Origin of the sequence: Streptomyces sp. GbtcB6, from assembly GCF_019091475.1 — a bacterium.
GTDB classification, from domain to species: Bacteria; Actinomycetota; Actinomycetes; order Streptomycetales; family Streptomycetaceae; genus Streptomyces; species Streptomyces hyaluromycini.
The window spans coordinates 196,722-252,352 of record NZ_JAGXJL010000001.1 but is presented as its reverse complement, the minus strand read 5'-3'; the positions used below and the strand labels follow the sequence as shown (position 1 = coordinate 252,352).

The 55,631-nt window shown below is 71.5% G+C and carries 56 protein-coding genes and 2 pseudogenes (1 of these 58 only partly in view); 28 read left to right on the top strand and 30 right to left on the bottom strand.

Annotated features, from left to right (window positions below; all coding sequences use genetic code 11):
* The 3 genes from KVT45_RS01190 to KVT45_RS01180 form a co-directional block, all read left to right on the top strand.
* Positions 1-75, top strand: the end of a protein-coding gene (locus KVT45_RS01190) for a PAC2 family protein (protein ID WP_217544385.1). The gene continues 864 nt to the left of window position 1, outside the view; the window shows 75 of its 939 coding nt (coding positions 865-939); its start codon lies beyond the left edge, outside the window; it ends in the stop codon at positions 73-75.
* Between the two features lie 106 nt (positions 76-181).
* Complete coding sequence (coaE, locus tag KVT45_RS01185; protein ID WP_217544384.1) at positions 182-814, top strand: dephospho-CoA kinase; 633 nt, start codon at positions 182-184, stop codon at positions 812-814.
* A gap of 50 nt (positions 815-864) precedes the next feature.
* Positions 865-1,251, top strand: a complete 387-nt coding sequence (locus tag KVT45_RS01180; RefSeq protein ID WP_217544382.1) for a tetratricopeptide repeat protein — start codon at positions 865-867, stop codon at positions 1,249-1,251.
* Positions 1,252-1,398: 147 nt separating this feature from the next.
* Here the strand turns inward: KVT45_RS01180 and KVT45_RS01175 are convergent, their stop codons facing one another.
* Complete coding sequence (locus tag KVT45_RS01175; RefSeq protein ID WP_217544380.1) at positions 1,399-1,698, bottom strand: DUF6343 family protein; 300 nt, start codon at positions 1,696-1,698, stop codon at positions 1,399-1,401.
* A 65-nt stretch (positions 1,699-1,763) separates the two neighbouring features.
* Between KVT45_RS01175 and KVT45_RS01170 the strand changes: the two genes are divergently transcribed.
* Together KVT45_RS01170 and KVT45_RS01165 are read left to right on the top strand one after the other, a co-directional pair.
* Positions 1,764-2,678, top strand: a complete 915-nt coding sequence (locus tag KVT45_RS01170) for an acyltransferase domain-containing protein (RefSeq protein ID WP_217544378.1) — start codon at positions 1,764-1,766, stop codon at positions 2,676-2,678.
* A 115-nt stretch (positions 2,679-2,793) separates the two neighbouring features.
* A complete protein-coding gene (locus tag KVT45_RS01165) occupies positions 2,794-3,486 on the top strand; it encodes a bifunctional 2-polyprenyl-6-hydroxyphenol methylase/3-demethylubiquinol 3-O-methyltransferase UbiG (protein WP_254646129.1) in 693 nt (230 codons plus the stop codon).
* A gap of 105 nt (positions 3,487-3,591) precedes the next feature.
* Here KVT45_RS01165 and KVT45_RS01160 read toward each other — a convergent pair whose 3' ends face one another.
* On the bottom strand, positions 3,592-4,185 hold the full coding sequence (locus KVT45_RS01160; RefSeq protein ID WP_217544376.1) for an RNA-binding S4 domain-containing protein: 594 nt from the start codon (positions 4,183-4,185) through the stop codon (positions 3,592-3,594).
* Between the two features lie 278 nt (positions 4,186-4,463).
* Between KVT45_RS01160 and KVT45_RS01155 the strand changes: the two genes are divergently transcribed.
* Positions 4,464-5,165 carry a uracil-DNA glycosylase gene (locus KVT45_RS01155; protein ID WP_217544374.1) on the top strand — a complete coding sequence of 234 codons (702 nt, stop codon included), beginning with the start codon at positions 4,464-4,466 and terminating at the stop codon, positions 5,163-5,165.
* 22 nt (positions 5,166-5,187) lie between these two features.
* Here KVT45_RS01155 and KVT45_RS01150 read toward each other — a convergent pair whose 3' ends face one another.
* Positions 5,188-6,660: a LamG domain-containing protein gene (locus KVT45_RS01150; RefSeq protein WP_217544372.1), complete on the bottom strand. Its 1,473-nt coding sequence runs from the start codon at positions 6,658-6,660 to the stop codon at positions 5,188-5,190.
* Positions 6,661-6,795: 135 nt separating this feature from the next.
* Complete coding sequence (locus KVT45_RS01145; protein WP_089100978.1) at positions 6,796-7,464, bottom strand: GntR family transcriptional regulator; 669 nt, start codon at positions 7,462-7,464, stop codon at positions 6,796-6,798.
* Positions 7,465-7,644: 180 nt separating this feature from the next.
* Between KVT45_RS01145 and KVT45_RS01140 the strand changes: the two genes are divergently transcribed.
* Positions 7,645-9,120 (top strand): NCS1 family nucleobase:cation symporter-1, encoded by a 1,476-nt coding sequence (locus KVT45_RS01140; protein ID WP_217544370.1) that lies wholly within the window; start codon positions 7,645-7,647, stop codon positions 9,118-9,120.
* Positions 9,121-9,125: 5 nt separating this feature from the next.
* A complete protein-coding gene (locus tag KVT45_RS01135) occupies positions 9,126-9,854 on the top strand; it encodes an aspartate/glutamate racemase family protein (RefSeq protein WP_217544368.1) in 729 nt (242 codons plus the stop codon).
* 14 nt (positions 9,855-9,868) lie between these two features.
* Here the strand turns inward: KVT45_RS01135 and KVT45_RS01130 are convergent, their stop codons facing one another.
* Together KVT45_RS01130 and KVT45_RS01125 are read right to left on the bottom strand one after the other, a co-directional pair.
* Positions 9,869-10,321 (bottom strand): GNAT family N-acetyltransferase, encoded by a 453-nt coding sequence (locus tag KVT45_RS01130; RefSeq protein WP_217544366.1) that lies wholly within the window; start codon positions 10,319-10,321, stop codon positions 9,869-9,871.
* Positions 10,318-10,731, bottom strand: a complete 414-nt coding sequence (locus KVT45_RS01125; protein ID WP_217544364.1) for a RidA family protein — start codon at positions 10,729-10,731, stop codon at positions 10,318-10,320. The genes KVT45_RS01130 and KVT45_RS01125 overlap by 4 nt, the downstream gene beginning before the upstream one ends.
* Positions 10,732-10,916: 185 nt before the next feature.
* Between KVT45_RS01125 and KVT45_RS01120 the strand changes: the two genes are divergently transcribed.
* The 3 genes and pseudogenes from KVT45_RS01120 (at position 10,917) to KVT45_RS01110 (ending at position 14,895) form a co-directional block, all read left to right on the top strand.
* Complete coding sequence (locus tag KVT45_RS01120) at positions 10,917-11,684, top strand: nucleotidyltransferase domain-containing protein (protein WP_217544362.1); 768 nt, start codon at positions 10,917-10,919, stop codon at positions 11,682-11,684.
* 63 nt (positions 11,685-11,747) lie between these two features.
* The gene (locus tag KVT45_RS01115) at positions 11,748-12,479 is read left to right on the top strand and encodes a hypothetical protein (RefSeq protein WP_217544360.1); all 732 of its coding nucleotides are present in this window, start codon (positions 11,748-11,750) and stop codon (positions 12,477-12,479) included.
* Positions 12,480-13,038: 559 nt separating this feature from the next.
* Positions 13,039-14,895, top strand: a pseudogene (locus tag KVT45_RS01110) (FUSC family protein).
* Positions 14,896-14,970: 75 nt separating this feature from the next.
* On the opposite strand, the gene KVT45_RS01105 reads toward KVT45_RS01110, so the two are convergent.
* Positions 14,971-15,927: an endonuclease/exonuclease/phosphatase family protein gene (locus tag KVT45_RS01105; protein WP_217544358.1), complete on the bottom strand. Its 957-nt coding sequence runs from the start codon at positions 15,925-15,927 to the stop codon at positions 14,971-14,973.
* A 235-nt stretch (positions 15,928-16,162) separates the two neighbouring features.
* Here KVT45_RS01105 and KVT45_RS01100 point away from each other — a divergent pair, with 235 nt between their 5' ends.
* Together KVT45_RS01100 and KVT45_RS01095 are read left to right on the top strand one after the other, a co-directional pair.
* Positions 16,163-16,807 (top strand): DUF899 domain-containing protein, encoded by a 645-nt coding sequence (locus KVT45_RS01100; protein WP_217544356.1) that lies wholly within the window; start codon positions 16,163-16,165, stop codon positions 16,805-16,807.
* Between the two features lie 154 nt (positions 16,808-16,961).
* Complete coding sequence (locus tag KVT45_RS01095; RefSeq protein WP_217544354.1) at positions 16,962-17,141, top strand: hypothetical protein; 180 nt, start codon at positions 16,962-16,964, stop codon at positions 17,139-17,141.
* 7 nt (positions 17,142-17,148) lie between these two features.
* Here KVT45_RS01095 and KVT45_RS01090 read toward each other — a convergent pair whose 3' ends face one another.
* From KVT45_RS01090 to KVT45_RS01080, 3 genes are all read right to left on the bottom strand, one after another.
* Positions 17,149-19,023: an ABC transporter ATP-binding protein gene (locus KVT45_RS01090; RefSeq protein ID WP_217544854.1), complete on the bottom strand. Its 1,875-nt coding sequence runs from the start codon at positions 19,021-19,023 to the stop codon at positions 17,149-17,151.
* Positions 19,024-19,595: 572 nt separating this feature from the next.
* Positions 19,596-20,030, bottom strand: a complete 435-nt coding sequence (locus KVT45_RS01085) for a hypothetical protein (protein ID WP_217544352.1) — start codon at positions 20,028-20,030, stop codon at positions 19,596-19,598.
* Complete coding sequence (locus KVT45_RS01080) at positions 20,027-20,734, bottom strand: ATP-binding protein (protein ID WP_217544350.1); 708 nt, start codon at positions 20,732-20,734, stop codon at positions 20,027-20,029. The genes KVT45_RS01085 and KVT45_RS01080 overlap by 4 nt, the downstream gene beginning before the upstream one ends.
* Positions 20,735-21,096: 362 nt before the next feature.
* Here KVT45_RS01080 and KVT45_RS01075 point away from each other — a divergent pair, with 362 nt between their 5' ends.
* Positions 21,097-21,957 (top strand): helix-turn-helix transcriptional regulator, encoded by an 861-nt coding sequence (locus KVT45_RS01075; RefSeq protein ID WP_217544348.1) that lies wholly within the window; start codon positions 21,097-21,099, stop codon positions 21,955-21,957.
* A complete protein-coding gene (locus KVT45_RS01070) occupies positions 21,958-22,233 on the top strand; it encodes a DUF397 domain-containing protein (RefSeq protein WP_089100964.1) in 276 nt (91 codons plus the stop codon). It begins immediately after the preceding gene.
* 108 nt (positions 22,234-22,341) lie between these two features.
* Here KVT45_RS01070 and KVT45_RS56045 read toward each other — a convergent pair whose 3' ends face one another.
* The 9 genes and pseudogenes from KVT45_RS56045 to KVT45_RS01035 form a co-directional block, all read right to left on the bottom strand.
* Positions 22,342-22,662 (bottom strand): dual specificity protein phosphatase family protein, encoded by a 321-nt coding sequence (locus KVT45_RS56045; protein WP_368857547.1) that lies wholly within the window; start codon positions 22,660-22,662, stop codon positions 22,342-22,344.
* Positions 22,655-23,065 carry a hypothetical protein gene (locus tag KVT45_RS56040; RefSeq protein ID WP_254646274.1) on the bottom strand — a complete coding sequence of 137 codons (411 nt, stop codon included), beginning with the start codon at positions 23,063-23,065 and terminating at the stop codon, positions 22,655-22,657. The genes KVT45_RS56045 and KVT45_RS56040 overlap by 8 nt, the downstream gene beginning before the upstream one ends.
* A gap of 73 nt (positions 23,066-23,138) precedes the next feature.
* On the bottom strand, positions 23,139-23,633 hold the full coding sequence (locus KVT45_RS01060) for a hypothetical protein (RefSeq protein WP_217544346.1): 495 nt from the start codon (positions 23,631-23,633) through the stop codon (positions 23,139-23,141).
* Between the two features lie 145 nt (positions 23,634-23,778).
* A pseudogene (locus KVT45_RS58020) lies at positions 23,779-23,853 on the bottom strand (hypothetical protein); the annotation flags it as partial.
* 51 nt (positions 23,854-23,904) lie between these two features.
* Positions 23,905-24,129 (bottom strand): hypothetical protein, encoded by a 225-nt coding sequence (locus KVT45_RS56035; protein ID WP_254646126.1) that lies wholly within the window; start codon positions 24,127-24,129, stop codon positions 23,905-23,907.
* A 49-nt stretch (positions 24,130-24,178) separates the two neighbouring features.
* Positions 24,179-25,816, bottom strand: a complete 1,638-nt coding sequence (locus KVT45_RS01050) for a PEP/pyruvate-binding domain-containing protein (protein ID WP_254646125.1) — start codon at positions 25,814-25,816, stop codon at positions 24,179-24,181.
* 354 nt (positions 25,817-26,170) lie between these two features.
* Positions 26,171-27,658, bottom strand: coding sequence for a glutamate synthase subunit beta (locus KVT45_RS01045; RefSeq protein WP_217544344.1), 1,488 nt, complete (start codon positions 27,656-27,658; stop codon positions 26,171-26,173).
* A 211-nt stretch (positions 27,659-27,869) separates the two neighbouring features.
* Positions 27,870-28,349: an anthrone oxygenase family protein gene (locus KVT45_RS01040; protein ID WP_217544853.1), complete on the bottom strand. Its 480-nt coding sequence runs from the start codon at positions 28,347-28,349 to the stop codon at positions 27,870-27,872.
* Between the two features lie 176 nt (positions 28,350-28,525).
* A complete protein-coding gene (locus KVT45_RS01035) occupies positions 28,526-29,227 on the bottom strand; it encodes a DUF2293 domain-containing protein (protein ID WP_217544342.1) in 702 nt (233 codons plus the stop codon).
* Between the two features lie 203 nt (positions 29,228-29,430).
* On the opposite strand from KVT45_RS01035, the gene KVT45_RS01030 reads away from it, so the two are divergent.
* A complete protein-coding gene (locus tag KVT45_RS01030; RefSeq protein ID WP_217544340.1) occupies positions 29,431-30,066 on the top strand; it encodes a uridine kinase in 636 nt (211 codons plus the stop codon).
* A 105-nt stretch (positions 30,067-30,171) separates the two neighbouring features.
* Positions 30,172-30,585 carry a PPOX class F420-dependent oxidoreductase gene (locus KVT45_RS01025; RefSeq protein WP_089100959.1) on the top strand — a complete coding sequence of 138 codons (414 nt, stop codon included), beginning with the start codon at positions 30,172-30,174 and terminating at the stop codon, positions 30,583-30,585.
* Positions 30,586-30,608: 23 nt separating this feature from the next.
* Here KVT45_RS01025 and KVT45_RS01020 read toward each other — a convergent pair whose 3' ends face one another.
* Positions 30,609-31,736 (bottom strand): magnesium and cobalt transport protein CorA, encoded by a 1,128-nt coding sequence (locus KVT45_RS01020; protein WP_217544338.1) that lies wholly within the window; start codon positions 31,734-31,736, stop codon positions 30,609-30,611.
* Positions 31,737-32,015: 279 nt separating this feature from the next.
* Here KVT45_RS01020 and KVT45_RS01015 point away from each other — a divergent pair, with 279 nt between their 5' ends.
* Positions 32,016-32,810 (top strand): methyltransferase, encoded by a 795-nt coding sequence (locus KVT45_RS01015; RefSeq protein WP_217544337.1) that lies wholly within the window; start codon positions 32,016-32,018, stop codon positions 32,808-32,810.
* A gap of 127 nt (positions 32,811-32,937) precedes the next feature.
* Here the strand turns inward: KVT45_RS01015 and KVT45_RS01010 are convergent, their stop codons facing one another.
* Both KVT45_RS01010 and KVT45_RS01005 read right to left on the bottom strand, forming a co-directional pair.
* Complete coding sequence (locus KVT45_RS01010; protein WP_217544852.1) at positions 32,938-33,882, bottom strand: carbohydrate kinase family protein; 945 nt, start codon at positions 33,880-33,882, stop codon at positions 32,938-32,940.
* Between the two features lie 128 nt (positions 33,883-34,010).
* Positions 34,011-34,919, bottom strand: coding sequence for a pseudouridine-5'-phosphate glycosidase (locus KVT45_RS01005; protein ID WP_217544336.1), 909 nt, complete (start codon positions 34,917-34,919; stop codon positions 34,011-34,013).
* Positions 34,920-35,016: 97 nt separating this feature from the next.
* Between KVT45_RS01005 and KVT45_RS01000 the strand changes: the two genes are divergently transcribed.
* A complete protein-coding gene (locus KVT45_RS01000) occupies positions 35,017-35,445 on the top strand; it encodes a VOC family protein (RefSeq protein WP_217544334.1) in 429 nt (142 codons plus the stop codon).
* Positions 35,446-35,511: 66 nt separating this feature from the next.
* Here the strand turns inward: KVT45_RS01000 and KVT45_RS00995 are convergent, their stop codons facing one another.
* Together KVT45_RS00995 and KVT45_RS00990 are read right to left on the bottom strand one after the other, a co-directional pair.
* Entirely contained in the window at positions 35,512-36,066 is a 555-nt protein-coding gene (locus KVT45_RS00995) for a methylated-DNA--[protein]-cysteine S-methyltransferase (protein WP_217544332.1), read from the bottom strand.
* 50 nt (positions 36,067-36,116) lie between these two features.
* Positions 36,117-36,986 carry a glycerophosphodiester phosphodiesterase family protein gene (locus KVT45_RS00990; protein ID WP_217544330.1) on the bottom strand — a complete coding sequence of 290 codons (870 nt, stop codon included), beginning with the start codon at positions 36,984-36,986 and terminating at the stop codon, positions 36,117-36,119.
* A 277-nt stretch (positions 36,987-37,263) separates the two neighbouring features.
* On the opposite strand from KVT45_RS00990, the gene KVT45_RS00985 reads away from it, so the two are divergent.
* The 7 genes from KVT45_RS00985 (at position 37,264) to KVT45_RS00955 (ending at position 46,036) form a co-directional block, all read left to right on the top strand.
* Positions 37,264-38,130, top strand: coding sequence for an MHYT domain-containing protein (locus KVT45_RS00985; RefSeq protein ID WP_217544328.1), 867 nt, complete (start codon positions 37,264-37,266; stop codon positions 38,128-38,130).
* A 40-nt stretch (positions 38,131-38,170) separates the two neighbouring features.
* Positions 38,171-40,318 (top strand): excinuclease ABC subunit UvrB, encoded by a 2,148-nt coding sequence (uvrB, locus tag KVT45_RS00980; RefSeq protein ID WP_217544326.1) that lies wholly within the window; start codon positions 38,171-38,173, stop codon positions 40,316-40,318.
* Between the two features lie 157 nt (positions 40,319-40,475).
* Positions 40,476-41,054, top strand: coding sequence for a TerD family protein (locus KVT45_RS00975; protein ID WP_089100950.1), 579 nt, complete (start codon positions 40,476-40,478; stop codon positions 41,052-41,054).
* A 50-nt stretch (positions 41,055-41,104) separates the two neighbouring features.
* Positions 41,105-43,168, top strand: a complete 2,064-nt coding sequence (locus KVT45_RS00970) for a TerD family protein (RefSeq protein ID WP_217544324.1) — start codon at positions 41,105-41,107, stop codon at positions 43,166-43,168.
* 222 nt (positions 43,169-43,390) lie between these two features.
* Positions 43,391-44,392, top strand: coding sequence for a TerC/Alx family metal homeostasis membrane protein (locus tag KVT45_RS00965; protein WP_217544322.1), 1,002 nt, complete (start codon positions 43,391-43,393; stop codon positions 44,390-44,392).
* A 130-nt stretch (positions 44,393-44,522) separates the two neighbouring features.
* On the top strand, positions 44,523-44,825 hold the full coding sequence (locus KVT45_RS00960; protein WP_308310609.1) for a hypothetical protein: 303 nt from the start codon (positions 44,523-44,525) through the stop codon (positions 44,823-44,825).
* Between the two features lie 110 nt (positions 44,826-44,935).
* The gene (locus KVT45_RS00955) at positions 44,936-46,036 is read left to right on the top strand and encodes a calcium:proton antiporter (protein ID WP_217544320.1); all 1,101 of its coding nucleotides are present in this window, start codon (positions 44,936-44,938) and stop codon (positions 46,034-46,036) included.
* A gap of 15 nt (positions 46,037-46,051) precedes the next feature.
* On the opposite strand, the gene KVT45_RS00950 is transcribed toward KVT45_RS00955, so the two are convergent.
* Positions 46,052-47,356 carry an MFS transporter gene (locus KVT45_RS00950; RefSeq protein WP_217544318.1) on the bottom strand — a complete coding sequence of 435 codons (1,305 nt, stop codon included), beginning with the start codon at positions 47,354-47,356 and terminating at the stop codon, positions 46,052-46,054.
* Positions 47,357-47,514: 158 nt separating this feature from the next.
* On the opposite strand from KVT45_RS00950, the gene aroQ reads away from it, so the two are divergent.
* The gene (gene aroQ, locus KVT45_RS00945; RefSeq protein ID WP_217544317.1) at positions 47,515-47,988 is read left to right on the top strand and encodes a type II 3-dehydroquinate dehydratase; all 474 of its coding nucleotides are present in this window, start codon (positions 47,515-47,517) and stop codon (positions 47,986-47,988) included.
* Positions 47,989-47,992: 4 nt separating this feature from the next.
* On the opposite strand, the gene KVT45_RS00940 is transcribed toward aroQ, so the two are convergent.
* From KVT45_RS00940 to KVT45_RS00920, 5 genes are all read right to left on the bottom strand, one after another.
* A complete protein-coding gene (locus KVT45_RS00940) occupies positions 47,993-48,745 on the bottom strand; it encodes an amino acid ABC transporter ATP-binding protein (protein ID WP_217544315.1) in 753 nt (250 codons plus the stop codon).
* Positions 48,742-49,665, bottom strand: coding sequence for an amino acid ABC transporter permease (locus tag KVT45_RS00935; protein WP_217544313.1), 924 nt, complete (start codon positions 49,663-49,665; stop codon positions 48,742-48,744). Before KVT45_RS00935 ends, KVT45_RS00940 begins: the two co-directional genes overlap by 4 nt.
* Positions 49,662-50,546, bottom strand: a complete 885-nt coding sequence (locus KVT45_RS00930) for an ABC transporter substrate-binding protein (protein WP_217544311.1) — start codon at positions 50,544-50,546, stop codon at positions 49,662-49,664. Before KVT45_RS00930 ends, KVT45_RS00935 begins: the two co-directional genes overlap by 4 nt.
* 294 nt (positions 50,547-50,840) lie before the next feature.
* A complete protein-coding gene (locus KVT45_RS00925) occupies positions 50,841-51,497 on the bottom strand; it encodes an MBL fold metallo-hydrolase (RefSeq protein WP_089100942.1) in 657 nt (218 codons plus the stop codon).
* Positions 51,498-51,552: 55 nt separating this feature from the next.
* Positions 51,553-52,242, bottom strand: coding sequence for a maleylpyruvate isomerase family mycothiol-dependent enzyme (locus KVT45_RS00920; RefSeq protein ID WP_217544309.1), 690 nt, complete (start codon positions 52,240-52,242; stop codon positions 51,553-51,555).
* A 225-nt stretch (positions 52,243-52,467) separates the two neighbouring features.
* Between KVT45_RS00920 and uvrA the strand changes: the two genes are divergently transcribed.
* Positions 52,468-55,497 carry an excinuclease ABC subunit UvrA gene (uvrA, locus tag KVT45_RS00915; RefSeq protein WP_217544307.1) on the top strand — a complete coding sequence of 1,010 codons (3,030 nt, stop codon included), beginning with the start codon at positions 52,468-52,470 and terminating at the stop codon, positions 55,495-55,497.
* Positions 55,498-55,631 lie beyond the last annotated feature (134 nt).

The following is a 55,631-nucleotide window of genomic DNA, read 5'->3' as shown; positions in this document are numbered from 1 at the left end:
GTGGAGATCCCCTCGGCGGACGAGATCGGCCTCGAGTTCGAGCGCTTCCTCGCGGAGCGCGAGGGCGACAACTGAGGCCCGCCCGCACGCGACCCGCGCCGGCCGGGCGGCGAGCCTCGGCTGGGGCGGCCACCGAGACCCGTAAGGGCCGGTGTCAGTGGCAGGGCCTAAGCTTCGGGGCATGCTGAAAGTTGGCCTCACCGGCGGGATCGGCGCCGGCAAGAGCGAGGTGTCCCGGCTGCTTGTCGGGCACGGCGCGGTGCTGATCGACGCGGACCGCATCGCGCGTGAGGTCGTCGCGCCCGGAACCCCCGGTCTGGCGGCCGTGGCCGAGGCCTTCGGACCGGAGGTGCTGGCCGCCGACGGCAGCCTGGACCGACCGAAGCTGGGCTCGATCGTCTTCGCCGACCCGGAGCGGCTCGCCGTACTGAACTCGATCGTGCACCCGCTGGTCGGGGCCCGCTCCCGCGAGCTGGAGAACTCGGCCGCCGACGACGCCGTCGTGGTCCACGACGTCCCGCTCCTCGCGGAGAACAGCCTCGCGCCGCTCTACGACGTCGTGGTCGTCGTGGACGCCGCCCCCGAGACCCAGCTGGACCGGCTGACACGGCTGCGGGGGATGACGGAGGAGGACGCCCGCGCGCGCATGGCCGCGCAGGCGACGCGCGAGAAGCGCCTGGAGATCGCGGACATCGTGATCGACAACGACGTCCCCCTTGACGCGCTGCAACGGCGCGTCGGGGACGTGTGGGCCGACCTCGTGCGCCGGGCGCAGGCGTCCGGTTCGAACGAGTGGAATGCGTCTTCGAAATAGCGGACACCTGTCCGGGCGTTGAACCGCTCGAGTGAGGGAAGGACTTTGCCGTGCCCGAGACCAGCGGTTCGACCGGACGTACTCCGGAGACGCATGTCATCGACTTCCGTGCCGCCGAGCAACTGCTCAACGCACGGGACCCGCGGGGCGCGGTGAAGCTGCTCGACGGAGTGATCGCCGCACACCCCGAGAACACCGCCGCCCGGTTGCTGCGCGCGCGTGCCTTCTTCGCCGCCGCGCAACTGCGCCCCGCCGAGCTGGAGTTCACCATTGTCCTGGAGCGCGAACCGGACAACGCGTTCGCCCACTTCGCGCTCGCCCGCACCTACGAGCGCCAGGGCCGCACCGACCTCGCGATACGCCACTTCCGGCTGGCGGCCGCCCTGGACCCGAACCCGGAGTACCTGAAGGCGGCCCGCTTCGACAGCGGCGCGTGAGCCGACCGTGCGGGAGCCGGCCGTGTGTGGACCGGTCGTGCGTGAACCCATGGTGCGTGGACCGGCCGTGCGGGAGCCTGCGGTGCGTGGACCGGTCGTGCGTGAGCCGACGGTGCGTGTGTGGACGGTGCCTGAGCCGATGCTCCCTCACGGATGACGGTGTTGCGGTGGGCGCCGGAACCGCGGCGGGCGGGTGTCGGCGGGCCGGTACGGCGGCACATCACGGCCCGGCTGATAGTGCGGGCCCTGCCGGATGTGCCTGAGGATCACGGCCATGTCCACGGTGGCCACCAGCCACAGCACCCCGCAGGCCGCCGCCCAGCCTGGACGCCCGACCAGCGCGAACGCCGCCGTGCCGAAGATCGCCCAGGCCAGCCCCCACACGCTCAGCCACAACCGCGCCCGCAGCGCACTGCGGGCGGTCGCCGGTTCACTGCCTGTCCGCATCCCGGATCACCACTCCTGTCTGCAACGTACTCCTCGACCTGACGTTCACCAAGGGGGACCCTGACGTGCTGCCGGACGCCGACGACCTGCCCGACCTGCTCCTCGACCTCGCCGTGCCGCACGAGGACATCAACGATCTGGTGGCACTGCGGCGGGCCGTGACCGCCGACCCCGGGCTCCGGCGGCTGCTGGAAGAGGGCGCCGAGGACGTGACCGGTGCGGTGCGGGAGGTGGACGACCCGGCCGGGCTCGCCGACCGGGCCGCCCAGGCTCCGGAAGCGCTGGGCGAGTACTTCCTCGTGTACGTCTTCCTCATGGCGGTGCCGCATGCCCGCGCGGTGCACCGGGCGCGCGGCATTCCCGACGACGTCTCCCGCCACACGCTCGCCGACCTCGGCCGTGGCATGGCACTGCACCGCAGACGAATCGGCAGAGGCGGACTGGCAGCGCGCCAGGCGCACTGGCTCACCCGCCACTTCTGCGGCCGCCTCTACCAGCTGGGACGCCTGCAGTACGAGCGGACGTGGCTCGGTGACCGCACGGCACAGGCGATCAAGGCGGCCGGAACCGACGTGACCGGCGGCGAGCCCTCCCTGGACCTGCACATCCCCGACTTCCTCGGACCGCTCACCCCGGTCGCCTGCGACCGCTCCGTGGACCGCGCCCGGGAGTTCTTCGCCCGGCACTTCCCGGAGGAGCCCCACACCGTCGCGACCTGCCACTCCTGGCTGCTCGATCCACAGCTGCGACAACACCTCCCGGCGGGCTCCAACATCGTCCGTTTCCAGGAGCGGTTCCGGCCCGGGTGGGTGGATCCGGAGCCGTCCGACACCACACCGGTCGGCTTCGTCTTCGGCGACCCGGACCTGCCGGTACGGGACCTGCCCCGGCGGACGTCGGTGGAGCGGGCGGTCGGCGACCATCTGCGGGCGGGCGGCCACTGGTACGTCGGGCACGGATGGTTCCCGTGGGACCGGTGACGGCCCTCGGCTGAGCCCCGCTGCGGAAAAGTTCCCACCGGACCTTCGAACTGCTCGAACGAGTGAACCATCGGGGTGCGGGAACGGCGGTGCGGAGACGGGCCGTTGTTCGGGCATGACGATTGAAATGCGTGAGGGGTACGAGGGAACGGGCCCCGGAGCGATCACCCCGGACGGCTGCGCGGTCGAGCTCTACTCGCGCCTGGCCGCCGGGGACGAGCCGGACATCATCGAGGCGGCGGTCCCGGCCGGCGCCCGCATCCTGGAGCTGGGCTGCGGCGTGGGGCGCATGACGCACCCGCTCCTGGAGCGCGGGTTCACGGTCACGGCGGTGGACGAGTCGGCGGAGATGCTGGAGCGTGTGCGCGGGGCGCGCACGATACGCGGCACCATCGAAGGGCTCGACCTGGGCGAGAAGTTCGACGTGGTGATGCTCGCGTCGTTCCTGGTGCACACCGGGGATCCGGAGGTGCGCCGGGGCATGCTGCGCACCTGCGTGGCGCACGTGGCGGACGGCGGCTGCGTGCTCATCCAGCGGGAGGGCGTGGGCTACCACACGAAGGTACCGAGGGAGAGGACCGACCCCAGCGGCTACACCGTCCGGATCGTGTCGGCCGAGCCGGTCGGGGACGGGGTGAACTCGGTGCACGCGGAATACGAGTTCCCGGACGCGACCTGGACCCAGACCTTCCTGGCCCGGCCGCTCACCGAGGAACAGTTCGAGCAGGCTCTCGCGGAGGCGGGACTGGAGGTGGCCGAGTATCTGACCGAGGACGGGACGTGGGTGAGGGCGGTGCCGACGGCTTAGGGCGTGTCGACCCGCCGCGTGGGGAAGGGCTGCGGAGAGGGGGGGAGTGGGCGCGGGGCCACCTGGCCGGGTCGAGCCTGCGGGGCCGACGGCCGACCCGGTGGATCACCGTCCGCCGGGGTGTCCACCGCTCGCCCGGCCTGTCGAGCCCATCCCGCCCGTGCCGCCCCCACCCATCCCGCCGGGGCCGCGCAGTTGTTCCAGTTCGCGGCGGTCGCGCTTGGTGGGGCGGCCGGTGCCACGGTCGCGGATGCCGATGGGGGAGAAGGCCTCGCGGGGCGGGGGCGGCGGGGAGTTGTCGATGTAGCACACGGCGGCCACGGGGGCGCCGACCCGCTTGCGGATCAGCCGTTTCACGACGACGACTCGCTCCCGCCCCTCGTTGCGCAGCCGCACCTCATCGCCGACGCGCACGGAGTGGGAGGGCTTGACGCGCTCGCCGTTCACCTGGACATGCCCGCCCTTGCAGGCGGTGGCCCCCATGGAGCGGGTCTTGATCAGACGGACGGCCCAGATCCAGCTGTCGATCCGCACGTTCTCACCGGGAGCCGGCCCCGCGGCCTCGGCGGCGGCGACGGCGGCGGGGTCGGGAGCCGGGGTGGCGGGTGCCTCGGCTCCTTCGTCAGGCCCGGCCGAGGCGGGTGCCCCGGTCCCTCCGCTCGCGAGCTCCCTGCCGTCGTCCGCATCCTCAGAAGCCATGCCCCGACCTTAGCCCCCCGAGCCGACCCCGGCGGAACCGTTTTGCCGACGCCCGCCATCGCGCCCCAAAGGGGCGCTGGGGGTACCCCCGGCCGAAGGCTGGGGGAGGAACTGCGCGAGCAGCCACGGACAACCCGCGGTCGCCACCCCGCACAGACCAGCACGGTGCTCCCGCACACGCCCGCCACCCAGACCGAGCCGCTCCGGCAAACCTCGCCCTCGTCCCCCGGCCCCCCTTTCTCCGCCTCCGTCTCGTGGACCGGCCCTACCGTTGAAACGTGAACCGCACCCCGCACACCCGGCTCGCCGACCTCGACCAGCGCGTCAGCGGCTGCCACGCCTGTCCCCGCCTGGTCGCGTGGCGGGAGGACGTGGCACGTACCAAGCGCGCCGCGTTCGCCGACTGGACGTACTGGGGCCGGCCCGTTCCCGGCTTCGGGCCCGCCGACGCCCGGCTGTTGATCATCGGCCTCGCCCCGGCCGCGCACGGCGGCAACCGCACCGGCCGGATGTTCACCGGTGACCGTTCCGGTGACGTGCTGTACCAGGCGCTGTACGACGTCGGGCTCGCCTCGCAGCCGACGTCGGTGAGCGCCGACGACGGCCTGGAGCTGTACGGCGTGCGCGTCACCGCTCCCGTGCACTGTGCCCCGCCTGCCAACAAGCCGACCCCTGAGGAGCGCGACACCTGCCGCCACTGGCTGGTCGAGGAGCTGACGCTGTTGCGCCCGACGCTGCGCGCAGCCGTCGTGCTCGGCGCCTTCGGCTGGCAGGCCGCGCTGCCGGCCTTCGCGGCGGCGGGCTGGACCGTGCCCCGGCCCCGCCCGGCCTTCGCCCACGGCACCCGGGTCGGCCTCGGCGGCCTGGAACTCTTCGGCTGCTTCCATGTCAGCCAGCGCAACACCTTCACCGGCCGCCTCACCCCCGAGATGCTCCGCGACGTGCTGCGGACGGCGGCGGAGGCGGCCGGACTGGGGTGAGAGCCGGCGTGAGCGGCGGGGCTCAGACGATCCGGGCCGCCGCCACGGGGCGGTCGTCCACCGGGTGGGTGCCGGTGGACGCGGAGGAGTTGACGCTCCAGCGGTACCGGGAGAACTCGCCGGTGGCGTCGGAGGCGTAGAACATCATGTGGCCGATGCCGACGCCCTGGAAGCTCTCGCCGTCCACGTTGCCGACCATGCGGGTGTCCGGGTATCGCGGGTAGTTGCTGAGACCGTAGACACCGTGCGGGTCGGAGGTGCAGTCGACGATCTCGACGGCGTACTGGGTCTCGCCGGTGAAGTCGGCGACCCCGCTGAAGACGCCCTTGATCTCGCGGACCATGACGATGTGCCCGGTGTTCTCCGCGTCCTGCCCGTTGTAGTCGACGGCGATCAGATCGCCCGGCAGCAGCTCGGTGACCTTGCGGATGCGGCGGAAGCGCGGGCCTGCGGTGTCGTTCCGGAACGCCGAGCAGTAGTCGGCGGCCTCCGGGCCCTTCTCCTGGAAGTACTGGAGGAAGTAGGCGTCGGTGGCCCAGCCGTAGGTGTGCTTGAGCAGCGCCGTGACGAAGGACGAGCAGCGGGCCCGGGCCACCCAGCCGGCGAGGTCGTCCGGGCGGCCCCAGGTCACGGTCGCCGACGTGTCCATCAGATAGACGTTGTTGGCGCGTGCCGTCCGCCCGCTGACCAGGGCGATCTCATCGGCGTCGAGGGCACGGCCGTAGGCGCGGACGTCGTCGATGGCGCCCTTGAAGCGGTTCACGTAACCGCCGTCCCAGCGGGCCCGGCCGATGCTGAAGCCCTGGGGCGCGGCCCACGACAGGGTGGTGTCGGCGCTGCCTTCCAGGACGCCGTTCACATGGAGCCGGACGTGGGTGCCGTCCCAGACGCCTGCCAGGTGGGTCCAGACGCCCGTCTTCGTGACCGGCGTGGCCGCGAGCGCCGAGACCTTGGTGCTCTGGTCCTCGCTGCGCACCTTGAACGCCCAGGTCCCGGCCGCGTCGTCGTACTGGAGCAGGAAGCGGCTGGCGCTGCCGCCGTCCTGGCTCACGGCCGTGTACATGTTCGTCAGCACGGCGTCGTCGGCCAGCCGGACCCAGGCCGTGACCGTGAACGGGACCGTGGTGTCCAGGACGGATGCGGTGGCGGCGTAGGCGCCGGAGGTGCCGTCGAAGCTCAGTTCGCCGCCCGCCCGCAGACTGGTCCAGCTCGCGCCGGAGCCCGGGGTGACCGGGTGCTCAAGGCCGGAGCGGTCGGCACCGGAGCCGTCCAGCGGCCAGTGCCCGGCCAGGCCCGTCGGCAGATATCCGGCCGCCAGCAGCCGCTGGTACCGCACCAGCTGCTCGGCCTCGGCCAGATGCGGCGCGGCGACCGGGGTGAACGGCGTGTCCAGCGGCTCGTCGGCGGCAGCGGTCCCCGCCCCCACCGCCATACCGGCCACCGCGCCCATCCCCACCAGCGCGGCTCCGCCCAACAGCCCCCGTCTGCTCACCATGGTCATGCCCTCCCCGTCCGGTCCGTTCGGGTCCGTGTCCGGTCCGTGCGGATCCGTTTCGATCTTCACTGGCGAGGAGAACTCTAGGAGCTCCCCGTGCGAACCGGTGTTCCTGTGGACAGCCGGATCGGACAGCTAGGCGCCGGTGTCCTCGCCGAACAGGTGCCGCACGGTCGACCGGTAGTTGGCCTGGACGTGGCCGAGCGCGCGGGCGCGGGCGCGGTCCGGGTCGCCGGAGGCGATCGCGTCGTACAACTCGCGGTGCTCGGTGAGGAGCTGGGGCCACTCCTCGTTCCGCCGGGTGAGCCAGCGCAGCCGGCCGTCGACCGGTTCCATGACCGAGATGAGCAGGCTGTTGCCGGCCAGGGCCAGGATCCGGTCGTGGAAACGGGTGTTGATGTCGGTGATGGTCTCGGCGTCGCCCGCCTCGGTCGCCGTGGCCGCCCGGTCGAGCAGCTCCCGCAGCTCGGCCAGCGCCTCCGGGGTCGCCCGCGCCGCCGCCAGCCCGGCCGCGTACACCTCCAACGCCTCGCGCAGCTCGAAGAGTTCCTTGACGTCGGTCGGGGTCAGCCTGCGGACGACCGTACGGCGGGCCGACTCGAAGAGGACGAAGCCCTCGGCGACCAGGGCCCGGATCGCCTCCCGGACCGGTACCCGGGAGACCCCGAACCGCTCGGCGAGCTCCCGTTCCACCAGCCGGTCGCCAGGGCCGAGGCGCCCCGCGATGATGTCCTGCCGCAGGGTCGCGAGGACGCGCTCGCGCACCGCGCCCAGGGGTTCGATCTTCGTGGTGGGGGAGCCCATGAGGTCATTTTCACCGACCCGGAGGGCTTTTACGGAGCCGTAACGGGACGGACATCGGTCGGAACGCTTGACGGGAGCACCATGACCGCAGTTTGGTATACCAAAAGTTGGTGTACCTGACGCTCACAGCACCCGGCAGCCGTCCTCCTCCCTCCCCGCCCCGTAGTCCCTGGAGGCCCCGTGTCCCTCGCCGACCGCGCCGAAGCCACCGGCGCACCCGCGTTCGCCCCCGATCCCCGGCTCACCAACGAAGACCTCGCCCCCGCCGAGCAGCGGAACTGGAAGGTCTTCGACCTCTTCGCCATGTGGATGTCCGACGTCCACAACCTCGGCAACTACACCTTCGCCGCCGGCCTGCTGGTCCTCGGCATGAACGTCTGGCAGGTCTTCACCTCCCTCCTCGTCGGCTTCGTGCTCATCTACGTCGGCATGAACTGGATGGGGAGGATCGGCCAGCGCCACGGCGTGCCGTTCCCGGTGGTGAGCCGGATCAGCTTCGGCGTCTGGGGCGCCAACATCCCGGCGCTGATCAGGGCCGTGATCGCCATCATGTGGTACGGCATCCAGACCTATCTGGCGTCCGTCGCCGTCAACGTGATGCTGCTGGCGGCCTGGCCGGGCCTGAAGTCCCTGACGGAGAGCTCCTTCCTGGGCCTGGACACGCTCGGCTGGATCTCCTTCGTCTCGCTCTGGCTGATCCAGGCGGCGATCATCAGCCGGGGCATGGAGACGATCCGCAAGTTCCAGGACTTCTGCGGCCCGGCGATCTGGCTGGTCATGATCGCCCTCGCGGTCTGGATCCTGGCCAAGGCCCACTGGACCATCTCGCTCACCTCCACCCCGCACCCGGTCTCCACCGGCGAGCAGTGGCGGCAGTGGTTCGGCGCGATCGGTCTGATCCTCGCCACCTACGGCACCCTGATGCTCAACTTCTGTGACTTCTCGCGCTTCGCCCCGGACTACCGCACCGTCCGCCGCGGCAACTTCTGGGGCCTGCCGATCAACTCCACGGCCTTCGTGGTCGTCTCCGTGATCGTCACGGCCGGCTCCCTGGAGGTCTTCGGCGAGGCCATCACCGACCCGGCCGAACTGGTCGCCAAGGTCGGCAACACCTGGGTCCTGGTAGTGGCGGCGCTGACCTTCGCGGTCGCCACCATGGGCGTCAACATCGTCGCCAACTTCGTCTCACCGGCGTACGACCTGGCCAACGTCTGGCCGCAGAAGATCAGCTTCAGGGTCGGCGGCATGATCAGCACCGTCGCGGCCCTGGTCGTCACCCCCTGGAACCTCTTCTCCAACCCCACCGTCGTCAACTACTTCCTCGGCGGCCTCGGCGCCTTCCTGGGCCCGCTGTTCGGCGTGATCATGGTCGACTACTACTGGGTCAAGCGCGGCCGGGTGGACGTCCGGGAACTCTTCGACGCGACTCCCGGCTCCCCGTACCACTACCGCAAGGGCGTCAACCCCAAGGCCCTGTGGGCGTTCCTGCCCTCGGCGGCGGTCGCGGCCGTGCTCGCGCTGGTGAAGACGTTCAGCGACGTGGCGCCGTACTCCTGGTTCATCGGCACGGCGCTGGCCGCGGGCCTCTACCTGACGCTGTGCCGCGGTGACCGCGCCTCCGCCCCCGCCCCCGTCGCCGTGGCCGAGGAGGTCTGAAGGACGTGCGGATCGTCGTCACCAACTGCAACACCACGCAGGAGATGACCGAGGAGATCGTACGAGGTGCCCGGGCCGCCGCAGGCCCGGGCACCGCCGTGACCGGGCTGACCCCGGCCTGGGGACCCGAGTCGGCGGAGGGCTGGCTCGACAGCTACCTGTCGGCGGCCGCGGTCCTGGACGCGCTCCGGACGTACCACGGTCCGCCGTACGACGCGGTGGTCCTGGCCGGCTTCGGCGAGCACGGGCGCGAGGGCGTACGGGAGCTGGTGGACGTGCCCGTCGTCGACATCACCGAGGCCGCGGCCCACCTGGCCTGTCTGCTGGGCCGCCGCTACGGCGTCGTCACCACCCTGGACCGGTCGCGCGGGCAGATCGAGGACAGCCTGGAGACCGCCGGGGTGGCCCGCAACTGCGTCGCCGTCGCCGGCACCGGAGTCGGCGTCCTGGACCTGGCCGGTGACCCCGAGCGCACGGAGGCCGCGTTCCTCGCGGCGGCCGAACGGGTCCGGGACGCCGGTGCCGAGGTCCTGGTCCTCGGCTGTGCCGGGATGACGGGGCTGCAGCGGGTGGTGGGGGAGAAGCTCGGGGTTCCGGTGGTCGACGGCGTCGGCGCGGCGGTGAAGCTGGCCGAGTCGCTGGTGACGCTGGGACTCACGACCAGCCGGGCGGGGAGCTACCGGAAGCCGCTGGCGAAGCGACGGGTGTGGGGGGCCGCACCGGGGCGGCCGTAGCGCGAAGGCCCGGGTCAGGGCCGCCACGCGTACCGCACATCCGGCTCCCGCTCCTCGTTCCCGCTTCCGTCCGTGTACTCGACGGCGACGAAGCCGTGCCGCTCGTAGAAGCGGTGGGCGGGCTTGTTGACCTGGAAGGTCCAGAGCGTGAGCCCCTGCGGGGAGCGCTCCTTGGCCAGCGCGACGAACCGGTCACCGATGCCGCGGCCCCGCCACTCGGGGGCCAGATACAGCTGCGACAGCAGATCCCCCGCGAGGGCCATCATCCCGACGACCCGGCCACCGGCCTCCGCGACCCACGTCTCCCGCTCCGGCACCACGACGTCCCGGATGTACGCGCGCACCTCGTCGTCCGAGTGCGCCCGCACGACGGCGGGCAGGGCGGTGCTGTACGACCGCAGCCAGACGTCGGCGACCCCGGCGGCGTCCGGCCCGCCGGCGCGGCGCAGCACGACCCCGGTGCTCATCCCCGCGCCTCCTCGGGTACGACGGCCGTGGCCGTGATCTCCACGAGCTGCCCGGTGTAGCCCAGACAGGCCACGCCGATCAGCGTCGACGAGTGCGGCCCGGCACTGAGCCCGGAGGCCTCGACGACCTCCCAGACGCTGGACAGCACCGCGGGCTCACTGCTCACGACGTACACGTCGGTCGTCAGCACATGCTCCAGGTCGCTGCCGACCGAGCGGAGTTGCTCCCGCAGGTTCGCGATCACCCGCTCGGCCTGCCGCGGCGGATCCCCCTCCCCGACGAGCCTCCCCTCGTCGTCCAGCGGAACGGAACCGGCGAGGAACGCGAGCTTCGTACCGGCCTCGACGACGGAGACGTGGGAGTAGCCGGGCGGCGGAAAGAGAGCCGGGGCGGTGACGCGCTGGATCACTGGGGCTCCTGGAACGAACGACGGAGGACCCGTCGATCATCCGCGCTCGCGCCGGACGGCCGCACCCGAATTTCCCGCCGCGGGCGGCGCAGGACAGGAAGGCCGCCGAAGGGACTCTCCGCCCACCAGCGCCTTCATTGATAACGCGTGGCACTGACAACGGGCCGCGCGGGATGCTGTGAGCCATGCCCGCCGCGAACGCCGAGCCCGACCGGACCTTCCTCGAGGCCGTCACCGACCGCCTGGCCGCCCTCCCCACGGTCCGGGCCGTCGCCCTCGGTGGCTCCCGTGCGCAGGGCACCCACCGTCCCGACAGCGACTGGGACCTGGCCGTCTACTACCGGGGTCCCTTCGACCCCGCCGACCTCCGCGCCCTCGGGTGGGAGGGCGAGGTCTCCGAGGTCGGCGGGTGGGGCGGTGGTGTCTTCAACGGCGGGGCCTGGCTGACCGTCGACGGTCGCCGTGTGGACGTGCACTACCGCGATCTCGACGTGGTCGAGCGGGAGCTGGCCGAGGCGGAGGAGGGGCGGTTCCGGGTGGAGCCGTTGCTGTTCCATCTCGCCGGGATCCCCAGCTACCTGGTCGTCGCCGAGCTGGCGGTCAACCGCGTGCTCAGCGGCACCCTGCCCCGCCCGGCGGCCTATCCCGAACGACTGCGTGTCACCGCCCCCGAACACTGGGGTGGTGCCGCCCGCGCCACCCTCGCCTACGCGAAGGCCAACCACGCCCCGAACGGCCGCCTCACCGAGGTCGCCGGCGCCGTCGCCACGGCCGCCCTCCAGACCGGTCACGCTGTTCTCGCGGCCCGGGGAGAGTGGGTGACGAACGAGAAACGGCTGCTGGAGCGGGCCGGGCTGCGGGGCGTCGACGACATCCTCGGCGGATTGCGTGCGGAATCAGGGGAGTTGGTCGGAGCCATTGCCGGGGCCGAGCTGCTATTCGGCTTCGGGTGATGTATCCGTCCGCTCGAAATAATGGTTGGGAATAGGCCAGTTGCCGCTGCTACCGTCCTTCACGTGGCGAAACTCAATCAGATCATCGCGGTCGAGAAGGGCATCAAGTCCAAGGCGCATCAGGACCTGACGTCAGCTCATCACGGGTTGCAGAAACCCGCGTTGCTGGCCGGTATCTCGCGGACGTATCAGCCGAAGGACGAGGAGGGCGAGCAACTGCCGCCCGAGTCCACGCGGGTTCAGGTGCAGGCCGAGGACGTGTTGCGGGAGACCTCGGCCACGCTGACGCGGCTCTTCGACGTGACCGCCACCAAGGACTGGGCGAACTGCGAGGCCAGGGCCGATGTGAAGGTGGACGGGCGGGTGCTGGTCACCGACGTGCCCGTCGCCTATCTGCTGTTCCTGGAGAAGCAGCTCGTCGACCTCAACACCTTCGTGCGGAAGCTGCCCGTGCTCGACGCCTCCGAGTCGTGGGTCCAGGATCCCTCCACCGACGCCTGGAAGACCGAGCCGGTGCGGACCCTGCGCACCAAGAAGGTGCCTCGCAACCACGTGAAGGCCGAGGCCACCGAGAAGCATCCGGCTCAGGTCGAGGTGTATTACGAGGACGTTCCGGTGGGGTACTGGACCACCGTGAAGTTCTCGGGCGCCCTGCCCGCACGGCGCGTCAACGAACTCCTCGACCGGGTCGAGAAGTTGCAGCAGGCGGTCAAGTTCGCCCGTGAGGAGGCGAACGGCGCCGACGTCGTCGACCAGCGGGTCGGGGACGCCGTTTTCGGCTATCTCTTCGGATAGCCCTTCCAGACTCCCCGGCCCCTGCGGCCGGGGTGCGCGAGGAGCGCAAAGCTGAAGCTGAGCCTTGTCGTGAAGAGCGGTCGTATCCACAGTGCACACGGTGTATAAAGTGCACATCGGGCGGACCGCGTTGAATCTCAGACTCTCGCTCCAGACTCAGCATTCGCCGCCGATCGCCGGATCGACCGGGCCCGGGCCCCAGCACGTCGAAATGCAGGTTCAAGTCCTGCCCGCGCAGCTCGATGCGTGGTGGTCCAAAGGAAGGACGCGGCGACCTTACGACTGACCCGGGTTCTCAAGTGTGCCGGCGTGTGACGATGGGTGGCATTCCGGGGCCCGGGGGCAGGCTACGCCCTCGGGCCCGCTCGCGTTCCGCCCCGAATCGGGCCCGCACGGAATTGCGTTCATAAAGAACGCGGCTCTCCGGGGCACTTGTCACACCCACGAAATGCGAACGCACCTTTTCGTACGGGAACGCGATCTACCGTGGACACCGAAGCCAACAGCCCGGCCACCGTCGCCCGAAGGCACACCCCGCCCTCGTCCGGACAGGAGCCCCGTGTCCCGTCGTATCGCCCTGCCTCCCTGGCTCGCCCACGCCCTGCGCGCCCAGCGCGGGCCCGTGTCCTGGAGCGCGGTGACCAGAGGGGCGCTGGCCGCCGGGCCGTTGCTGCTCGCCGCCGTCCTGTTCCACCGCACCTCCCTCGGCGTCGTCGCCGCCATCGCCGCCATGCTCGCCGGGATCAACGACCGGCCGGGCAGCCGGCGGTCGGCTGTACGGCGGCTCGGGGTTCCCGCGGCGGCCGGTGCGCTCGGGCTGCTCGTCGGGACGTACGGCGGGGAGCACCTCACCGCCGTACCCCTGACCCTGCTGCTCACCGGACTCGGGCTGGTCGCCGGCGGTATGAGTGCCGTCGGGACCGTCGCCTCCGGAGCCGGGACGCAGTTGCTGGTCGCCGCCGCCATCGGCGCCGGGATGCCGGTCGCCGAGGCAGGCTGGCAGCGGGCCCTCGCCTTTCTCGCGGGCGCCGGGTGGCTGGTCGTGCTGCGTCTTGCCCTGCCCACCCCCGGCGCGATCGCCGGTGACTTCCGCTTCGACGGGGAGCGGGACGCCGTCGGTGCCGTGTAAGACGCCGTCGCCGACCTGCTCGACGCGGTGGGCGGCGAGGCGGCCGGCCCCCGGCGTGCCGCGCTCACCGCTGCGCTCGACCACGCCCAGGACGCGCTCACCGGGCCCCGGCTGCGGCGGTACGCCAGTTCCGCCGCCGAACGCCGGCTGCACGCCCAGTACGCCGCGGCCCTGCCCCTCGCCGAGGCGGCCACCGCCCTCGCCTGGGCCGGGGAGCCGATATCCGCGCGGGCGGCCGAGGGACCCCGGCGGCTCGCCGCCGCCGTCCGGGTGAACGGCGGCACCGGGCCGCTGCCCGCACCCTCGCGGTCCGCGCCCGCACTGCGCGCCCTCGACGACGCCCTGCTGCGCGCCGCGGAGACCTTCGACCGGGCCGGGGGCGGCGAGCAGCGGCCACCGGCCCGGCGCCGCCCCGCCCTCGACCTGGTACGGGCCGCGCTCGGCAGCGGCGGGCGGGAGTACGGGCTGCGGGTCGCCCTCTGCTTCGGGGCCAGCGCCGCCATCGCCCAGGCCCTGCACCACGCCCGCTGGTACGGCGAGCACCAGCACTGGTACTGGCTGCCCGCCACCGCCGTCTTCCTCGTCAAGCCCGACCTCGGGCCGCTCGCCTCCCGGGTGCTGTGCCGGGCCGCGGGAACCGTGCTCGGCGCCCTCGTCTTCGCGGGCCTCGCCGCGGTACTGCCCCGGCCCGAAGGGCTCATCGTGCTGGTGGCCGTCTGCGGGGCGGTCATCCCGGTGTCCACCCGGCACTTCGGCGCCCAGACCGCCGTCGTCACCGTCCTCGTACTCGCCCTGGTCATGGTCGGCGGCGAACCGCAGGCCTCCGTCAGCCGCATCGGGGAGACACTGCTGGCCTGCGCGATCGTGCTGATCGTCGGCCATCTGCCGATGGCGGGGAAGCGGGGTGGCGGGGTACGGGCCCGCCTCGGGTCGGCCGGGCGGGCCGCGCACGCCTATCTCGACCACGTACTGAGCGGGTCCGGCGACCGCGGCGAGCGCTGGGCCCTGCGCCGCGAGGCCTACCGCACCCTCGCCGAGGCCCGCACCGCCATCGCCCTCGCCGCCGCCGAACTGCCCGCCCTCGCCCGGCACACCGAGGGCACGGACGCGGTGGCCGCCGTACTCGAACGGCTCGTGGACACCACCACCGCGTGTGCCGTGCACCTCGACGAGACGGGGCGGCTCACCGCCCGGCACACCCGTCAACTCGAAGACCTCGCCGCCGAGTTGGAGCGGGACGGGGAGCGGCTCGGGCTCGTGGTGCCGCGGATGCCGGTCGCCGCGTAGTCAGCCGGTCGGCGCCCAAGGCGTGGGCGGTGCCCGAAGCGTGGTCGGCGCCCAAGGCGTGGCCGGCGCCCGGTCTCAGTCCGCGAACCGTGCCCACACCGGCGCATGGTCCGAGCCCGGGACCCCGCGCCGCTTCGCCGGATCCTCGCCCACCGACGGCAGGTCCGGCGGTGCGGTGGTGCCCGGCAGACCCGTGCCCGCCTCCGACAACCGGTGCACCAGCTGGTGGCTGAGGAGTATGTGGTCGATCAGTTCGCGCCGTCCGGAGTCGATGCGGGAGTAGCGCTGGTCGGCCGGTATGCGCGGGGCCGTGTCCCACAGCCGTACGGCGTCGCCCTTGTCGGCGTGGTCGTAGCCGGTGGTGCCGAGTTCGGAGCCGGGCGGGCCGAGGAGGATCTGGGTGGTGGCCGCCTGCACCTCGTCGTTGAGGTCGCCGAGGACCGCGATGTCGCGGGACTTGCCCTGCCCGGCGAGCAGTTCGTCCGCCAGTGCCCGCAGCGCCGTCGCCTCGGCGGCGCGCCGGTAGAGGGCGTACGCCCCGTAGCGCGCCCGTTCGCCCTCGTCGTGCGGGTAGAAACGGTCGCCGGGGTAGGTCAGCAGCTTGGACTTGAGGTGGGCCACCGCCACCGTGAGCGGTCCGGCCGGGGCCTGGACCGTGACCGCCAGGAAGCCGCGCCCGGCCCCGGCGGCGGTCCCGCCCGAGTCGTCCGTCTGCACCGGGCGCAGTCCGGCCGGGAAGGCGGCCGTGTCGGCGGCCACCGTCAGCTCGGTACGGGCCAGAAAGCCGACCCGGATGCCCCGGCCGTCGGGGTGTGAGGAGAGGGCGAACCGCCAGCTCGGGCCCAGCAGTTCGGCCAGGTCCGCCAAGGAGTCGGGGTCCCCGACCTCCTGGACGCCGAGCAGGGTCGGGTCGAGTGCGCCGATCACGGAGGCGAGGGCGGCGAGCTTCGCCTCGTAGGCGGACTTGTCCTTGGGGCCGTAGGGGCTGCCGGGCCGGTAGAGGTTTTCGAGGTTCCAGGTGCCCAGGAGCATGCCGGGCTCCTTCCAGGAGGTGGTGCGGCCAGCGTGCTCGTCAGGGCCGCGCCGCGACAGAGCCGGGACCGGATGCGCGGTTCGGCTCACCCCGGCCGAGGACCGTGCCGTACGTCGGGGCGATGAGCTCTGCTCCCGCCTGCCGTGGCTCGCCTGAAAAAACTCCGGCCGCACCGATGAGTTCTCCGCCCTCCCGCGGTCACCACCCGGAACCGACCGTTGTACAGGAGGGCCCATGTCGCTTCCGGAGATCGTCTCGCGTGAGCGGTGGCGCGCCGCGCGTGCGGAGTTACTGGACAAGGAGGAGGCACTCACGCGGGCCCGGGACGCGCTCAGTGCCGAGCGTCGCCGGCTGCCCATGGTCGAGGTGGATCCCGACTACGTCTTCGAAGGGGGCGACGGCAAGGCGACCCTGCTGGACCTCTTCGACGGGCGGGCCCAACTCGTCGTCCACCACTACATGTTCGCCCCGGAGTGGGAGGCCGGCTGCCCTGGCTGCGCCGCCTTCCTGGACCAGATCGGCCATCTCGCCCATCTGCGGGCGCGCGGCACCTCGTTCGCGGCGGTCTCCCGGGCGCCGTTCACCAGGATCCTGCCGTTCAAGGCGCGGATGGGCTGGCCGCTGCCCTGGTACTCCTCGTACCACGGCGACTTCAACCGCGACTTCGAGGCGACCATCGTCGTGGACGACGAACCGGTCGAACGGCCCGGGATCAGCTGCTTCCTACGGGAGTACGACCGGGTCTTCCACACCTATTCGGTGTACGACCGCGGCCTCGACGGACTCGGCACGACCACCTCCCTGCTCGACCTGACGGTCCTCGGCCGGGTGCCGGAGGGCAGCGACGGCGTCCGTTATCACGACGAGTACGAAGACTGACACAGTCGGTCACGGAAGTGGCCGAAAGTCAACGGATCCTCACCGTCCGCGCCGGCGGCGTGTCGACTATGTCTCAGTAGCGTCACCGGGCGAGCCATTCGCGTTCTCCAGAGCGTTAACTCCTACAGGTAGCACGCATTTCTGGAGGTGCAGGATGGTGAGCGGGCGAACCGTGCTCGAACGCTTTCCCGCAGGCGGACCGCGAGGATCATGGCCTGCGGAGGAGTTCGCGCAGGCGCGGCGGCTGGAAGGGCTGCCCGCCGAGGTCGTGATGGATCTGGCCACGGACACGTTCCTGGTCATCGTGCGCGGCGCCGGCGGTGCCGAGGGCTAGCCGAGGGTCAACCGGCCTTGCGGACCGGCAGCTTCGCCGTGAACTGGTCCGCCTGGAGCGCGTACAGCTCCGCGTAGACACCGCCGCTCGCCAGGAGTTCGTCGGGGGTGCCCGACTCCACCACCCGGCCCTGGTCGAGGACGTGCACCAGATCCGCGTGGCGGACGGACGCCAGCCGGTGCGTGATCAGTACGACGGTCTGCCCGTTGCCCGCCAGTGCGCGGATCTTCTCGAAGACCTCCAGCTCGGCCCGGGCGTCCAGAGCGGCCGTCGGCTCGTCCACGATCAGGATGTGACCGCGCCGGTAGGCGGCCCGCGCGATGCCCAGCCGCTGCCACTGGCCGCCGGACAGCTCGTGCCCGCCGCTGAAGTTGCGGGCCAGCAGGGTGTCCAGACCGCGCGGCAGATCATCGACCACCTCCTCCGCGCCCGCCTCCGTGACCGAGGTGGCCAGCCGCTCGTCGGTGAGCGGTGCCGACGAGCGGCCGACGGCCACGTTGACCTTGGCGGTGAACGGCCACCGCTTGAAGTCCTGGGCGACCATGGCGATGCGTTCGGCGAGCCGGTGCCGGTCGGCCCGCGCCGCGTCGACGCCGTCCCACAGGATGCGGCCGCGGTCCGGCTGGTACAGCCCGGCCAGCAGCTTGACCAGGGTGGTCTTGCCGGAGCCGTTCTCGCCGACCAGGGCGACGATCCGGCCGAGGGGGAGGGTGAGCGTGACGTCGTCCAGGGCCGGGCGGGTGGCGTCGTCGGGGTGATCGCTCGGATAGGCGAAGGTGACGTTCTCGAAGCGGATCTCCCGCGGGTCGTCGGGGAGCGGGTCGCCGCCGACCGGGATCGCGCGGTCCGCCGCCTCGACGTACAGCCGCTCCAGGTCGCCGACGAACAGCGCTTCCTCGTGCAGCGTGTTGATCTCCAGCACGAGGGTGTTGAGGCTCGCCGAGCCGGAGCGGATCGCGATCACCGCCGTACCGGCCACCGACAGGGCCATCGCCCCGCTCAGCAGCAGCCCGCCCAGCGTCGCATAGGTGGCGACGGTCGCGAGGCCGGTCCAGGCCGCCGCGATCAGGCCGGTACGGGCCGCGAGCCGGGCCAGCCGGGCCTGCTCCGCCTCCGCCGCCTCCGACATGGCCCGGAAGTGCCGGAGCAGGAACGGGCCGACCCCGTGCACCCGGATCTCCGGCGCCGCCTCCGGCTCGGTGAGCAGGCTGCTGATCAGGTGACCGGCGCGGGCGTGCTGCACCCAGGTGTGGAACGACTCGTAGCGGCGCCGTGCGTTGGTCAGGGCGCCCCAGGCGCTCGGGATCGTCATCGTGATCAGCAACGGGAGCAGGGCCGGGTGCAGCACGGTCAGCACACCGGCCGCGGCGATGAGCGAGATCATCGCGTTCACCACGCGTGTGCCGTACATGATCATGCGGCGGGCGGAGGAGGCGCCGTACTGCGCGGTGTCCAGCAGTTTGTGGAAGGCGTGGTCCTCGATGGCGGCGAGTTCGACGGCCGCGGCCCGCTCCAGGTACATCTCGGTCGCCACCCGCTCGACCTTGGGTTCCAGGCGGCCGGTGGCGTAGGTGGACGCGGCGCGCAGCAGGGCGGCCACGAACATGACGGCGGCCATGGTCACCAGGGCGGGAGCGGCGCCGCGCAGCCGTTCCTCGATGGTGCCGGTGCCGATCAGCCGGCCCAGCACGCTGTTCACGGCGAGCAGGCTCACCGCCTGGGCCATCCCGACGCCCACCTGCGAGGCCAGCACGATCCGCGCGGCCCGGGCGTCCGCCTGCCGGGCCAGCCGCAGACTGGACGCGAGCATGCCGGGCAGCCGGGTCATCATGGCGCGGAAGTCCAGCTCCAGGAAGGCGTCCCGGTGCTGGTTCCAGCCCATGTCGTAGCGGAGCGGTCCCCCGAACAGCAGCTGCTCCGACTCCGACACTTCCGACACCTCGGGCGCCGCCGTGTCCCGCCTCTTCCTCACCGCGATCCTCCCCGGGGGTCGTGGTCGTGGTCGTGTCCGTGGACGAACGGCCACTATCGCGGGCGGAGCCGCCACCGGGCAGGGCGCGCGACGAGGCTCGCGGGGCGTGGGGGAGTGCGCGGGGGGTGCGGACCGAGGCGACCCCGAGGTGACCCCGAGGCGACCCCGAGGCGACTTACGGCCCGAGAACGACTGCGGCGCGATCAGCCGACCCGAACCTCCTGCTACGGAGGACAACCGTGATCACCTGTGGTCACCCGCGACGATCTGTGGTCACCTGTGGTGATCTGCGGTCCCCCGTGGCGTTCTGTGGCCATCCGGGGTCATACGTCCACCCGGCCGGCGGCACGTTCTCGTCGGCTCGCTCGTTCTGCTACCAGCCGGTCTCGATCTTCTACCGGCTGTCTGATACTTCCGTCGGCCGGTCGCCTCGCGCTTGCACCGGTCGGCCGCACCCCCCTGTCGGCCAAAGCCGCGCAGCGTCATGCGCTCAGGGGGCGGGACCACTCCGGTGTCGTCCCCGTCACCCGGCACAGGGCGAGGTACAGCGGAATCGGCGGGGTGTACGGCAGCGTGCCCTCGGGGCGGTGGATCAGGCGGGCGGTGCCGGGGAGCGGGGCGCCCGGGCTGTAGCGGGCCGGGGCGGGCCAGGGGAGGGCGTCGTCGGAGTCCGACGGGACGATCCACCACCAGTGCGTGCCATCGGCGTACACGCACCCCACCCGCGGCAGCCGCGGTGTCACCAGCGGCCCGAGCCGCGCCGGTACGGCCACGGCGTCGCAGCCCAGCGGCGCCGTCATGCCCTCGGGCACGGGGAACGACCCGCCGCCACCCGCGAGGGACGACCGACGGTCGCGCTTCAGGCGGACCAGGGTGTCGAGGCCCAGCGACTGGCCGAAGCCGGGCGCGCCGGTCATGGCTGCCTCCGCCGGGGCACCGGCCCCAGCGCCTCGGACTGCCCCTCCGCGCCGGAGCCCGACGACGGTGGGTGCACCGGAGTGTGCGCGGGCCCGTGGGGCGAGCCGTGCGACGGTCCCGGAGCGGGGCGAGCACCCCAGCCCAGGTCGTTGCGCGGCTCGGCCCTGTCCCGGGCGGCATCGGTCTGGCGCGACAGCTCCGCCCAGACCAGCAGCCCGGGCCCGTGCTGCTGGGCCCCCCAGGCCTGACACAGCGCGTCGACGAGGAGCAACCCCCTCCCGTGCTCCTCCTCCGGGCGCTGAGGGGACGGGTGGGGTTCATCGGGCGAACAGCCCTCGTCGTGCACGGCGATGCGCACCGTGTCGTCGTGGTCGTGCAACTCGCACACGACGCGACTGCTCGCGGTGTGCACGATCGCGTTGGTGACCAGCTCGGATATGACGAGGGCGGCGGTGTCACAGGTGTCCGCGCAGACCGACCAGCCGGTCAGCCGGGCACGCACCAGGCGTCTCGCCTGGGCGGGGGAACCCGGATGAGCGGCCAGCTCGAACCGGAACCGGCGCTTGGCAGTGCCCTCACCTGGGTCGGCTGCCTCCCCCACGCTCGAAGGAGTTCGCACGGGAGGACCCCCATCAGCACCGAGACCGAGACGGTCTTCGGCGGCGTCTGTTCCTAAGGGCGCGGACGGAATCACGCTTGCCACTATCTCCCCGCCGTGAACACTTGGCAAGTGTCACTCTGAAAAATGCAGAGTGCTGTGTGACGCGGTGAAGGGCCGTGGCACACTGCTCGCAACAGCATGTCGAGCGGCGCCAGTTGGGATCAGTGAGGATCCGGCGGACCGATCCGGCCAATGCGACCGATGTGACCGAACAGGATTGTTCCGGCTGTTTGGTCGCATCGGTCTTCCGGGCTATTTCGGTCACCCCGTCAGATCTTCGAATGAGTCTTCGAATGGCGCCGCTGGGCTGTCAGCATGCCGGGTGACACCTGTATGTGCGTGACGGCCAGGACGCCGGCGGGCCCGATGGGCCGGCCGGCCAGGGAACTTCGTGGAGGTGGGGCGTGAGCGAGCCGCGGTCCGCGCCGACGGTGGGCCAGGTGGTCCTCGGTCGGCGCCTCCTCGACCTGCGGGAACGCGCAGGGCTCAAGCGTGAGGAGGCCGCCCGTGTGCTCCGCGTGGCGCCCGCCACCGTCCGCCGTATGGAGATGGCCGAGGTCGGCCTCAAGATCCCGTACCTGCAACTGCTCCTGAAGGCCTACGGGGTGACCGACGACGAGGCCGACCTCTTCGTCCGGCTCGCCGAGGAGGCCAACAGGCCCGGCTGGTGGCAGCGTTTCCACGACATCCTGCCGAGCTGGTTCTCCATGTACGTCAGCCTGGAGGGCGCGGCGAGCCTGATCCGCTCCTACGAGCCGCACTTCGTGCCCGGGCTGATGCAGACCGAGGACTACGCGCGTGGGGTGCTGAAATCCGGCGCCGTCGGCCAGACGGAGCCGGAGGAGATCGAGCGCCATGTCGCCCTGCGCATGGAACGCCAGCAACTGCTCACCCGTACCGATGCCCCCCGCTTCTGGGCGGTGATGGACGAGACCGCCCTGCGCCGCCCGGTCGGCGGTCCGGAGGTGATGCGCGCGCAGATCGACCGACTGCTCGAGGTCACGAAGCTGCCCAATGTGACGCTCCAGGTCGCCCCGTTCTCCAGCGGGCCGCACCCGGGGACGTACGGGCCCTTCGTGCTGTTCCGATTTGCCATGCCCGAACTGCCGGACATGGTCTACAGCGAGTACCTGACCGGCGCCGTCTACCTGGACGCGCGCACCGAGGTGGCGACCCACCTGGAGGTCATGGACCGCATGGCGGCGCAGGCCGCTACGGCACAACGCACGAAGGAGATCCTCCGGGATCTCCGCAAGGAGCTGTGAATGGATCGCATAAAGCCCCAGTCCGGGCCGCGGAACCGCACCGAGCGGATCTACAACGGCATGCCTGCCCGGGAACTGGGCAGCGAGGGCTGGCACAAGCCGTGGAGCGGCGGCAACGGGGGCAACTGCCTGGAGGCGATGAAGCTGGCCGACGGCCGGATCGCCGTCCGCCAGTCGACCGACCCGGACGGGCCGGCACTGATCTACACCACGGACGAGATGACGGCCTTCATCGAGGGCGCCAAGGCGGGGGAGGCCGACTTCCTGCTCTCCTGAACCTGCTTCTTTTGAACCTGCTTCTTTTCCTTGTTCAACCCCTTTGTAATGGTGCTGAATTGATCATCGACCACGGCAGACGCTTACGGAGCCGTCAGAACGCGGAGGTCACAGCCAGGACCACATCCGCCGGGGCGCGTCCACCAGCCGGCTGACGGCCACCACCGGGAACGGCGGCTGCCTCAGCCGGTCCCGGCCGAGGCTCAGTCCGTAGTAGATCTGCTCGATCGACGGCGGTCCGACCGCGAGATTGCGCCGGACCGCCGCCACCGGCGACTGCTCCCCGCTCTGCACGAGATACGCGGCAGCCATCGTCCCGGTCCGCCCGACCCCGGCACCGCAGTGCACGAACACCCGGCCCGGCGCGTCGGCGACCACCTCCAGGAACCGCCGGACCTGCGCGGGCCGCGGCGTCTGCCCGTCACGCACGGGCAGCCGTACGACGGACAGGCCGGCCCTCCCGGGCGCGGCCGACCGGTCCGTGCCCAGGTCCTCCGCACGCAGGTCGACCACCGTCGTGAACCCCCATGCCGGCCAGCGCCCGGTAGCCCGCCGGCGAGGGCGCCGAGCCCCGCCACAACCGCTCCTGCGCGTCCACCGGCTGGAAGTGCCGGATGCCCTGCACGGCCCGGGCCCCCGCGGGCGGCGGGGTCTCCTGGCGCGCCCAGTACGAGAGGGTCAGCACACCCAGCGTGCCGGTATCCCACAGGGCGACGTAGCCGAGGACGGTGACGAGGACCATCGTCAGCACGCGTCGGGGCGAGTGGGGGAGGGCGAAGGCCATGGGCGACCCGGGGGACTCGGGGGACTCGGGGACGGGGCGCTTCGGCATCGTAACCCGGAGCTCGGGCGGGCGAGTTGTCCGTGTTCATGTCGGTGGGTGGGGCGTGGTCCACGTCGGAGGGTCAGTCGTCGTCGGCATCCGCGTCCCCGATGCCGACGACCGTGAGGTGGGTGCGATCGAGGGTGATGTCCTCCAGGCAGCCGCGCAGCCGCATACGGTCGTGCTCGGTGAGTGCGGGCCGTACGACCCCGGCGAACATGCCGCCTCCCAGGTCGCCGAGTGCCGCGTGCCGCAACGGCACGGAGGTGGAGTCCCGGCACCGCTCCCACACCTGCTCGGCGGCCAGCGCACGCCGCTCGCCCGTCATTCCGGCGCCGCGCGTGTCGACCTGGACGAGGACGGAGGTCGCCTCGTTGTCGTTCTCGTGCCGCAGCCGCTCCTCGATCCGGGTCAGCCGCCCCAGCAGCACGATGCCGAGCAGCATCACCTCCACGACCAGCAGCAGCACGCCGCACAGGGTGGCCCGCTGCCACTGCCACCGGTACAGGTAGACGACCGTGTACGTCCCCGCCCCCGCTGCGGCCAGCCCGCCGAACACATAGGCGATCCGCCGCATCACTGGCCTCCCGCCCGTACGTCACCAGCGGTCCCGTCGACGGCGATCCGCGACCCGGGCGGGAACCGCCGTACCGCGTCCGCGGTACCACGGCCGGTACCCCGAACTCCCGTGCCGGCACGGCGAGATGCGACAGCGGACTGCCGGTCTGCGCGACCAGCGCGGTCAGCCCGGGCAGCAGCGGGGCGAGGGCGGGATCGAGGGTCCGTACGACGAGCACGGCGTCGGCCGGGCGGGGCCCGGACCCGTCCCAGACCGTCCCGACCGCACGTCAACCCGACACGCCACGCGCGGCACCGCTTCCGGTGCGCTCGGCGACGACCTCCCCGCCCGCCAGCCGGAAGGCGTCCGGGAGAGGCGGCGACTCGGGCTCCGGGACGCGCGCGTGGACATCGGCGGGAAGCGCGGCGCCCTCGAGTACGGCGACCAGCTCCGGCCACCGCAGCAGACCGGCCCGCTCCACGCCCAGCTCGACTCGCCGAGCCGCCTCCCGCACGAGCCGGACCTGCAGCTCCTGAACCCACCGGACCCGCAGACGAAGGGCTTCACGGGGAGGGAGCGCGAGGGAACTGTGGCTTGAGGGGGAGGCGCGCGGATCGGTTTCGGCGGGCGGTCGGGGGTGTGGTGGCGGCGGTTTCTGCGGGCGGCCGGTGCAGGGGTGCGGCGGCTTCCGGGGTTGGTTCGTGCCCCGCGCCTTCGGGTGGGAGCGTCCGCCGGGTCGATAGACCGGGCCCCGCTTGGGGCGTCGCCGTCCGCTCCTGCGTCCCGCCGGGCAACCGGCCCGGGCCCCGCAGCAGGCCCGGCGCGGTGAGTGCCAGGACCACCGGGGCCACCACGGCCGCCCGTGCGTCCGGTACACCCCCGGCCCGGGTCTCCGCGAGGGCCGCGAGGGCCGCGCCCGCCGCGGTACGGCTCTTCGCGGGCTCGGGCAGGAGGGCGCCCGCGAGCGCCTCCTGCGCGTGCAGCGAGACCAGGGCCGCACGCGTCCAGCGCAGCTCTGCGACGAGGCCGGAGGCGGGCAGCCGCGCCGGTGCCGGGACCTCGGCCAGATGCCGGTCGACGTCGGCCACCAGGTCCGTGGCCAGGCCGGGCAGCGCCGCGGACAGCCGGCCCAGCCGCCAGGCAGCCGCGAGCCGGCGCGCCCCGGGCGCCGGGTTCACCAGGGCGAGCCACCGATGGGCGGGCGGGGCCGCCCCGAGCAGGCGCAGGTCGGCGGCGGCGCGTCCGCCGACGGTCGTCACCACCGGCACCCGGCGCAGCAGCCGGCGTGGCGCGCTGCCCCCGATGTCCAGCGCGGCGGCGAGCCCGCGGGCCGTGGGCGTCACCCACAGGTCCGCCTCCAGCGGCAGGAGCCGCCCCGGCAGCGTCTCCGCGACCGGTCCGGGCCCGAACAGCCGCGCCCCGCGCGCCGGGCGGGCCGCCATCGCCGTGATCGGGCGGCTCTGGAACAGCCACAGCCGCCCGTCCCCGTCGAACCCGAACTCGATGTCCTGCGGCCCCCCGAACACCCGTCGGGCCCGTTGCGCGAGCCGCGCCAGCCGCAGCAGTTCGCCGCGGGTGAGCACCACACCGGGGTCACCGGCATCCGCCGGCTCGGTCCGCAGCAGCCGCCCGTGTCTGCTCAACCAGTAACTGCTCCCGTCCTGTTCACCGCCGACCAGCCGGTCCGGCCCACCACGCACCGCACTCACCAGCATCCGGTCGGCGCGCCCCGCAACGGGATCGGCCCCGAACATCACCCCGCCGACGCGGGCGGTCAGCATCGGCTGGACCAGCACCGCCATGGGCGCGACAGTTCCGTCGGGCCGGCGCGCCGAGTCGAGCACGGCCCGCACCGCCGTACCGAAGTCCGCCCAGCCGCGCACGTCGAGAACGGACGCGAACTGCCCCGCCAGCAACGAGGACCCGGTGTCCTCCTGGGGCGACGACGACCGTACGACCAGTGGCCGGGCACCGCCCTCGGAGAGCTCCTGCCAGGCCGGCCACAGGGCGGCCGGATCGCCGTGGGCGGCGTCGGGGACGACGAATCCGGGGAGCACCGGCAGCCCGGCACTCGCGGCCCGGGCGAGGTTGGCGGCCTTGGAACCGGCACGCAGGGGAAGTGCGGCGAGCGGCTGGTCCAGCGGAACGGCGACGGGGTCCTGCGCCTCGACCAGCCCATGACGTTCGTCGAGCGTCGTCATCAGCACCCTCCAGGACCGGCCGTCAACAGGGGGGACGCGCGGGGGTGGCCCTGCGCCTGACGACGGAACGAAGGATGGGGGCGCTCACGGCCGCCGCCCTCCGGGCCGACCGCTGCACGTCTCCTGCGCCCATAATCCCACCGCCGTTGAACTCCATGCCGCCCGCTGTCCACTTTCCGGCCGACGGCGAAGGGATTTCGTGAGCCGGAAGGAGAACACCCCGACCGACTCGTCCCCCAGCAGTACGCCCCGCCTCCTCCCCGGGGCCGAGAACCCACACAGTCCACGCCTGCGCCTGCGCCGGCGACCGCCACCCCACTTGCCGTGCCCCGCCCCCGGACTCGTCAGCGGCGACTACACCGTCATCGGCCGGTCGTACGGCGTTATCGGCGACGGCAGTTGCGAACTCCCCGTCAGATAGCGGTCGACGGCCGCCGCCACCGCTCTCCCCTCCGCGATCGCCCACACGATCAGCGACTGCCCACGCGCCGCGTCCCCGGCCGCGAACACGCCGGGCACGTTCGTGGCGAACCCCGTGTCCCGGGAGACGGTCCCGCGCGGCGCCGTCGCCACTCCCAGCTGGTCGATGAGCCCGTCCTCCCGGTCCGGCCCGGAGAAACCGAGCGCGAGCAGCACCAGGTCGGCGGGGAGCGTCCGCCCGGTCCCCGGTACCGGCAGCCGCGCCTCGTCCACCTCCACCAGATGCAGCGACCGCACATGCCCGCTCCCGTCGCCCGTGAAGCGAAGCGTCGACGCCGCGAACAACCGCGCGTCGGCGTCCGCCGAGGGCGCCGTCTCCAGGTCCCGCGCCTCCTCGTGCGCCGCCGACAGCCGGTAGATCTTCGGATACGTCGGCCACGGCTCGAGGTCCTCGTCCCGCTCGGCGCCCGGCTGTGCGTAGATGTCCAGCTGGGTCACCGACGCGGCCCGCTCCCGCAGCGCCGTCCCCAGACAGTCCGCCCCCGTGTCACCCCCGCCCACGATCACCACGTGCTTCCCGGCCGCCGACATCGGGGACTCGGTCAGATCCCCCTCGCACACCCGGTTGGCCAGCGGCAGATATTCCATTGCCTGGTGTATCCCCTCCAACTCCCGGCCCGGCACCGAAAGTTCCCGCCACGCCGTCGCCCCGGTCGCGATCACCACCGCGTCGTACCGGGCCCGCAGCTCCGTCGCCCGCACGTCCCGCCCGACCGTCACCGACGTACGGAACTTCGTCCCCTCGGCCCGCATCTGGCCCAGCCTCCGGTCCAGGTGGCGTTTCTCCATCTTGAACTCGGGGATGCCGTACCGCATCAGCCCGCCGAGCCGGTCGTCCTTCTCATAGACGGCGACCGTGTGACCGGCCCGGGTCAGCTGCTGCGCCGCCGCGAGCCCGGTCGGCCCCGACCCGATCACCGCGACGGTCCGCCCGGAAAGCCGCTCCGGCGGCCGCGGCGACGCGAACCCCTCCGCCCAGGCATGGTCCGCGATGGCGCACTCGACGTTCTTGATCGTGACGGCGGGCTGGTTGATCGCGAGCACACACCCCGCCTCGCACGGCGCCGGGCACAACCGTCCCGTGAACTCGGGGAAGTTGTTCGTGGCGTGCAGCCGGTCGCTTGCCCGCCGCCAGTCCTCCCGCGACACGAGGTCGTTCCACTCGGGGATCAGGTTCCCCAGCGGACACGCGTCGTGGCAGAACGGCACCCCGCAGTCCATGCAGCGGTCCGCCTGCTTGCTGATGATCGGCAGCAGCGCCCCGGGGACGTACACCTCGTCCCAGTCCCGGACCCGCTCCTCGACGGGCCGCCGCGGCCACTCCTCGCGCGGCGTGGTCATGAACCCCTTGGGATCGGCCATGGTCGTCTTCCTCGCGTGCGGTTGCCCCAGGCCGTGCATCATCGGGCGGCACTCTTTCGGCCACGATACGTCCGCTCGGTGACGCCCGCAGAGTGGCTGACAGCGCTTTCTGGTGGGGTTTCCTCAGGGGGAAGCCAGCCGGGGGCCAGGCAGCGACCAGGCGGGGTCCAGCCCACGTCCAGCCGGGGAGCAGCCTGCTCCCACGTCTCCCTCAGGACACCGCCAGTACGTAGACGAGCGCCGCCGCGGCCGACGCGAAGGTGCGCACGTGGTTCCAGAGCGTCCAGTCGCGTACGTACACGGGCCAGTAGGACACGGCCTCCGGGGTGCCCGGCTCCAGCTTGGCCAGCGCCTCGTTCCGGGGCACGTTCGCCATCGCGGTCAGTCCGAACGAACCGAACAGATACAGCCCGCTGCCCAGCAGCAGCTCCGCCTTCCCGTCGTCCGGCCACACCACGAACGTCACCACCGCGATCATCGCGCACACCACCGCCGACCCCGCGAACACCAGCATGAACGCCGGGGTCAGGGCCGCCCGGTTGATCGCGTTCATCGCGGCGACCCCCTGTGCCGGCGGCAACGAGGACAGCCCGCGCATCACGAAGGCCGAGAACCCGCAGAACACCCCCGCCACCAGTCCGGTCCCCAGCACCCCCAGCAGGACCAGCACGTAATACGGCCCGTCGATCACGACCACCACACCCACTCTCGCCCCTGGACACCTCCGCCACTCAGGTCAATGCCCACAGACCACCCCTCCCCATGACTGTGAAGCCCGTCCACATACACATCCGACCAGAATCACCCCCACATCCACCTCCGTCTCCGTCCCGACCCCGCCCCGGCTCCCACCCCCCCCGCCCGCCGTCACCCGGTCAAGCGGATCTCCACCCCGGCCTCCCACTCCCGAAGCACCGCCTCCACCGTCCGCGCGATCCGCCGCCGCGCCTCGTACCGCGGCACCCCGCTCATCAGCAACTGGTCGTACGGCGTGTCCACGTGCCGTACCCCCGCCACCACCGCCGACACCACCGCCCCCTCCGACAGCGCCCGCCCGGCCGCGGTCCGCCCGACCCGGCCGCTGCCCCGCACCGACGCGTGCGCCGCGATCGCCCGGGCCCGGTCCACCGGGCAGCCCGGAAACAGGCGCAGGATCTCCGCCGCGAACGCCTCCGTGAACCGCACGTCCTCGGCCGCCCGCCGCTTCGCGTCCCGTGCCCGGCGCCGCCGCCGCGCCTCGGCGTCGGCCAGGCACCGCGCCTCGGCCCGGGCCAGCGCGGTCTCCTCGACGAGGACGCCCTGCCGCTCGTACCGGCTCTTGCGCCGGTTGAACCGGACCACCACCGCCGACAGCGTGCTCTCCTCCCGCGAACGCCGGGTCAGTGCCGTATCGCCACGCGGCAGGAACACCAGATGCCCGAGATCGGCACACTCCAGGCACCGCGGCACCCCGTCCTCCACCACCAGCAGCGACAGCGGCCCCCGGCTGCACGCCGCACACCGCTTGTGCCGCAGCGGCTGCACGACCAGAAGTCCACCGTGGTGAGGAGGAGTTGCGAGGCGGGTCATATGCGGTACTTTCCCCTCCTCGGGGGCTGATCTCACGTCGTCCGCGCCCCCTTGTGAGCCGGCCGGCGCCTTCTTTCCGCCCTGCTCGCGACCCGTCACGCCCACCGCCCGCCACCGCCGCTGCTTGGCCCCGCGAGCTGCTCCGCAACCTGCCCCGCAACCTGCCCCACGTGCCCGAACTGCCGACCCGGCATCATGATCCTGTGCGACTCGAAGCGATCACCTGGGACCGGCTCGCCGAGCGCCTCGCCGAGCGGCTGGTCGAACTGAAGCCCGCCGACGGGAGCGCCTGGCCACGCGTCGCCTTCGACGGCGCCCCGGCCGCCCGGCCCGGCGACCTCGCGGAGCGCGTCGGTGAAGCGCTGCGCGTACGGGGCCGGCCGTCGCTGGTCGTGGGCACCGAGGGCTTCCTGCGCCCGGCCTCGCTGCGCCTGGAGTACGGGCGCGGTGACGCGGAGTCGTACTACGGCGGCTGGTTCGACACCAACGCCCTGTGGCGCGAGGTCTTCGGCCCCCTCGACCCCGGCGGGACCGGCCGCGTCCTGCCCGACCTGTGGGACCCGGCCACCGACCGCGCCACCCGCAGCTCCTATGTCCAACTCCCGCCAGGCGGCGTCCTGTTGCTGCACGGACCGCTCCTGCTGCGGCACTGGTTCCCGTTCGACCTGACCGTCCACCTCCTCCTGACCCCCGGCGCCCTGCGCCGCCGTACCTCCGAGGCCGACCACTGGACACTCCCCGCCTTCGAGCGCTACGAGGCCGAGACCGACCCCGCCGGCACGGCCGACGTCCTGGTCCGCGCCGACGACCCGCGGCATCCGGCATGGAGGAGTGGCTGAGCGGCGTCGCGGCGGGACGGACGCGACCGGTCCGGAGCGGCCGGTCTCGGGATGTGATCCGGCAAACCGCTTTTATATGCGCGTGCATCTAACTACTCTGGCTGCATGCCGACCTCCTCGATCACTCCGGTCACCTTCGACGACTCGCTCCGGGCCCTCCTGGACGCCAGGAACTTCGCCAGCGTCGCCACCCTCGGACCCGACGGCGCCCCGCACAACTCGGTGGTCTGGATCAAACGCGAGGGCGACACCGTGCTCTTCTCCTCCACCGGCGGCCGCCAGAAGGTGCGCAACCTCCGCCGTGACCCCCGCATCAGCCTCACGGTCTTCGACCTGGCCAACCCCTACCACTCGGCCGAGATCCGCGGCACCGCCGAGATCCTCCCGGACGAGGACAAGCGGCTCCCGCACGAGCTCTCCCACAAGTACCTCGGCATCGACCCGCCCGCCGAGAAGGACGACGAGACCCGCCTGATCATCAGGGTCGTGCCGCGCAGGGTCGTCGCCTTCTCCGCCTGAGGCGCCGCTCGCGGGCGAACGGCTCAGAGCCAGCCGTTGCGCCTGAAGCCCCGGTACAGCACCAGACATGCCACGGATATGACGCCGATCACGAGCGGATAGCCGAACCGCCAGTGCAGCTCCGGCATGTGATCGAAGTTCATGCCGTACACACCGCACACCATCGTCGGCACGGCGATCACCGCCGCCCAGGCCGTGATCTTCCGCATGTCCTCGTTCTGCGCGACCGTCACCTGCGCCAGATGCGCCTGGAGAATGGAGTTGAGCAACTCGTCGAAGGCCGCGATCTGTTCCTTCGCCCGCATCAGATGGTCGAGCACATCCCTGAAGTAGGCCTGTATCTCCGGGTCGATCACTCGTATCGGCCGAGTGGTCAGCTCCTCCATCGGCCTGGCGAGCGGCACCACCGCCCGCTTCAGCTCCAGCAGTTCACGCTTCATCTGGTAGATCCGGCCCGGGTCGGCCCGCGCGCCGTTCTCCGCGAACACGTCCGCCTCGACCTGGTCGATATCGCCCTGCACCGAGTCCGTGACGCTCAGATAGTCGTCGACCACATGGTCCGCGATCGCGTGCAGCACCGCCGCGGGCCCCTTGGCGAGCTGGTGCGGCGTGGCCTCCAGCTCCTCGCGCAGCGGCCCCAGCGAGCCGTGCCGGCCGTGCCGTACCGTGATCACGAAGTCCTCGCCGACGAACACCATGATCTCGCCGGTGTCGACCACCTCGCTGGTCGCCGTCAGCTTCTCGTGCTCGACGTAGCAGACCGTCTTGAACACCGCGAACAGTGTCTCGCCGTACCGCTCCACCTTCGGGCGCTGATGGGCCTCGACCGCGTCCTCCACGGCCAGCGGGTGCAGGTCGAACAGTTCGGCGATGCCCGCGAACTCGCTGTCCGTCGGTTCGTGCAGCCCCAGCCAGACGAAACCCTCGCCCTTCTTGCGGACCCGTTCCACGGCGGAGAACAGATCGCTGCACTCCGGGACCCGCACCCCGTCCTGATACGTCACGCAGTTGACCACCGAGGAGCCCAGCGGAGACCGTGCGTGATGGTTCAGGTCGACGCGGGGCAGCCGCCGGGCCAGCCGCGCCACCCTGCGCAGGCCGCCGGCCCTGCCCAGCCCCGTGACCTTCCGCAGATTCCCTGCCATCGTCATCCGGATCTCCTTGCGTGGATCCACTCGTGCAACGCTTCCCGCCTTGCCCGGCAAGTCTGCCAGCCCGGTGTGAGACACGGGTAAGCCTGCGGGAACGGCGAGTTCCGGTTGGTTCCCGCCTGTGGACAACTGCGGACAACCGGATACCCGACTCGGGTTCCTGCAGGTCGACTGCGAGTTGTCGGAGTCATTCGAGTTCCCCGTGTCCGCCGACGGCACGCTCGCCGCAGCGGAGCGTCGGCCGCCGCGGACAAGCCGGGCAACTGGGATCATCGCTTCATGACACAGGCCGACGGATATCTCCTCGCCAACCGCCAGAGCGAGGCCGGACAGCGCTTCGATGCCTTCGCGAGCCTCTTCGACCCGACCACCTTCCGCCACCTTGAGGCATTCGGTCTCGGAGCAGGCCGGCGCTGCTGGGAGGTCGGGGCCGGAGGCACCTCCGTGGTGTCCTGGTTGGCCGAGAAGGTCGGGCCGACCGGCCAGGTCGTCGCCACGGACATCGACACCTCGCTGCTCGCGGCAGCCGCCCACGCACCGGTCGAGGTCCGCACCCACGACGTCGGCGCCGAAGAACCGCCGGGGGAGGGCTTCGATCTGGTGCACGCCCGGCTTGTCCTGGTCCATGTGCCGGACCGGGAACGGGCGTTGCGCTCCATGATCAAGGCCCTGCGTCCCGGCGGACATCTCCTGATCGAGGACGCCGACCCTGCCCTCCAGCCTCTGACCTGCCCCTACGAGTACGGCCCCGAGCAGCAGCTGGCCAACCGCCTGCGCCAGGGCTTCCGCAAGCTCCTCGCCGAACGCGGCGCCGACCTGTCGTACGGCCGCAAGCTGCCGCGGCTGCTCCGCGAGGCCGGGTTGCACCAGGTGGAGGCCGACGCCTACTTCCCCGTCGCCTCGCCCGCCTGTACCGCCCTGGAGACCGCCATCGTCCGGCAGATCCGCGACCGGCTCGTCACGGCCGGCCTGGCCACCGACGCGGAAATCGACCAGCACCTGGCCAACGTCGCCACGGGCAGCATGGACCTCGCCACCGCCCCGATGATCTCGGCGTGGGGCCGCAAGGCGTAGGCCCGCCGATGCCTGGCGGGGTGCCGTCGTCGGTGCCGCAGGCCACGGGCGGGGTGCTGTGGTCGGTTGCGTCGGCGTCGGGCGCGGTGCCGTGGGCAGCGGTGCCGATTCCTGGCGGGGGGCGTGGTCAGTCGAGGGCGGGCGGTCTCGCGCCCACGCGTTCCACCGCCCGTGCGCCCGCCCGGCAGCCCCGCGCAGCCGCCTCCCGAGCGTCCGCACCGGCGACCAGCGCGGCGAGGAACGCCCCGGTGAAGGCGTCACCGGCGCCCGTGGTGTCCCGGGGCGTCGCCGGTGCGGCCGGGATGCGCGCGAGGACGCCGCCCGACCGGGCCACCAGCGCGCCGTCCGCCCCCGCCTTGGCCACCACCAGCGGTACCTGGCGGCTCAGCTTGGCCGCGGCGTCCGCCGGATCGGGCAGCCCCGTCAGCAGACAGGCCTCGTCCCGACTCGGCAGCAGGACGTCCACCCCCTCGACGAGCTCCAGAAAGCGGTCCACGCCCAGCGCCACGAGAAACCCGGCCGACGCCGGGTCCAGGCTCACCGGCACGCCACGCGCGCGTGCCGCCGCCAGCGCCACCGCCACCAGCGCCCGGCTCGGTTCGGAGAACAGCAGATAGCCGGAGAGATGCAGCCGGGCCACCCCGTCGAGCAGCGCGTCCGACCAGTCGGCGGGCTCCAGTCGCAGGGACGCCCCGCTGTCCGTGAGGAAGGTGCGCTCGGCCGAGGCACCGTTGTCGACCAGGCAGATCACCGTCCCCGTCGCCGCCTCCGGGTCCACCACGAGCCGGGGCCGCACCCCGGCGGCGACCAGCTCCCGCTCGTGCCACTGCGCCGCGTCCGCGCCCACCCGCCCCAGCAGCCGTACGTCCGCACAGCCCGTGTGGGCGGCCCAGCAGGCCACATTGGCGCCCGCCCCGCCTGGCAGGGTCCGGATCGCGGCGCCCGTGTCGGTGCCGGCCGCGAGCGGTCCCCGGTACCGCGCGACGACATCGGTGACGACGTCCCCGACGACCAGCAGCGCCCCGCCCCGGCCGGGCGTCCCGCCCCCGTCCGGTACCCCGTCCCTGTCCAGGGCTTCGTCCCCGTCCAGTGCTTCGTGCCAGTCCGGCGCCAGGTTTCCGGGCGGCGTCGCCTCCCGGCCAGGCGTCCCCTCCGCTCCCGCTGCCGCGGCATCGCCCGGCCGTGTCTCCCGGTCGGTCGTCACCCCCGGGCCCACGCGGAGGCGATCCGCGCCGCCAGTCGGACATTGCCGCGCACGGCCGCCAGGTTGGCCTCCAGCGAGGCGCCGTCCGTGTGCCGGACCAGATAGTCGAGCAGGAACGGCGTGACTCCCTGACCGGTGATCCCTTCCGCGTCGCACGCGTGCAGCGCGTCGGCGAGCACGCGCGCGTGCAGCGCGGGGTCGAGCTGCTCCGTCTCCGGGACGGGGTTGGCGACGATCAGCGCCGTGTCCGCCGCGTCGAGCGCGTCCTGCGCCCGCATGACGTCCGCGACCTGCTCCGGGGTCCGAAGCGTCCAGTCCACCGGATGCCCGGAGTCGGACAGGTAGAAGCCGGGGAAGCGGTCGGTGTCGTATCCGGCGACGGCCACGCCCAGGGTCTCCAGTCGCTGGAGGGTGGCCGGCACGTCCAGGATCGACTTCACGCCCGCGCACACCACCGTGATCCGGGTGCGCGCCAGCAGGCCCAGGTCGGCGGACTCGTCCTGGGTCGCCGTCCACTCTCGGTGCACCCCTCCGAGACCGCCCGTCGCGAACACCCGGAGGCCGGCGAGCGCCGCCAGCTGCGCCGTCGCCGACACGGTGGTCGCCCCGCTCGCCCCCGCCGCCACGGCGAGCGGCAGGTCGCGGTGGCCCAGCTTGCGGATCCCGTCCTCGTTGGCGACCCGCTCCAACTGCTCCTTGTCCAGGCCGACATGAGGTCGCCCGTCCAGCACGGCGATGGTCGCGGCCACCGCGCCCGCCCGCCGTACCGTGTCCTCCAGCTCCAGCGCCACCTGGAGGTTCCGCGGGCGCGGCAGCCCGTGCGCGATGATCGTGGACTCCAGGGCGACCACCGCACGCCCCGCGTCGAGCGCCTCCCTGACCTCTTCAGACACCACCAGCACCACGCCTGCCTCCTGTCCGTCGGTCTTCCCTCATCTCTGGCAGGGGCCGGACCCGGCTAAACGCTTGCGGCCTGTGGGGGACGCCACCAGCCTGGGCGGCATGACGAATCACCCGGTACGTCTGGACCACGTCGTCCTCTGGGTCGCCGATCCGGCCGTCGCGGCCGGCTTCTACGAGCGGATGCTCGGCCTGGAGCCGCTGCGGATCGCCGAGTTCACCGCGGGAGAGGTGCCGTTCCCCTCCGTGCGGGTCAACGAGGAGACCATCATCGACCTCGCGCCGCTCACCCTCGCCGAGCGCATGCCCGCACTCCCCGGTGCCGCCGACAGCGCGGGCCACCCCGTGAACCACGTCTGTCTGTCCTTGCCGCCCGACGCCTTCGACGCCCTGCGCGCCCGCCTCGCCGAGCACGCCGTTCCCATGACCGACATCGGACACGACTCGTTCGGCGCCCGCGGCAAGGCCCCGCGCAACTTCTACTTCCGGGATCCCGACGGCAACGTCGTCGAGGCACGGCACTACGGCTGACCGCGTCGGCGGGGCGCCGCCCGACCGGGCTCGGGGAGCTTGCCCCCCAGACTCGGGGAGCGTGGCTCAGAACAGCGGCTCGGGCAGCACACCCTCCAGGGCGAGCAGCTTCCGCTTGGTCTCCAGTCCACCTCCGAACCCGCCGATCCCGCCGTCGCTCTCCACCACCCGGTGACAGGGCACGACGACCGGAAGCGGGTTGGCGCCCATCGCCGCGCCCACCGCCTGGGCCCCGCCGGGCTGCCCGACCCGCCCCGCCAGATCGCCGTACCCGACCACCGTGCCGTACGGGACACCGGCGGCCAGTTCGCGCAGCACCTGCCGGTTGAAGCCGGAGATCAGCGACCAGTCCAGCGGCAGGTCGAAGTCCTGCCGCCGGCCCGCGAAGTACGCCCGCAGCTGGGATATCGCCTCGGCCAGCACCGGCTCCGCGGGATCCTCGACGGGCTCGGTGCCCAACCGGGCCGCCAGCCGCTCCACCGTCCGCTCCCGTACCGCGTCGGTGGCGTGGAACACCACGTTGACCAGGCCGCTGCCGGTCGCCGCGAGCAGCAGCGGACCGATGTCGGTGTCCACGACGGCCCACACCACCCGCTGCCCGTACTGCCCTTCGCTGTCCATGTGTCCCACCGTACGGCCCGCCACTGACAACGCCCGCCGCCCGGCCGTGCTCAGCTCGCCCGCAGCGCGGCCCGCACCACGTCGGGTTTGTTGGTGATGATGCCGTCCACGCCGTAGCCGACGGCCTTCCAGGTGGTGACCGCGTCGTTCACCGTCCAGGTGAAGACGCGCAGCCGCCTGCCGTGCGGCCCGTCGACCGAGTGCACGGTGTTCACATAGCCGGCGGAGATCGAGTCCACCGAGGGGTTGATCAGGTCGGCGAAGCCCGCGTACCGGTGCAGGGACGCCACGGACGGTGTGCCGAGGTAGCCGGTCGTCACGTCGGGCCGGAGGTCGTGCACGATGCGCAGGCTGCCAGCGCTGAAGCTCTGGACGACGAGCCGGCCCAGGTGCCGGTGGTCCAGCCAGCCTTCGTTGCCCAGCAGCTTGAGGATCTGCTGCTCGATGCCGGGGTACAGCTCCGGGTTCTTGATCTCCAGGAGCAGTTTCTCGTGGTTGTGCTCGACCCGGCGCATGTACTGCGCCAGCGTCGGCACACGCGTACCTCTGTACGAACGGGAGAACCAGCTGCCCGCGTCCAGCCGGGCGATCTCGGCCGCGGTGAAGTCCTTCACTTTCCAGGGCGCACGGCCGGGAAAGACCTGTTCGACGTCGGTGGTGCGCTGGAGGCTGTCGTCGTGGATGACGACGAGCCGGCCGTCCTTGGTGCGCTGGACGTCGTTCTCGACCCAGGTGAAGCCCAGTGCGGCCGCCTTGTCGATGGCGGCCAGCGTGTTCTCCGGGGCGTAGGCGGACGCACCCCGGTGCGCCAGCACCGTGGGCTCGGCGGCGTCGCCGGCCCGGGCTGCGGGGACGGGGCTCAAGAGGGCGGCCGCTCCCAGCAGCGCGGTGGCCGTGGCGGCGACTGCGCGCGCGTGCATGCGTACTCCTTGCGTCGATCGACTACGGACAGCACAAGAGTGACAGCAGTGAGTCAACAGGGGTCGGGTACGGGATGGCCACAGATTGAATGGAGTTGCCCAAGGCCGCTCACCGTTGCCGCACAACTGCGGCAAGGGCGTGTTTCTTTGCCGGAAAATCGTTCGACCATTCAGGCGCGGGTCATACTCTCTGCGTCAACCCTGACCGCTCGGGCGGTCCTGGGACGGGGGCGCATTGCACATATTCCGGGACGCAAAGGGTGAAGGGCAGCCGCGCATGCAGGGCACGGTCGACGGATTCAGCTATGGGGTCGTCACCCCGCTGGTGGCCTATCTGATGGCCTGCCTCGGTGGCGCCCTCGGGCTGCGCTGCACGACCCGGGCGATGCTGGTGGCCCACTCCTGGCGGCCCGCCTGGCTCGCCCTGGGCTCCGCGGCGATCGGCTCCGGCATATGGACCATGCACTTCGTCGCCATGATGGGGTTCAGCGTCGAGGAGACGCCGATCCACTACGACAAGCCCCTCACCTATGCGAGCCTCGGCCTCGCCATCGTCATGGTGAGCGTCGGGATCTTCATAGTCGGCTACCGGGGCGCCACCGGAACCGCGCTCTTCACGGGCGGCACCATCACCGGTCTGGGCATCGCCTCGATGCACTACCTCGGCATGGCCGGCCTGCGCCTCAACGGAACGCTGGAGTACAACACGTTCACGGTGGCCGTGTCGGTCGTGATAGGGGTCGTCGCCGCCACCTCGGCCCTGTGGGCGGCCGGGCAGGTCCGCGGCTTCCTGTGGAGCGTCGGCGCGAGCCTCGTCATGGGACTCGCCGTCAGCGGCATGCACTACACCGGCATGGCCGCCCTCACCGTCCACCTGCACAGCGCCGGCGTGACGTCCCCGGGCGACTCGCCCGCCTCCCTGCTCGCCCCCATGCTGATCGGCCCGCTGGCCTTCCTCTGCCTCGCCGCAGTCGTGGTGATCTTCGACCCGCTGATGGTCACGGGCAAGCCCGACCGGCTCCGCGTGGAGCACAAGCCGGGCGTCCCGGCCGGCGAGGTCAGCCACCACCCGAGTCGCCGCCCGCAGCCCCGCGTCGGCCGCCAGCAGAGCCACCACAGCTCGCGCACCCCGCAGAACCGCTGATCAGAACCGGTTGTCAGTGGGGGGTCGTACGGTGGAACCCATGCGGCCCGTTTCCCACATCGAACGCACGGTGGCGCCCTTCGAGGTCGTCAGCCCGTACCAGCCCAGCGGCGACCAGCCGGCGGCCATCGCCGAGCTGGCCAAGCGCATCGAGGCCGGTGAGAAGGATGTCGTCCTGCTCGGCGCGACCGGCACCGGCAAGTCCGCCACCACCGCGTGGATGATCGAGAAACTCCAGCGCCCCACCCTGGTGATGGCGCCGAACAAGACGCTGGCAGCCCAGCTGGCCAACGAGTTCCGCGAGCTTCTCCCGAACAACGCGGTCGAATACTTCGTCTCGTACTACGACTACTACCAGCCCGAGGCGTACGTCCCGCAGTCGGACACCTACATCGAGAAGGACTCCTCGATCAACGAGGAGGTCGAGCGGCTGCGCCACTCCGCCACCAACTCGCTGCTCACCCGCCGCGACGTGATCGTGGTCGCCTCCGTCTCCTGCATCTACGGCCTCGGTACCCCGCAGGAGTACGTCGACCGGATGGTCCCGCTGCGCGTCGGCGACGAGATCGACCGCGACGACCTGCTGCGCCGCTTCGTGGACATCCAGTACACGCGCAACGACATGGCGTTCTCCCGCGGCACCTTCCGCGTCCGCGGCGACACCATCGAGATCTTCCCGGTCTACGAGGAGCTCGCCGTCCGCATCGAGATGTTCGGCGACGAGATCGAGGCGCTGTCCACGCTGCACCCGCTCACCGGCGAGATCATCAGCGACGACCAGCAGCTGTACGTCTTCCCGGCCTCCCACTACGTCGCGGGCCCCGAGCGCCTGGAGCGGGCCGTCAACGACATCGAGAAGGAACTGGGGGAGCGCCTGGCGGAACTGGAGAAGCAGGGCAAGCTCCTGGAGGCCCAGCGGCTGCGGATGCGCACCACGTACGACATCGAGATGCTCCGCCAGATCGGCAGCTGCTCCGGCGTGGAGAACTACTCGATGCACTTCGACGGCCGCTTGCCCGGCTCGCCGCCGAACACCCTGCTCGACTACTTCCCGGACGACTTCCTGCTCGTCATCGACGAGTCGCATGTCACCGTGCCGCAGATCGGTGCGATGTACGAGGGCGACGCCTCCCGCAAGCGCACCCTCGTGGAGCACGGCTTCCGGCTGCCCTCCGCCCTGGACAACCGCCCCCTGAAGTGGGAGGAGTTCCAGGAGCGGATCGGGCAGGCCGTGTACCTGTCGGCGACCCCCGGCACATACGAGCTCTCCCGTGGAGACGGTGTCGTCGAGCAGATCATCCGTCCCACCGGCCTCGTCGACCCGGAGGTCGTCGTCAAGCCCACCGAGGGCCAGATCGACGACCTGGTGCACGAGATCCGCAAGCGCACCGAGAAGGACGAGCGCGTCCTGGTCACCACGCTCACCAAGAAGATGGCCGAGGACCTCACGGACTACTTCCTGGAACTCGGCATCCAGGTGCGCTATCTGCACAGCGACGTCGACACCCTGCGCCGTGTCGAGCTGCTGCGCGAGCTGCGTTCCGGCGAGTTCGACGTCCTGGTCGGCATCAACCTCCTCCGTGAGGGCCTCGACCTGCCCGAGGTGTCCCTGGTGGCGATCCTCGACGCGGACAAGGAGGGCTTCCTGCGCTCCGGCACCTCGCTGATCCAGACCATCGGCCGCGCGGCGCGCAACGTCTCCGGCGAGGTCCACATGTACGCCGACAAGATCACCCCGGCGATGGAGAAGGCCATCGACGAGACCAACCGGCGCCGGGAGAAGCAGGTCGCCTACAACAAGGCCAACGGCATCGATCCGCAGCCGCTCCGGAAGAAGATCAACGACATCGTGGCGCAGATCGCCCGCGAAGAGGTCGACACCGAACAGCTGCTCGGCTCGGGCTACCGCAAGCTGAAGGACGGCAAGGGTGCCAAGGCCCCGGTTCCCTCCCTGGGGGACAAGGCGGCCAAGGGCGCGAAGGCCGGCAAGGCCGCCAAGGGCAAGGCGAAGGAAGCGGTGCCCACCGATCGTCCGGCGGCCGAACTCGCCGAGCAGATCGAGGAGATGACGGAGCGTATGCGTGCCGCCGCCGCGGATCTGCAGTTCGAGATCGCGGCCCGGCTGCGCGACGAGGTCTCCGAGATGAAGAAGGAACTGCGCCAGATGAGGGAGGCGGGCCTGGCCTGACCCCTGGGCTGCAGCCGGACCCCGGCAAGGGCGCGAAGTGTTGCAAGACCGACACAAAGCGCGGGCCGGGGTTCGGCACTGTCAGTGGCGCTGCATAGGGTTTTGGTCAACCGCGGACTCCGCGGGAGCAGGGGACATCCGACGAGGGGAAGCAGCCGTGACCGTCAACATGACCAAGGGTCAGGCCATCAGCCTGGAGAAGAAGGACGGCGGCTCCCTGAGCGCGGTCCGCATGGGTCTTGGTTGGAAGGCGGCGCCCCGGCGCGGGCTGTTCGGTTCGCGCACCCGTGAGATCGACCTGGACGCCTCGGCGGTGCTGTTCGCCGACAAGCAGCCCGTCGACGTCGTGTTCTTCCGGCACCTGGTGAGCGATGACGGCTCGGTCCGCCACACGGGCGACAACCTCGTCGGCGGCGCGGGCCAGGGCGGCGACGACGAGGCCATCCTCGTCGACCTCGCGCGCGTCCCGGTCCATGTCGACCAGATCATCTTCACCGTCAACTCCTTCACCGGCCAGACCTTCCAGGAAGTGCAGAACGCCTTCTGCCGGCTGGTCGACGAGACCACCGGCCAGGAACTCGCCCGCTACACGCTCGACGGCGGCGGCGAGTACACCGCCCAGATCATGGCGAAGGTGCACCGTTCGGGATCCGGCTGGACGCTGACGGCCCTGGGCGTCCCGGCCAAGGGCCGCACCTTCCAGGACCTGGTGCCGTCGATCCTGCCGATCCTCTAGCAGCGGCCCGGCGGCACACGAGGACAACGACACACAGGGGGACACGGGCAATGACGGCCGAGCTGGTGCGCGGGCAGAACCGTCCGCTCTCGCGGAACCGGATCGAGATCCGGATCTCGGCCGCCGCGCCGGTCGTGGCCGGGGCCACCCTCGCCGACGAGAGCGGGCGGGTGCGGGACGCCGACGGGGTGGCCCATCCGGGCGCGCCCACGCTGCCCGGGATCGAGGTCTCCCGGCAGGCGGCCGCCGAACACCGGCTCGCCGTCGACCTCGACGCCCTGCCCGAGACCGTGCACCGGGTCAGCGTCCTGATCGCCCTGCCCGCCGCGCCCGGCGGTCCGCTCCGCTTCGGCGCCCTCGCCGCACCGCGTGCCGCGGTGACCGGCCTCGACGGCACCGAGGTCGCCGGCTACACCCTCACCGGCCTGGACGCCGAGTCGGCGGTCGTCGCTCTGGAGCTCTACCGCCGCCAGGCCGCCTGGAAGATCCGCGCGGTGGGCCAGGGCTACGCGGACGGCCTCACGGCGCTCCTCACCGACCAGGGCCTGCCCCAGGCCGCCGAACTCGCCCGCGGGATCGAGGAAGCGGTGGCGCGCGGCCTGGCCCGCTCGGTCCCGGCGCGCACCGCGGACACCGACCGCTCCCGTCGTACGGCCGCCTCCGTCACCGGCCCCGACCTGCAGGGCACCGCCTCCGCCGCCGGGTCTCCGTACGACGTCCAGACACCCGGCGACAGCGTCGGCCGGCCTGCCCCTTCCGAGGGAGCCGCCCAGATGGCCCCGGCGCCCGACGGCGGCCGGCCCCCGACTTCCGGCGAATCGGGCCGGCCCCCGGCCTCCGGCGGACCGGGCGGCCCCCCGGACGCCGTCGGTTCGGGCATCCCAGCGGCCGCCACGCCCACCGGCGGCCCCATCGACTACACGCATCCGAAGCGCCGCCAGACGTCCGGGCCCCCGGCCCCCGAGGCTCCCACCCCGGCGGACGGGCCCGCGCCGCCCGTCGCCGGTGACGCGGTCGGCTGGTCCATGGACGAGCGGCTCTACAACCAGGTCTGGGGCATGTTCGAGGACCTGGCCCGCTCCACCGCCGCCTATCGCAGCGCTCTCGACTTCGCCGAGTCGCGCATGGAGAAGGAACTCGACCAGGTCCTCTCCGACCCGCGCAGCCGACTGGGCTCGGCGGGCGACGCCGCACGCGAGGCCGCCCAGGCCCGGCAGGCCCAGCTGGTCGACCAGGCCCGGGCGGCTCTCGACCGGGACCTCGCCCAGCTCACCGCCGAGTCCGAGGTCGTCGAGCCCGCGCTGCCACCGGAGTACGCCCGCTGGGACAACCCGGTCTGGCACGGCTACCGGGTGCCGGCGGAGCCGCCGATGGCCATCCGGCTGGGCGACCTCCACCTCCCGGAGAGCGCCCCGCTGCGCATCCCGATGCTGGTCCGGCTGCCCCTGGAGCGGGGCCTGTGGATCGACAGCGGCATGCCCGACGCGTCCCGGCACGAGGAGGCAGGCGAGCTGCGGCACCTCGCTCTGCAGACGGCGGTGGCGCTCGCGGCCCGGCTGCTCGCCGTCCACCCGGCGGGGGAGTTCGGCGTGCAGGTCATCGATCCGGCCGCTGCCGGCGCGTCCGCACTCGCCCCGCTGACGGGGGCGGGTGCGCTGGACGCGCCGCCCGCGACTGGTGCCGCCGGTGTGACGGGCGCGCTGGGGCGGCTCACCGAGCGCGTCGACCTTGTGCAGATGGCGGTCCGCGGCGGTGCTTCAGACGCGCTGCCGCCCGGTCTGGACACCTCGCGGCAGCTGCTGATCGTGAACGACTTCCCACACGGCTTCGACGACCGGGCCGTCACCCAGCTGCGCTATCTCGCGGACGAAGGCCCGGACGTCGGTGTCCATCTCCTCTTGGTCGCCGATCGTGAGGACGCCGCCGCCTACGGCCCGTTGCTCGATCCGCTCTGGCGTTCGCTGATGCGACTCACCCCGGTACCGGACGATCACCTGGCCGACCCGTGGGTGGGGCATGCCTGGACCTACGAGCCCTGCCTCGTACCCCCTGGCAGCCATGTGCTCCAGCAGGTGCTCACCCAGGTCGCGGCGGCCCGCACCAAGCGCATGTAAAGTCCCCTGAACAGGCAATTTGGTCTTTCTTTTACCAAACGCTTTACCTTTCCTTGGTGATTGGGGTACTGTTCTCCGTACGGAGGGGAGTACTCCCTGTCTGCTGCGGCGTACCCGTCAATACGGATCCGGTCGGATCCCGGGGCGTCGGCCCGTCTCGGGTGGAAGAGACCTCCGGTAGCGCAACGCGAAATCTTTGCCGTTCACTAACCGGAGGCAACAGTGGATGTATCCGTGACCCTGTGGGTCCTCACCATCCTGGGCCTGGCCGCCCTGATCGCGGTCGACTTCTTCATCGGCCGCAAACCGCATGACGTGTCCATCAAGGAAGCCGGAATCTGGACCGTCGTCTGGATCGCCCTGGCCGGACTCTTCGGCCTCGGCCTGCTCGTCTTCGGCGGCGGCCAGCCCGCCGGCGAGTTCTTCGCAGGCTTCATCACCGAGAAGTCGCTGAGCGTCGACAACCTCTTCGTCTTCGTCCTGATCATGGCGAAGTTCGCCGTGCCTTCGCAGTACCAGCAGCGGGTGCTGCTCGTCGGTGTCCTCATAGCCCTGGTGCTGCGGGCCGCCTTCATCGCCGCGGGCGCCGCGATCCTCGCCAGCTTCTCGTGGGTCTTCTACCTCTTCGGTGCCTTCCTGATCTGGACCGCCTGGAAGCTGATCCAGGAGGCCCGGGCCGACGAGGAGGAAGAGGAGTTCGAGGAGAACAAGCTGCTCAAGGCCGCGGAGCGCAGGTTCGGCGTGGCCGACCGCTACCACGGCACCAAGCTGTGGATTCAGCAGAACGGCAAGCGGGTCATGACCCCGATGCTGGTCGTGATGCTCGCGATCGGTACGACCGACGTACTGTTCGCGCTGGACTCCATCCCCGCGATCTTCGGCCTGACGCAGGACCCGTACATCGTCTTCACGGCCAACGCCTTCGCGCTGATGGGTCTGCGGCAGCTGTACTTCCTCATCGGCGGACTGCTGAGGAAGCTGGTCCACCTGTCCTACGGCCTGTCGATCATCCTCGGCTTCATCGGCGTCAAGCTGGTGCTGCACGCGCTGCACGAGTCCGGCGTCCATGTGCCGGAGATCAGCATCCCGGTCTCGCTCGGCGTGATCTGCGGGGTCCTGATCGTCACCACGATCACCAGCCTGAGGGCCTCCAGGAAGCAGGCGGCGGCCGAGGCGGCGCAGGCTCGGAGTGAAGGCGCTCCGAAGGACAGCATCGACGTCTGACCACGTCGGACGTACGAACAACCACCCCGCGCAATGGTGCGAAGCGCATTGCCGAGCCACCGCCCGGGCTGCTTCGTTGGGTGGCGGAACGTCCCCGGTCCGGGGATGCCGCCGCCCGGTGGAGGCAACCGTGACATTCGTCCAGATCATCGACTTCGAGACCGACTGCATCGACGAGATGAAGGCCCTCGCCGACGAGATGGGCAGCCGGCTCGCCGGCCGCGAGAACAGTCCCACGCGCCGCCTGATCCTCAGGGACCGGAGCCGGCCCGGCCACTACCTCGGCGTGATCGAGTTCAACTCCTACGAGGAGGCCATGCAGAACAGCAACGACCCCGAGACGAGCAAGTTCGCCGAGCAGATGGCCGCCCTGTGTACCCGGCCGCCGTCCTTCACCGACTGCGACGTCGTGGACCTGACCGACTTCACGTAACCGCCCGACCGCACCCGTACGACCCGGGGGCCGTGCCGCACCGGCGGCGGGCCCCCGGAGCCAGAAAGGACCGGAATGCGAAGCCTGTACGCCTCTGCCACCATCGCTGCATGATCACTCGGCTCGGGTCGCTCACCACCCAGTGGACGCTCCTCGTGCCGGTGCTCGCGGTCGTCCTGCTCCTGTTCACCTGGGGGCGCAGTCTGCCCGGCGCGGTCGTCGCGCTGGTGACCGTGGTCCTCGCCGGATCGGTCCTCGCCGCGGTCCACCACGCCGAGGTCGTGGCCCACCGGGTCGGCGAACCCTTCGGCTCCCTGGTCCTCGCCATCGCCGTCACGATCATCGAAGTCGCCCTGATCGTCACCCTCATGGTCGACGGCGGCGCCAAGAGCTCCACCCTCGCCCGGGACACCGTCTTCGCCGCAGTGATGATCACCTGCAATGGCATCGTCGGGCTCTGTCTGCTCGTCGCCTCGCTCCGCCATGGCACCGCGGTCTTCAACCCCGAGGGAACCGGCGCCGCCCTGGCGACGGTGGCCACCCTGGCCACGCTCAGCCTGGTGCTGCCGACCTTCACCACCAGCAGACCGGGCCCGGAGTTCTCCGGCGTTCAGCTGACCTTCGCGGCCCTGTCGTCACTGATCCTGTACGGCCTGTTCGTGGCGACCCAGACCGTGCGGCACCGTGACTACTTCCTGCCGATCACCCGGCAGGGCGAGGTGATCACCGCCGACGACCACGCCGCGGCCCCGTCCGCGCGCGCCGCCTGGATCAGCCTCGGCCTGCTGGGGCTCGCTCTCGTCGGGGTCGTCGGACTCGCCAAGGGTGTGTCGCCGACGATCGAGTCGGGCGTCGCGGCGGCCGGCCTGCACCAGGCCGTCGTCGGTGTGGTCATCGCCCTGCTGGTGCTGCTCCCCGAGACCATCGCCGCCCTGCGCTCGGCCCGCCGTGACCGGGTGCAGACCAGCCTCAACCTGGCGCTCGGTTCGGCCATGGCCAGCATCGGCCTGACCATCCCCGCCGTGGCCCTCGCCTCCATCTGGCTCTCCGGCCCCCTCGTCCTCGGCCTGAGCGCCACCCACATGTTGCTGCTCGCGTTGACCGTGGTGGTCAGCTCCCTGACCGTGGTGCCGGGCCGGGCCACACCGCTGCAGGGCGGCGTCCACCTGGTGCTGTTCGCCGCCTACCTGGAACTGGCGATCAATCCGTAGCCGGTCCGGAAGCCCTCACCCGGCGACCGGCTCGACCGCCGCCACCGGCACCGGACGCGTCTCCGGCAGCAGTGCGAAGCACCCCAGGCTCAGCAGCGCGATCGCCGTCAGATACGCCCCCACGGCCCATGGCACGCGCCCGCTGTGCTCCGCCAGCGCCGTCGCCACGATCGGCGTCAGCGCGCCCCCGAGGACCCCGCCGAGGTTGTAGCCGACGGCGGCACCGGTGCAGCGCACCCGGGGCTCGTAGAGCTCCGGCAGATAGGCGGCGATCACCGCGAACATGGTGATGAAGGCGACCAGGGCACCGGTGAACCCGAGGAACATGAGCAGCGGCTGACCGGTGGCGAGCAGCGCGACCATCGGGAACATCCACAGCGCCGAGGCCGTGCACCCCGCCAGGCACAGCGGCCGCCGCCCGTAGCGGTCGCCCAGCAGGGCCATCACGGGCGTGAGCGACCCCTTCACCACGACGGCTGCCATGACGCAGGTCAGCATGACGGTACGGCTCACCCCGAGCCGCTCCGTCCCGTACGCCAGCGACCAGGTCGTCACCGCGTAGAACACGGCGTACCCGATCGCGAGCGCCCCCGCCGTCAGCAGCACCAGCCGCCAGTGGTGCCGTACGACCTCGGCGAACGGCATGCGCGCAGGCTCGTCGATCTCCAGGAACTGCGGACTCTCGGTGAGCGACGAACGCAGCCACAGCCCGCCCAGCGCCAGCGCCCCGGCCGCCCAGAACGGCACCCGCCATCCCCACTGCGCGAACTGGGCGTCCGTCAGGGACGCAGACAGGGCCAGCATCACGCCGTTGGCGAGGAGAAAGCCGATGGCCGGGCCGATCTGCGGAAAGCTCGACCACAGTGCGCGTCGCCCGGCAGGCGCGTGCTCCGCGGTCAGCAGCACCGCCCCGCCCCACTCCCCGCCGACCCCCAGCCCCTGCAGAAAGCGCAGCACCAGCAGCAGCACGGGAGCGGCCATGCCGATCGAGCCGTACGTCGGCACGCACCCGACGGCGACCGTCGAGGCACCCGTCAGCAGCAGGGACGCGACCAGGACCGGACGCCGGCCGCGCCGGTCCCCGAGATGCCCGAACAGCACCGAGCCCAGCGGGCGGGCCACGAACCCCACACCGAACGTCCCGAACGCCGCCAGTGTCCCCGCGAGCGGTGAGAACGTCGGGAAGAACAGCGGCCCCAGGACGAGCGCCGCGGCCGTCCCGTAGGCGAAGAAGTCGTAGAACTCGATCGCGGTCCCGGCGAGCGAGGCGGCCGCCAGCCGCAGCATCGAGGGGGCTCTTACGGTGCGTGCATCATGCATGCTCCGTCAACTACCCAGGGTGATCATGGGTTACGGGGGCGCACGGAGGTGAGACGCCCCGCACGGGAGCCGCCGCACACCGTGATACACCGGACCGAGCAGCGGTCCTTCCCGGGCCGTACGTCATTCCCATGGATTTCCCACGGACCGGAGGAATCGTGCCCCGCACCCTGGCCAACGCCCCGATCATGATCCTCAACGGGCCCAACCTGAACCTGCTCGGTCAGCGCCAGCCCGAGATCTACGGCTCCGACACACTCGCCGACATCGAGGCCCTGTGCGTCAAGGCGGCGGCCGCGCACGGTGGCACGGTGGACTTCCGGCAGTCCAACCACGAGGGCGAGCTGGTCGACTGGATCCACGAGGCACGCCTCGACCACTGCGGGATCGTCATCAACCCGGGCGCCTACTCGCACACCTCGGTCGCCATCCTGGATGCCCTCAACACCTGTGACGGCATGCCGGTGTTGGAGGTCCACATCTCCAACATCCACAAGCGCGAGTCGTTCCGGCACCACTCCTACGTCTCCCTGCGCGCCGACGGAGTGATCGCCGGATGTGGCGTGCAGGGTTACGTGTTCGGCGTGGAGCGGGTGGCGGCGCTGGTCGGCGCCGCGACCGCGGACGCGTAGCGCCTCAGAGCCGTCCGGCCTCCACGATCCGCCGCAGGAAGCGCCGGGTGCGCTCCTGCTGCGGGTCGCCGAACACCTGCTCGGCTGTGCCGCGTTCGAGTACGACGCCGTCGTCGAGGAAGCAGATCTGGTCGGCGACGTCCCGGGCGAAGCCCATCTCGTGCGTCGCCAGCACCATGGTCATCCCCTCGCCCTTCAGATCACGGACCACGGTGAGCACCTCGCCCACCAGCTCCGGGTCGAGGGCGGCGGTGATCTCGTCGAGCAGCAGCAGCCGGGGTCGCACCGCCAGGGCGCGCACGATCGCCACCCGCTGCTGCTGACCGCCGCTCAGCCGGTCGGGGTAGGCACCGGCCTTGTCGCCCAGTCCGAGGCGCTCCAGCAGTTCCCTGGCCCGCTCCTCGGCCTCCGCGCGGGAGACGCCGTGCACCCGCCGCGGCGCCAGGGTGATGTTGTCCAGCACGGTCATGTGCGGGAAGAGGTTGTACGCCTGGAAGACCACGCCGATACGGCGGCGCACCGCGTCCTGGTCGGCGCGCGGGTCGGTGATCTCCTCGCCGTCCAGCCAGATCGCGCCGTCGTCGATCTCCTCCAGGAGGTTGGCGCAGCGCAGCAGCGTCGACTTGCCGGAGCCGGAGGCGCCGATCAGCGCCGTCACCGTGTGCGGGGCGACCTCCAGGTCCACGTCCCGCAGTACGACCGAATCCCCGAACGCCTTGCGGACGGACTCCATGCGCAGGACAGGCGCGTCGCTCATATGGATCCTCCCTGGGCGCGCTGCCGGTCCATCCGGGCCGTCACCCAGTCCGTGAAGCGGGTCATCGGGATGGTCAGCGCCACGAAGACCAGCCCCGCGATGATGTACGGCGTGTAGTTGAGGCTGCGGCCCACGATGATGTCCGCCGCCCGCACGGCGTCGATCGCGCCGCCGATCGACACCAGACCGGTGTCCTTCTGGAGCGACACCAGGTCGTTCAGCAGCGGCGGCACCTGACGCCGTACCGCCTGGGGGAGCACGACGTAGCGGAGAGCCTGCCGGTTGGTGAGGCCGAGCGAGCGGGCCGCCGCGCGCTGCGAGGGGTGGACGGACTCGATGCCGGCGCGGAACACCTCGGCGACGTACGCGGAGTACGTCAGCGTCAGCGCCGTACCGCCCAGCAGCACCGGATCGACCGTCACGCCCTGCAGGCGCAGCGCCGGGACGCCCAGGACCACGATCATCAGGTTGATGATCAGCGGCAGCCCGCGGAAGAAGTCGGTGTACGCCGCCGCCAGCGCCCGCAGCGGGAAGAACACCGGTCCGCGCAGCGTGCGCGCGATGGCGATCAGCATGCCGAGGACCAGTACGGCGGCACCGCAGATGACGAGCAGCCGGACGTTCAGCCACAGCCCTTCGAGGACCTTCGGCAACGCCTCGCGCGCGTACTGCCCGTTGAAGAACGTCTCCTTGGTGCGCGGCCAGCCGGGCGCGCTGACGACGACCAGGTAGAGCACGGCCGCCGTGACCAGCGTCGAGAGCGCGGCGATCGCGGTGGCGCGGCGGGCGCGGGCATGCTTGTAGCGCTCCCGCTCCAGCCGTCGTGCGGAGGGCGTGTAGCCGTCGTCCGGGGCACCGGCCGGCATGTCGCCCTTGTCGTCCGCGTCCTCCTGGCCGGACTCGTCCTTCGTGACGGTCACTTGAGCACCGGGGCGTCGACGGCGTCGGAGAGCCACTGCTTCTCCAGCTTCGCCAGTGTGCCGTCCTTGCGCAGCGCGTCGACCGCGCCGCTCACGCACGAGGTGAGGTCGCTGCCCTTGTCGAGGACCAGGCCGAACTGCTCGGGCGTGCCGCCCTGGTTCTCGAACTGGCCCACGATCTTCGCGTCCGTCACCTCGGCCGCGGTGATGTAGAAGGCGGTCGGCAGGTCGGTGACGATCGCGTCCACCTGGCCGTTCTTCAGCGCCGACTTGGCCTGGTCGTTCTTTGCGTACACGGCGGGCTCCTGCGACGGCTTCACCACGTCGGTGATGTAGTCGAGGCTCGTCGTGCCGACCTGCGCGCCCAGCTTCAGGCCCTTGAGATCCGCGATGCTCGTCGCCTTCGCGGCCTTGCTGCCCTTGAGCGCGATGACCGCCTGGCGCACGTCGTAGTAGCCGGACGAGAAGTCCACGGCCTTCTTGCGCTCGGTGCTGATGGACACCTGGTTGATGTCGAAGTCGAAGGTCTTCACACCGGGCGCGAACGCCTTGTTGAACGGCACGCTCTGCCAGACGACCGCGCTCTTGTCGTACCCCAGCTGCTTCGCCACGGCGTAGGCGACCGCCGACTCGAAGCCCTCGCCGTTGGCCGGCTTGTCGTCCTTGAACCACGGCTCGTACGCCGGTTCGTCGGTCGCGATCGTCAGCTTGCCGGAGGTCTTCGTGGCCAGTCCGCCCTTGGCACAGGTGGTTCCGGCCGACGAGGAGGACGTGCCGGACGCCTTCTCCTCCGGCTGCGGAGCACAGCCGACGGCGGTGGCGAGCAGGGCTATGGTGACGGCGGCGGCAGCGCGACGCAGTGCGCTCGGGGCAGGGTGCATGGCGGGAGAGTGACAGCGAACGCCGCGTTTGTCCAGGTCAAGAGGGTATTTGTCCGCATGCTGGGAACGGGTGTTGCGGTCTTGTGAACGTTGCCCGTGGGGGAGCGGACACGCCGGGGCCGCCGGCCGAGGGCGGGGAATGATGACCGGCGGCCCGTACCGCGCAGGAGCCGTCATCCTGTGCGGGGCTGCCACCAGTTGACTGCGCGCCGACGCGCGCGGGGAGCGTGCGCTGGCGGCCGGTGCGTGCGAACTGTTCACACGGGGCGCGCGTGAAGGACCGCGCGCCCGCCCTCACCACCCGCGCGCGTGCCACTCCGGCAGATGCGGGCGCTCCGTGCCCAGCGTGGTGTCGTTGCCGTGCCCGGGGTACACCCAGGTCTCGTCCGGCAGGACGTCGAAGATCCTCGTCTCCACGTCGTGGATCAGGCTGGCGAAGGCCTTCGGGTCCTTGCGCGTGTTGCCGACACCGCCGGGGAAGAGGCAGTCCCCGGTGAAGACGTGCGGATGACCGTGCGGGTCGTCGTAGACCAGGGCGATGGAGCCCGGGGTGTGACCGACCAGATGGCGGGCGGTCAGTTCGACACGGCCGACCCGGATCACGTCGCCGTCGCCGACGAGGACGTCGGTGGTGACCGGGATGCCCGGGGCGTCCTCCCGGCCCGCGTACGTCCGCGCGCCGGTGGCGGCGACGACCTCGGCCAGCGCCTGCCAGTGGTCGCCGTGCTGATGCGTGGTGACGACGGACGCGATGCCGTCGTCACCGATCATGCCGAGGAGCGTCTCCGCGTCGTTGGCCGCGTCGATCAGCAGTTGCTCGTCGGTGGCGCGGCAGCGCAGCAGATAGGCGTTGTTGTCCATCGGCCCGACCGCGATCTTGGTGATCATCAGGTCCTTGAGCTCGTGCACGTCCGCCGGTCCGCCGACCGTCACCTCTCCGCTGTACGTCATGGCGATCAGCCTATAGCGGGGAACGGGCGCCGATGTGCCGCGCGCTGCACGCGGGTTACAGGGGCGGAAGCGCGGGCAGGGCGCCGCCCTTCACCACCAGGGCCGAGCCGTCGCGGCGGCCGGCGAGCCAGCCCAGCAGGTCGGCGGCGGATCCCTCGACGGCGACCGGACCCCCTGGCGCGCCACCGCCCGTCGTCCAGACCCGGCCGCTGTCGCTGCGCAGACCGGTCGACGGGACCTCCTGGTGCCCGCCGAAGCGTTCCGCGAGAAAGTCGATCTCCCGCTCCGTGAACTCCTCCGGCAGGTCCTCCAGCTCGTACCCGATCCCGAGGTCGACATGGTGCAGCTCGACCTCGGCCCAGCGGCGGAACGGCACCCGGGCCGCGGTGTCGGTGACCCCGTTGCGCAGCTCCACCGTGCGCGTCCAGTCCGCGGGCTCGGCCGCTCGGGCCCGGAACCCGGCGTGGCTCTCGCGCAGGTCGTCGAGCTGAACGTCGAGCGCGCGCGGCGCGTCACGCTCGATGTCGGCGTCCCGTGCCCCGGCGGAGGTGTACATGGGACGTCCGTCCAGGACGTTGGCGAGCGCGTCCGCGTTGCGGGCGAGGTGGGCAAGGACATGGCCGACCGTCCAGCCGGGCAGCCGTGACGGCCGGGCGCCGGCCGCGTTGTCCAGTGCGGCGACTGCGGTGAGGAGCCGTTCGGTCGCTTCCTGTACAGATGCCAGGTCATGAGCGTGATCAATCATGGGGCTGACAGTAGCCCCGCCACACCTTCGGGTGAAGGTTTCGCACGAGCTCCGTAAATCGAATGCACGTGCTATATCGTCGGTGGCGGCGTCGGGCATGCTGGATGGTCCGGGATTGTTCACGCATCCAGGAATCCGAACCGGCGTTGTCAGTGGCTCCCCCTAGTCTGAAGAAGCACGGGGCTCTGCCCCTGTCACTTCTCTCAAGAAAGGTGCGGACCGGCTGTGGCCGACCGTCTCATCGTCCGTGGCGCGCGCGAGCACAACCTCAAGAATGTCTCGCTCGACCTGCCTCGTGACTCGCTCATCGTCTTCACGGGCCTGTCCGGGTCGGGCAAGTCCTCCCTGGCCTTCGACACGATCTTCGCCGAGGGCCAGCGTCGCTACGTGGAGTCGCTCTCCTCGTACGCCCGCCAGTTCCTCGGGCAGATGGACAAGCCGGACGTGGACTTCATCGAAGGCCTGTCCCCGGCGGTGTCCATCGACCAGAAGTCGACCTCGCGCAACCCGCGCTCGACGGTCGGCACCATCACCGAGGTCTACGACTACCTGCGTCTGCTCTTCGCGCGCATCGGCAAGCCGCACTGCCCCGAGTGCGGCCGCCCGATCTCGCGCCAGTCGCCGCAGGCCATCGTGGACAAGGTCCTGGAGCTCCCGGAGGGGAGCCGTTTCCAGGTGCTCTCGCCGCTGGTGCGCGAGCGCAAGGGCGAGTTCGTCGACCTCTTCGCCGACCTCCAGACCAAGGGCTACTCACGCGCGCGTGTGGATGGCGAGACCGTCCAGCTCTCCGACCCGCCGGTGCTGAAGAAGCAGGAGAAGCACACCATCGAGGTGGTCGTCGACCGCCTTACGGTGAAGGACACCGCCAAGCGCCGCCTCACCGACTCCGTGGAGACCGCGCTCGGCCTCTCCGGCGGCATGGTCGTGCTCGACTTCGTCGACCTCCCCGAGGACGACCCCGAGCGCGAGCGCATGTACTCGGAGCACCTGTACTGCCCGTACGACGACCTGTCCTTCGAGGAGCTGGAGCCCCGCTCCTTCTCCTTCAACTCGCCCTTCGGCGCCTGCCCCGAGTGCACCGGCATCGGCACGCGCATGGAGGTCGACCCGGAGCTGATCGTCCCGGACGAGGACAAGTCGCTCGACGAGGGTGCCATCCACCCCTGGTCGCACGGCCACACCAAGGACTACTTCGGCCGCCTGATCGGCGCTCTCGCGGAGGCACTGGGCTTCCGCACCGACATCCCGTTCGCCGGGCTGCCGCAGCGCGCCAAGAAGGCCCTGCTCTACGGCCACAAGACACAGATCGAGGTCCGCTACCGCAACCGGTACGGACGTGAGCGCGTGTACACCACGCCCTTCGAGGGCGCCGTGCCGTTCGTCAAGCGCCGGCACAGCGAGTCCGAGAGCGATGCCAGCCGCGAGCGCTTCGAGGGCTACATGCGCGAGGTGCCCTGCCCCACCTGTCAGGGCACCCGGCTCAAGCCGATCGTCCTCGCGGTCACGATCATGGAGAAGTCGATCGCCGAGGTCTCCGGGATGTCCATCAGCGACTGCGCGGACTTCCTGGGCGAGCTCAAGCTCAACGCGCGCGACAAGAAGATCGCCGAGCGCGTGCTCAAGGAGGTCAACGAGCGGCTGCGGTTCCTGGTCGACGTAGGCCTGGACTACCTCTCGCTGAACCGCGCGGCCGGTACCCTCTCCGGCGGCGAGGCCCAGCGCATCCGCCTGGCCACCCAGATCGGCTCCGGCCTCGTCGGCGTCCTGTACGTCCTCGACGAGCCGTCGATCGGTCTGCACCAGCGCGACAACCACCGGCTGATCGAGACCCTCGTCCGGCTGCGCGACATGGGCAACACGCTCATCGTCGTCGAGCACGACGAGGACACCATCAAGGTCGCCGACTGGATCGTCGACATCGGCCCCGGCGCCGGCGAGCACGGCGGCAAGGTCGTGCACAGCGGCTCCCTCAAGGAACTGCTCGCCAACGACGAGTCGCAGACCGGCCAGTACCTGTCCGGCCGGAAGTCGATCCCGCTGCCGGACATCCGCCGCCCGCAGGACCCGTCCCGACGGCTCACCGTGCACGGCGCCCGGGAGAACAACCTCCAGGACATCGACGTGTCCTTCCCGCTGGGCGTGTTCACGGCCGTCACGGGCGTTTCCGGCTCCGGCAAGTCGACGCTGGTCAACGACATCCTGTACACGCACCTGGCCCGCGAGCTGAACGGCGCGCGGAACGTCCCCGGCCGACACACGCGCGTGGACGGCGACGACCTCGTCGACAAGGTCGTGCACGTCGACCAGTCGCCCATCGGCCGCACCCCGCGATCGAATCCGGCGACGTACACCGGTGTCTTCGACCATGTCCGCAAGCTGTTCGCCGAGACCACCGAGGCGAAGGTCCGCGGCTACCTGCCGGGCCGCTTCTCCTTCAACGTCAAGGGCGGCCGCTGCGAGAACTGCGCGGGCGACGGCACCATCAAGATCGAGATGAACTTCCTCCCGGACGTCTACGTCCCGTGCGAGGTCTGCCACGGCGCCCGGTACAACCGGGAGACCCTGGAGGTCCACTACAAGGGCAAGTCCATCTCCGAGGTCCTGAACATGCCCATCGAAGAGGCCATGAACTTCTTCGAGGCCGTCCCGGCGATCAACCGCCACCTCACGACACTGAACGACGTCGGTCTCGGCTATGTCCGTCTCGGGCAGTCCGCCACCACCCTGTCCGGCGGCGAGGCGCAGCGTGTGAAGCTCGCCAGCGAACTGCAGAAGCGCTCCACCGGGCGCACGGTCTACGTCCTCGACGAGCCGACCACCGGTCTGCACTTCGAGGACATCAGCAAGCTGCTGAAGGTCCTCGGGGGCCTCGTCGAGAAGGGCAACACGGTCATCGTCATCGAGCACAACCTCGATGTGATCAAGACCGCGGACTGGGTCGTCGACATGGGTCCGGAAGGCGGCGCCGGCGGCGGACTCGTCGTCGCGGAGGGCACGCCCGAGGAGGTGGCGGGCATCCCGGCCAGCCACACCGGCAAGTTCCTGCGCGAGATCCTCGGCGCCGACCGCATCAGCGACGCCAGCTCGGTGAAGGCCCCGCGCAGGACGGCGGCGAAGAAGACGGTCGCGGCGAAGTCGACGGCGAGGAAGACGGCGACCGCCACGACCGCCAACAACACGGCCACGAAGAAGGCGGCCGGGGCCGTGAAGAAGGCGACGCCCGCGAAGAAGACGACGCGGGCCCGCAAGGCCTGAGGCCCCGGGGCACCTGCTCCGGCAGATCCAGAACGAGCGGCGTTCCCCCGGGGGTTCCCCCGGGGCGGCGCCCGTTTCCCCCTCTCCCCGCCCCTCCCCCCCGGCCCGCCCGACGCCTTCTCCCCCCCCGCGCG

Excerpts from the sequence above, each read along its gene's own strand:
- coaE (WP_217544384.1), top strand. The coding sequence starts at position 182 with ATGCTGAAAGTTGGCCTCACCGGCGGGATCGGCGCCGGCAAGAGCGAG.
- KVT45_RS01175 (WP_217544380.1), bottom strand. The coding sequence starts at position 1,698 with ATGCGGACAGGCAGTGAACCGGCGACCGCCCGCAGTGCGCTGCGGGCG.
- KVT45_RS01165 (WP_254646129.1), top strand. The coding sequence starts at position 2,794 with ATGACGATTGAAATGCGTGAGGGGTACGAGGGAACGGGCCCCGGAGCG.
- KVT45_RS01160 (WP_217544376.1), bottom strand. The coding sequence starts at position 4,185 with ATGGCTTCTGAGGATGCGGACGACGGCAGGGAGCTCGCGAGCGGAGGG.
- KVT45_RS01150 (WP_217544372.1), bottom strand. The coding sequence starts at position 6,660 with ATGGTGAGCAGACGGGGGCTGTTGGGCGGAGCCGCGCTGGTGGGGATG.
- KVT45_RS01145 (WP_089100978.1), bottom strand. The coding sequence starts at position 7,464 with ATGGGCTCCCCCACCACGAAGATCGAACCCCTGGGCGCGGTGCGCGAG.
- KVT45_RS01130 (WP_217544366.1), bottom strand. The coding sequence starts at position 10,321 with ATGAGCACCGGGGTCGTGCTGCGCCGCGCCGGCGGGCCGGACGCCGCC.
- KVT45_RS01120 (WP_217544362.1), top strand. The coding sequence starts at position 10,917 with ATGCCCGCCGCGAACGCCGAGCCCGACCGGACCTTCCTCGAGGCCGTC.
- KVT45_RS01105 (WP_217544358.1), bottom strand. The coding sequence starts at position 15,927 with ATGCTCCTGGGCACCTGGAACCTCGAAAACCTCTACCGGCCCGGCAGC.
- KVT45_RS01100 (WP_217544356.1), top strand. The coding sequence starts at position 16,163 with ATGTCGCTTCCGGAGATCGTCTCGCGTGAGCGGTGGCGCGCCGCGCGT.
- KVT45_RS01095 (WP_217544354.1), top strand. The coding sequence starts at position 16,962 with ATGGTGAGCGGGCGAACCGTGCTCGAACGCTTTCCCGCAGGCGGACCG.
- KVT45_RS01090 (WP_217544854.1), bottom strand. The coding sequence starts at position 19,023 with ATGGGCTGGAACCAGCACCGGGACGCCTTCCTGGAGCTGGACTTCCGC.
- KVT45_RS01085 (WP_217544352.1), bottom strand. The coding sequence starts at position 20,030 with ATGACCGGCGCGCCCGGCTTCGGCCAGTCGCTGGGCCTCGACACCCTG.
- KVT45_RS01070 (WP_089100964.1), top strand. The coding sequence starts at position 21,958 with ATGGATCGCATAAAGCCCCAGTCCGGGCCGCGGAACCGCACCGAGCGG.
- KVT45_RS56040 (WP_254646274.1), bottom strand. The coding sequence starts at position 23,065 with ATGCCGAAGCGCCCCGTCCCCGAGTCCCCCGAGTCCCCCGGGTCGCCC.
- KVT45_RS01060 (WP_217544346.1), bottom strand. The coding sequence starts at position 23,633 with ATGCGGCGGATCGCCTATGTGTTCGGCGGGCTGGCCGCAGCGGGGGCG.
- KVT45_RS01050 (WP_254646125.1), bottom strand. The coding sequence starts at position 25,816 with ATGACGACGCTCGACGAACGTCATGGGCTGGTCGAGGCGCAGGACCCC.
- KVT45_RS01045 (WP_217544344.1), bottom strand. The coding sequence starts at position 27,658 with ATGGCCGATCCCAAGGGGTTCATGACCACGCCGCGCGAGGAGTGGCCG.
- KVT45_RS01035 (WP_217544342.1), bottom strand. The coding sequence starts at position 29,227 with ATGACCCGCCTCGCAACTCCTCCTCACCACGGTGGACTTCTGGTCGTG.
- KVT45_RS01025 (WP_089100959.1), top strand. The coding sequence starts at position 30,172 with ATGCCGACCTCCTCGATCACTCCGGTCACCTTCGACGACTCGCTCCGG.
- KVT45_RS01020 (WP_217544338.1), bottom strand. The coding sequence starts at position 31,736 with ATGACGATGGCAGGGAATCTGCGGAAGGTCACGGGGCTGGGCAGGGCC.
- KVT45_RS01015 (WP_217544337.1), top strand. The coding sequence starts at position 32,016 with ATGACACAGGCCGACGGATATCTCCTCGCCAACCGCCAGAGCGAGGCC.
- KVT45_RS01000 (WP_217544334.1), top strand. The coding sequence starts at position 35,017 with ATGACGAATCACCCGGTACGTCTGGACCACGTCGTCCTCTGGGTCGCC.
- KVT45_RS00995 (WP_217544332.1), bottom strand. The coding sequence starts at position 36,066 with ATGGACAGCGAAGGGCAGTACGGGCAGCGGGTGGTGTGGGCCGTCGTG.
- KVT45_RS00990 (WP_217544330.1), bottom strand. The coding sequence starts at position 36,986 with ATGCACGCGCGCGCAGTCGCCGCCACGGCCACCGCGCTGCTGGGAGCG.
- KVT45_RS00985 (WP_217544328.1), top strand. The coding sequence starts at position 37,264 with ATGCAGGGCACGGTCGACGGATTCAGCTATGGGGTCGTCACCCCGCTG.
- uvrB (WP_217544326.1), top strand. The coding sequence starts at position 38,171 with ATGCGGCCCGTTTCCCACATCGAACGCACGGTGGCGCCCTTCGAGGTC.
- KVT45_RS00970 (WP_217544324.1), top strand. The coding sequence starts at position 41,105 with ATGACGGCCGAGCTGGTGCGCGGGCAGAACCGTCCGCTCTCGCGGAAC.
- KVT45_RS00955 (WP_217544320.1), top strand. The coding sequence starts at position 44,936 with ATGATCACTCGGCTCGGGTCGCTCACCACCCAGTGGACGCTCCTCGTG.
- KVT45_RS00950 (WP_217544318.1), bottom strand. The coding sequence starts at position 47,356 with ATGCATGATGCACGCACCGTAAGAGCCCCCTCGATGCTGCGGCTGGCG.
- KVT45_RS00940 (WP_217544315.1), bottom strand. The coding sequence starts at position 48,745 with ATGAGCGACGCGCCTGTCCTGCGCATGGAGTCCGTCCGCAAGGCGTTC.
- KVT45_RS00930 (WP_217544311.1), bottom strand. The coding sequence starts at position 50,546 with ATGCACCCTGCCCCGAGCGCACTGCGTCGCGCTGCCGCCGCCGTCACC.
- KVT45_RS00925 (WP_089100942.1), bottom strand. The coding sequence starts at position 51,497 with ATGACGTACAGCGGAGAGGTGACGGTCGGCGGACCGGCGGACGTGCAC.
- KVT45_RS00920 (WP_217544309.1), bottom strand. The coding sequence starts at position 52,242 with ATGATTGATCACGCTCATGACCTGGCATCTGTACAGGAAGCGACCGAA.